Origin of the sequence: Nonomuraea sp. NPDC050153 (genome assembly GCF_044460125.1) — a bacterium.
In the GTDB taxonomy this organism is placed as follows: domain Bacteria; phylum Actinomycetota; class Actinomycetes; order Streptosporangiales; family Streptosporangiaceae; genus Nonomuraea.
On sequence record NZ_JBITJQ010000037.1, the window covers coordinates 54,765 to 110,612 of the forward strand.

Consider the following 55,848-nt stretch of genomic DNA (forward strand, 5'->3'; position numbering starts at 1 on the left):
CCGGGGCGGCCGAGGGCGATCCGCTGCCGCGCGTGGTGGCCTGGCACATCGGGTGCCTGCACGCGCTGGTCTACGCCGAGATCGGCCGGCGGACGGTCGCGGGCGAGCCGCCCGACGCCATCGCCGCCGCCGTGCTGGAGCTGATGGATGTCGCAGAAGGGCTGCTGGGCGAGCGTGTCCTGGCCTATGCCGTACGAAAGGGATGACCGTGTTCAGGGTGACGATCAGGGGCAAGTTCAAGGAGCTCGACGACGCGGGGCGGTCCGCCGTGCTGGCCGCGAGCGGCGCCGCGTACACCGAGGCCGGGACTTTCACCCATGACGCGGGCGTCACGGCGTTCACCTTCCGCTGCCAGGTGCCCGCCGGACCGGACGACGGCGAGGACGACGCGGCGCTGGGGGCGATGGCCGCGCTGGAGTCGCACGGGCATCCGCACGAGATCCTGCGGCTCGCGGTGACCGACATGCGCGATATCAAGGTGCGGCGTCGCCACTGATCTCAGATATGGGATACATTCCCTTATGTGAGACAGATGGAGGAGGTCGAGGTCCGGCTCGCCGGGCGGCTCGCGGAGCTGCGCGTCGAGCGGGGCTGGTCGCTGGAGGAGCTGGCGAGCCGGTCGGGGGTCAGCCGCTCGACGCTGTCGCGGCTGGAGCGGGGGGAGATCAGCCCGACCGCGGCCCTGCTGGGCAAGCTGTGCGCCGTTTACGGGCATACGATGTCGCGCCTGCTGGCCGAGGTGGAGTCCGAGCCGCCGCAGCTCGTCCGGGCGGGGGCGCAGGCGGTGTTCCGGGATGACGAGTCCGGGTTCGTTCGGCGCTCGGTGTCGCCGCCCCAGCCCGGCATGCGGGGCGAGGTCGTGGAGGGCCGGCTGCGGCCAGGGGCGGACATCTCGTACGACGCGCCGCCGGTGCCCGGGCTCGAGCAGCACATCTGGGTGCTGGAGGGGGTCGTGGAGATCACCGCCAACGGCCACGCGCACACCGTGGAGGCGGGCGACTGCCTGCGCTTTCGCCTGTGGGGGCCCTCCCGTTTCCGCTGCCCCGGCCCCGACCCGGTCCGCTACGCCCTCCTGGTCGTCCTCCCGTGACCCGCGTCGACCCGAGCGAAGGATCTCAGCGAAAGGAGATGAGGAAGCGCATGCCCGCCATCGAGCGTCTGAGCGCCGAGGACTTCGACGCCGCCGTCAAGGAGCTCGCCCGGCTGCTGGTCGACGCGGTGGACAGCGGCGCGTCGGTGGGCTTCGTCGTGCCGTTCGACCACGAGGAGGCCGCCGCCTGGTGGCGGGCCCAGGCTCCGGCGGTCGCCGACGGCAGCCTCATGGTGTGGGTGTGCCGCGACGGCGGCGCCCTCAGCGGCACCATCGGCCTGGCCCTGGCGCGCAAGCCGAACGCCCGCCACCGCGCCGAGATCGTCAAGCTGATGGTCCACCGCGACGCCCGGGGCCGGGGCCTGTCCCGCGCCCTGCTGGCCACCGCCGAGCGGGCCGCCCTGGCCGCCGGGACGGACCTGCTGCTCCTGGACACCGAGACCGGCAGCACCGCCGAGCACGTCTACCTCACCGGTGGCTGGACCCGCTACGGCGTCGTCCCCGACTACGCCGGCTCCCCGGACGGCACCCTCCAGGACTGCAGCTTCTTCTACAAGCGCCTCACGGCGTCCGGGTGAGCGCGGTCCGGTCATTTCGATGATCGGCGAAGTGACGTCTTCGTGCCTTCCTCGCGAACTAGCGTTCATTCGCAGTACATGGCCCGTACACATGGGGGGCCCGTGTGTTGGGGGCGAGAGGCAGTGGGCGAGCGGCTGGAGATCCACCGGCAGGTGGTCGTGGGTGGGGTGGCGCGCTGGACGGACGCGGCGGTCGCGGCACGGGACAAGCTGGCCGAGGCCGCGGCCAGGATCGAGAGCCTGCACGCGGCGGCGCCCTGGGGGCGCGATTCGGCGGGCCGGGAGTTCGAGCGGGCGTATCTGGCCGACGACGGCCCCAACGTGCTGCTCCGGACGGGTGCGGAGCTGACGGGGTTCGCGGTGTCGGCGGGGACGGCCGTGACGGAGAACGTCCGCAACTCGGAGAGCGCCGCCGCCGACTTGGGGACCACCAAGGGGTTGGAAGGGCGCGAGAAGCCGGCCTGACCACGCGGCGGGGAGGAAACTCGTGACCAGGAACGTCAGCACGCCCGTCACCGACCCGCCGGCCGGTCAGGACAACACGATCGGCAGTGCCGGTTATGCCACCGACGTCACACCCGCGTGGGGGACGGGCCTGCCCGCGTGGTGCAACGCGCTGATCTCGCTGCTGTCGTCCGGAGACATGTGGCCGGAGTGCAAGGAGTCCTATGAGGCGCAACTGGCGGTCGCCTTCGAGGACTGGAGCAGGGCGGCGATGGAGTTCGCCGCGGCCGGGGGCACGGCGCGTGATCTGCTCAAGCGCGGTTATCTGGGCCCGGCGGCGGAGGAGTTCTACCGGCGGGCCGAGGAACTTCTCGACGAAGAGAAGGGGATCCCGGCCCTGGCCGGACTGGCGCACTCGTATGCGCTCCAGCACGACACCTTCGCGCGGGAGACCCAGTACGCCAAGCTGCTGATCAACGCCGGGTTCTACATCACCGTCTCGTCCATCGCCATCTCCGCGTTCGCGGCCGCCGCCGGCGCCGGTGCGCTGTCCGGGGTGATCGGCAAGTTCGCCGTGCGGTTACGGGCGTTCATGGACAAGGTGTTCACGTGGCTCGAACGTGTGGCGGGGGCCAGGTACGCCGGCCAGGTCGCCGTCAAGGGGGCGCCGAAGCTCGCCGCGCTGGCGGGACGGAAGGCCGGCAAGGGGCTGCTGGCCAGGGCGGCGGCCGGCCACCTCCTCAGGGAGCTGCCCGAGGAGATCGGTGAGGGTTTCCTGACGGACTTCGTCGCCCAGCAGGAGCAGATGGACCGGGGCACCCGTACCCGATGGGACGGGCAGAAGACCGCCTCCACGATCCTGGGCGACGCCACGGGCGCGGTGCTCGCGTCGAAGGTCACCGGGCCCATGGCGGGGCTCGTCGGACGGATGCCCGGGATCAGCGCGCTCAACAGGGCCGCGGGCGACGCGCCCGGCGTGCTCAACGCGGTCATGCGCTTTCCCGGCAGGGCGGCGCAGACCGCTCTCACGAACGCGGTGATCTCGACGCCGGCCGGCATGATCTCCAACGCCGTCGTGTACGGCAGGGTAGAGCTGCCGACCGTGCAGTCGTTGCTGGGCAGCGCGATGGCGGGCGTGGGGCGGACGAACACGATCAGCCCGTTCAGCGTGGACGTCATGAGCGCGATCGTCAATCCGCGACGGGCCCTTGACGCCGCCACCACGGCCGCGCTGGCCGCGGACACGGCGCGCGCGGCCGCATCTCCTGCCGCGACCATGGACGCCCCTGTGCAGGGACGCGCGGATGCGCCGAGCCTGCCTGAGACGGGTCCCGCGGCGCACAGGAGCGAACCGGGCGGCGCCACGAGGACACCGGACCGGCCGGAGCAGGCACAACAGCCGGCGAGACAGCCGGACCGACCGCGCGTCGCAGGCGCCGGGGATACGACCGACCACGTGGCGACGACCGATCGCCGGGACACGACGAGCGCCGCGCCGGCGCCGGATCGCAGTGGCGCGGCCGACCACCCTGAGCTGGCCGACCACCCCGAAACGGCCGACCCCCAGGGCGTGGGTGGCGGCCCTCAGGCGGTCGACCACGCCGAGGTGCGGCCCGTGGACGGCGCACGGGCGGACGTGCAGGCGGGGCCGCAGGCAACGCCTGAGCAGGCGACCGAGCAGGCGCAGACGCCGCCCGGCGGCGCGCCCGCCACCGGGCCGGCCCCCTCTCGGCCGCCGCAACTGAGCGTCGCCGAGCCGGCGGCGGGCGGCGCGAGCCTCCACGACCTCCTGAGCGGCAGGGACGTCGCTCAGACCGGCCACGCCGCGACACCCCAAGCCCCACAAGGAACCAGTGCGGCGCAGGTACAAACAGCCCCGGAAGGGCCGATCGAGGACCCCGGCAACCGGCGGCCGTACCGGTACGAGACCAGCGGCCCGGATCAGTGGAAGCTGACCGAGGAGGACAACGACGATCCGCAGGGGCGGGCCGAGCGGCTCAGGGAGCGCTACACCTCCCGGGCCGACGACGTCCTGCGGGACGAGCAGGCCCGGCAGCGCGAGCGGCTCTGGCAGGAGCACCGCCGCCGGCTGGCCGAGGCGGCGCCGGACGAGCGGGGGCCGCTGCGCCGGCAGCTGGCCGAGGAATGGGGCCGCCTCACCCAGCAGCACGAGCTCGACCGGGCCGGGCTGCGCGTGCTCGCGTACTGCACCGAATGGGACCCCCACAAGGGCGGCATCATCGCCGTCAACAGGAAGCTGGTCGAGGCGCTGGCGGAGGCCGGGCATGACGTGTACGTCCGCGTCGGGCACGAGGTGCCGGACGGCCTGGGTGGCGAGCGGCTGCACGTGATCGGCCCCCGGAGCTACGACCCTGGCCGCAGCGAGATGGACCAGCTCGAATTCGACGGCGAGGAACTGCCGCCCGAGGTGGACGTCGTCATCGGGCACAGCCGCTACTCCGGCCCGGCCGCCCTGCGGGCCCGTGAGGAGCTGTATCCGGACACGCCGCTCGTGCACATGCTGCACATGGTGACCGGCGCGCTCGGGCGCATCGCCGACATGGAGGCGCTGGGCCGCGACTTCGAGGGCATCGAACGGGCGATCGTCTCCGAGGCCGACATGCTGGTGGGCGTCGGACCGGTGCTCGCGAGCGAGGCGCGACGGCTGGCCGACACCAATCCCGGTGATCGCGAGCCTCCGGTGCACGAGTTGCTGCCCGGCGTGGCGTTCGAGGCCCCGCGGCAGCGGCCGTTCTTCGGGGAGCGGACCCGTACCGTGCTGCTCATCGGCCGCGCCGACGCCGCGCAGAAGGGCGGGCACGAGGCGGCGCTCATGATCAGGGAGCTGCAGAAGGACCTCGACGTGCGGCTGGTCATCCGGGGCGCGGCCCCGGAGACCGTGCTGGAGGCCAGGGAACGGCTGTCGACCGTGGCGGGCAGGGAGGTCGAGGTCAAGCCCTTCACGCTGGACCGCCAGGAGATGCTGGCCGACATGCGGCGGGCCGACGTGGTGATCATGCCGTCGCGCGGCGAGGGGTTCGGGCTGGTCGGGCTGGAGGCGGCCGGCGCGGCGGTGCCCATTCTGGTGCCCCGGTCGAGCGGCGTCGGCGCCCTGCTCGGCGATTCCGGCCGCTTCCCGCCGGAGCTGATCCGCTCCAGCCTGGTCGAGCAGGGGTTCGAGGACCGGGTGCCGGTCGAGCGCTGGGTCGCGCACCTGAAGGAGATCCTGCGGGACGTGCCCAGGGCGCAGGAGAAGGCCCGTCAGCTCCAGGAGGTCCTGCGCGAGGCGAACTCCACGTGGAAGGGCGCGGCCGAGTCCCTGGTCGCGGCCGTACGCGGTCTGGAACCCGGCCCCGCCACCGGGACGGCGGCACTCGACCTGCCGCCGCTGTCGGGCGACGGCTGGGTGAACTGCGCGCAGGGCCACGCCCACTGGGGCCGGTTCGGCGGGGCGGGCCTGCTGGCCGTCCACCGCGGCCCCGACGGCGTGCACGTGCTCATGCAGCAGCGGGGCCCGTCCACCCACTTCGGAGGGACCTGGTCCCTGCCGGGCGGGGCGCGCGACAGCCACGAGGCGGCGCCCGCGGCGGCCATCCGCGAGACCACCGAGGAGAGCGATCTTTCGCCCGACGAGCTCGACGTCGAGCAGGTCATCAGGAACGATCACGGCGGCTGGGCGTTCGACACGGTGATCGTCTCCGTCCCGCGGCGGGCACCGGTCCACGTGAATGGTGAGGAGTCCCTGGCGATGGCCTGGACCCCGATCGACAGGGTCACCGAGCTCGACCTGCACCCGGACTTCGCCGCCGGCTGGCCGCGCCTGCGGGCGGCGGTGGAGGAGGGGAGACCGGCGCCTCCCGCCGAGGCCGGACCCTCGTACCCGGCGGCGGCCAGGTTCGGGTTCGCCGACGCCCCGGCTCTGGCACTGCCCGCGCATCCCGTCACTGGCGCCCGGGTGACGGGCAGGCAACCTCTCCCGTTCGGCGACGGCCTGCTGAACCGGGAGCTCGTCACGCTCGACGACGGCACCCGGACGGTCTACGAGAGGTACGCCAACGCCGGGGACGCCCTGGTCAAGGTGCTCGACTCGCACGTCGGCCGCGCGGTCGGGGCCCGGATGCCGCTGTCGTACGCGCTCGGCCGCCGGGACGTCTACACCGACCACATGCCCGGCGAGCCGGCGTCCGCGCGGCACCAGGACCTGACCGGGCAGGGCCGGCCGGCCACCCGCGACGGGGTGTTCCTCGGCCTGTACCACGCGGTGACGGCCAAGCACGGGTTCACCCCGGCGGATCTGACGCTCGGCCCGCGCGGCAGCCTCATCGGGACGGGCGACGGGGCCACGTCCCACCTGCTGCTGCCCGACGCGGCGAACCCGTTCGTCCAGACGTTCTTCCGCGAGACCGAGCCGCGCGTGTTCAGGTGGGTCGACAATCCGATCCCGCCGGGCGACATCGCGATCGTCCGTCGCCAGCTGGACAGCCTGCGCCCGCTGTTCGCGCGGATGAACCGGCTCCCCATGTACGAGGGGGTGCTCCAGCGCTTCGCGCACGTCGCCGAGCACGCGCGGGGGACCGGGCGGCTGCTGCCCAGGGCGGCCGACCACGGGGTCACCATGCCCGAGACCCGGCCGCCCGTCCACTACCCGGCGCCTGCGCCGCCCGGCTCTCCCGAGCGCGCGCACGCCCGCGAGGCCGCGGAGGCACTGCTGACCGGCGACGGCCGGTTCACCGACACCAGCGACGCCAAGACGCACGCCATCGACGCCCTCGCGCGAAGAATGCGGTCGTCGACGCCCGAGCTGGTCCTGGCCGCGGTCGGCCTGCACGTCGGCTCCGACATGATCAACCGCCTGGGCGACCGCGACTACGTGCTGGTGCCGTTCAACGAGCGTTTCCCGTCCATAGGCGCGCAGGTGCGCCACGTCGGCGAGCTCGACGCCGCCGACCCCCGCCACGCGCCCGGCAAGGTGATCCGGATGGACACCCCGGACGCCGAGTCCCTGGTACGGCGGATCGCCGTGAGCGAGCTCTTCGCGGCCTGGGCACACCGCAACGCCAACAGCAACGCACGGGTCCTGGCCCTGCAGGAGGTCGTCCAGGAGGAGTTCGGCCTCACCGAGGCCATCTCCTGGCCGATGGACGGCAAGACGCGCAGCGCGGTCGACATGGAGCTGCTGTACAACCGCGACACGCTGCGGGAGTTCGTGCGCGCGCAGTACGAGACCACGCAGGAGGAACTGGCCAGGCGCGGCATCCACGAGGTGATCGCGTACAGGGGGATGGCCTGGCCGGAGGGAGGGCACTCGGCGTGGGACGCGCTGCGCCCCGGGGACATGGTCGAAATGCGGAGCCGGCCGCTGGCGAGCTGGTCCGCCGACCGGAAGGTGGTCATGGACTGGCTGGACTCCCTCGACGGCCGCGGCGTGCTGCTGGTCGACAGGAAACCGGCACAGGACATCATCTCCACGCCGCTGACGGGCATGGGCTTCTTCGGGCAGCGCGAGTTCGTCTCGCTCCCTGGCGACCGGCTGGTGACGCTGGACCACATCACCGCGCGAGGGCCTATGGAGCAGGTCGATCCGCCGGCCGTCCTCCCGGGCCCCGCCAGCAGGCAATGGCGGCCGGCTCCCGTGATCGCCGGAGACCTCGATCTCACCGACCCGCTGAGCCGCCGCATCGACCGGGTGCTCAACGAGGGGGAACCCCATCCCCCGTGGTGGCCCGCCGACGACTCCGGCTACCGCATCTCCAAACGGGACCTCGACTTCCTCGGCATCACCCCCATGCAGATCAAGTGGCTCGTCACCCGGCAGGCGCCGCTGGGCATGACGCCGGAGCAGTACCACCGGTACGCGGGCGAGCTGCTCGACGCGCTCGGACGCGACGGGATCGGGCCGTCCGAGGTCGACCTCCGGCTCAAGGGGACCGGCGCCGAACTGTTCGCCGGGCTGCACAAGACGTTCCCGGGAGCGGAGACAGCGGCCGGCAACCCGGAAGCGGCGCGCAGGCTGCGGGAATGGTTCGGCGACGACCCGATCCGCCCGCTGCGCCGCCCGTTCGACTCCATGTACCGGCTGCGGCTGGAGCCGCAGCCGAGCGACTACGACATGGACATCTCCAGCACCCCGATGGTGCGGGTGGCCCGCTCGCACTGGGCTCCCGACCGCTACCCGGGCGACTTCATGGGCGGTCACGGCTACATCGACAAGCAGAGCCTGATGGAATCCTTCCCCGAACTGGCGACATGGAAGAATGACTGGGAGGCGTTGCTGGGGCGGCCCATCTCGCTGGGGCTCTTCGAGTCCAGCGGGCCGTTCGACGGTACGGTCACGGGCTCCGAGCTGTCCTCGCACTTCCGCGACACCGACTGGATCATCCACAACCCGGACAACCCGAGAGCCTGGCTGGTCGACTGGCCGTTCACCGACGAGGGAGGACACTGACGATGCTCTGGCCCGCGCTCCGGGTCCTGGCCCACGGGGACCTCGCGGCCGATCAGGTGCGGCAGCTGATCGGCGTGCTCGGCCTCGACGAGGTCCCGCGTGCCGAGGGGCCGGGGAAGGAGGCCAGCCTCGCCCACCGGGCCTTCACCGACGACACCGGCGCGCGGCTCGTTCTCGACCTGTCCAAGGCCGGCGCGTCGGGCTGGGTGCTGTCCCTGCTGTCCGCCGCGGGGCAGCCGTCGCCGGAGACCGTCGAGAGCCACCGGCGGCGCCTTCGCGCCGCGGCCGAACACCTCGGCCTGACGATCGTCCAGGTCGACCCGGCGCGGACCGCCGACGAGGTGTTCCTGCCGGCGGCTCCCGATGAGGGGGCGATCGGGCAGTCGTGGGACCTGCCGTACGACGAGCTGGACCACCTGTGGCCGCACCTCGGGGTGCGCGCCGACGCGCCACGCGAGGTGAAGAAGGTCAGGCTGGAGGCGATGACGCGGGCGCCCGTCTGGGCCGACGCCCCGGACAAGCTCCGCCGCCAGGCCGCCGAATTCCTGCGCGACTGAGTTTTCCTGCCGCGCGCTCGCTCAGAGCGTCTGGATGAGCGCGTCGAGGTCGGCCAGCCGCTCGGCGGGCGACAGGCGCGCGGCCGTGGCGACGAGCAGCAGCTCTGTGACCGCGATCTCGTGGGCGAGCGGCGCGATCGGCCCGGCGGCCTCGCGCGGCAGCCTGATCAACACCTCCGCCTCGGCCGCCAGCGGCGACTCCCACGCGTCGGTGACCAGCACGAGCCGCGCGCCCCGGGCGCGCGCGGCTTTGGCGAAGCGGGCGGTGCCGGAGGAGTAGCGCCGGAAGTCGTACGCCACCACCGCGTCGGCCCCCTTCAGATCCAGCACCGTGCGCGCCCGGGCCTGCGTGGAGTCGGGCACCCGGTGCGCGCCGGGACGCAGGCTGGCCAGCTGGCGGATCAGGTATTCGGCGGCCAGCTCGCTCAGCGGCCCGCCCAGCGCCCACACGGTCCTGGCCTCGGAGAGCAGGGCCGCCGCGGTGTCCAGAAGCGGGTCCGTGGCGGCGGCGAGCGTGCCGTCCAGCCCCGCGCGCAGGTCCTCGGCGGCCTGCCGCAGCTCGGGACTTCCGGCGGCGACGGGGGAGTCGGGCGACCGCGTGACGAACTCCAGCAGCCGTGACCGGTCCCGTGCCCCGTCACGCACCGCGGCCTGGAAGTCGGCGAACCCGCCGTACCCCAGCCGGTCGAACAGCCGCGACGCCGTCGGCGGGCTGACCCCCGCGCGCTCGGCCAGCGCCCGCAGCGAGCCCAGCGCCGCGAACGGATAGTCGTCGAGCAGCACGCGCACGATCGTCCGCTCCCCGGGCGGCAGCTCGGGATAGACGGCGCTGAGGCGGTCGGCCACCGGATCGTTCTCCACAATGACAAATGTTACATCAACCCGGTTTTCCCAGGTTCGCGAAACGAATGTTACGGTTCGGGGCATGAGAACCTGGCATGGTCTGATCGACAGCGACTACCGGCGCTGGCTGCCGGTCACCGCCGACACCCCGTCCGTCTCGCTCAACGAGGGCAACACCCCGCTCCTGCGCTCGGCGCACCTGTCGGAGCTCACCGGCTGCGAGATCTGGCTGAAGGTCGAGGGCGCCAACCCGACGGGCTCGTTCAAGGACCGCGGGATGACGGTGGCGATCAGCAGGGCGGCCGAGGCCGGGGCGCAGGCCGTCATCTGCGCCTCCACCGGCAACACCAGCGCCTCCGCAGCCGCCTACGCCGCCCGCGCCGGGGTGACGGCCGCCGTGCTGGTCCCCAAGGGCCGGATCGCGCTCGGCAAGCTCAGCCAGGCCGTCCGCTACGGCGCCGAGATCGTCGAGATCGACGGCAACTTCGACGACTGCCTGCGCGTGGCCCGCGAGCTGGCCGCCCACCACCCCATCGCGCTGGTCAACTCGGTCGGCAACGAGCTGCGCCTGGCCGGGCAGCGCACGGTCGCCTACGAGATCGTGGACGCCCTCGGCGACGCGCCCGACGTGCACTGCCTGCCGGTCGGCAACGGCGGCAACATCACCGCCACCTGGGGCGGCTACCGCAACTACCACGGCGCCGGCCTGGCCGGCCGGCTCCCGCGCATGTGGGGCTTCCAGGCGGCCGGAGCGGCGCCGCTCGTCCACGGCGCTCCCGTGGCGGCCCCGCGGACGGAGGCCACCGCGATCAGCGTGGGCAACCCGGCCACCTGGGAGGGCGCGGTGACCGCCCGCGACGAGTCCGGCGGGCTGATCGAGGCGGTGACCGACGAGCAGATCTTCGCCGCGTACCGGATGCTGGCCCGCCGCGACGGCGTCTTCGCCGAGCCCGCCTCGGCGGCCGGGGTCGCGGGCCTGCTCGACCGGCACGCGCGGGGCCTGCTGGAGCCGGGCCTGCGGATCGTGATCACGCTCAGCGGCAACGGCCTGAAGGACCTGGACGCCTCCCTGCGCGACGGCTACACCTCGACGGAAACCTCCTCGTCCGCCTCCGACGTGGCCCGGGCCCTGCGCCTGGCGGCCTGACCGCGGTTGTGGGAGAGGTATCGGTCGCTCGCAGAGGAACGCACCGAAAGTTGTGGGATCCCTCCATGCCTGGAGTGTGCGGTCTTGGTGTGGGATCGTCCCCATGATGGATGCATCGAAGCAGCGCAGGTTCCCCACGGGCGACCTGGCGCGGGTGGCCGTGTTCGCGGCGCTGATCGCGGTGCTGGGCGTGCCCGGCTCGCTGAACCTCTTCGGCAACGCGGTCCCGATCACGCTCCAGACGCTCGGCGTGATGCTGGCGGGGGCCATTCTCGGCACGTGGCGGGCCGCGCTGGCCGTGGTGGTGCTGCTCGTGCTGGTCGCCGCCGGCCTGCCGCTGCTGGCGGGCGGGCGCGGCGGGCTGGGCGTGTTCGCCATGCCGTCGGCCGGATACCTGATCGGCTGGATCCCCGGCGCGGCGGTGACCGGCTGGCTGGTCGAGCGCGCGGGCCGCAACCCGGGGATCTTCCCGCTGATGGTGGCGTGCCTGGTGGGCGGGATCGGCGTGATCTACCTGTTCGGCATCCCCGTCCAGTCGCTCGTCACGGGGGTGTCCCTGGGGGCGACGGCGGTGTCCAGCCTCGTCTTCCTGCCCGGTGACCTGATCAAGGTGATGCTGGCGTCCGTCGTGGCCAGGGGCACGCAGCGGGCCTACCCGGACGCGGTCCCGGCCGTGCACCGCGAACGGCTGCGCTCCGGCGGGGGGCGTTGACCGCTCGATGCCCGTTGCACAACATGTGATGCGGCACGCCGCCGAACGCCCTTCGCACCCGGCGGTGTGCGGCCCCCAGGGGGAGCTCACCTACGACCAGCTCGCCGAACGGATCCACGGCGCCGCCCGCCACCTGCTCGGCCGCGGGGTCGGCCCGGGCACGCTGGTCGCGATCGGCCTGGCGGACCCGGTCGAGCTCCTTACCGCCGTGCTCGCGGCCGATCTGGCGGGCGCGACGCCGCTGGTGGGCGACCCCGCCTGGGGCCGGGAGCGGTGGTCGAGCGTCGCCGCGGCGGCCGGGCCCCATTTCCATGTGGACGCGCCGCTGCCCGGGGTGGCGGGTCCCGCGGTGGCGCACGAGCCGAAGCCCGGGGATCGGGCCTGGGCGTGCTTCAGCTCCGGCAGCACCGGCCGGCCGCGCGCCATCGTACGCACCCGCGCGTCGTGGACGGAGTCGTTCCCGCACCTCGCCGACCTGGCCGGGATCGGCCCGGACGACGTCGTGCTGATCCCCGGCCCCCTCGTGTCCAGCCTGTACGCCTTCGCCGCCGTCCACACCCTGGCCACCGGGGCGACGGCCCTGCTTCCCGGCCGCCGGCCCTCCCGTACGATGGCCGGCCTGCTGGACCGGGCCACCGTCGTGCACCTGGTGCCGCACCGGCTGCCCGACGTGCTGGAGCACCCGGGGTCGCTGCGCGTGGCCGTCGTCGGCGGCGCGGCCCTCGACCCGGACACGCGGGCGGCGGCTGTCCGGGCGGGGGTCCGGGTCGTGTCCTACTACGGGGCGACGGAGCTGTCGTTCGTGGCGGTGGACGCCGACGGGGGTGGGTTGCGCCCTTTTCCGGGCGTGGAGATCGAGGTCAGGCCCGTGGGCCCGGCGGGCGGCGGGCTCGGCGAGGTGTGGGCGCGTTCGCCATGGTTGGCTGACGGGTATCTGGGCGATGCCGCGGGTCCGCTGCGCCGGGACGGCGACGGCTGGGCGACCGTGGGTGACGTGGCGGAGCCGTACCGGGTAGGAGAGGTGCTGCGGGTGCGCGGCCGGGGAGACGGCGCGATCCAGACCGGCGGCGCCACCGTCGTGCCCGAGGACGTCGAGGAGGTGCTCAGGAAGGTGCCCGGGGTGGGAGACATCGTCGTGGTCGGCTCGCCGCACCCGTCGCTCGGTGCCGTGGTCACGGCGGTCATCGAGGCCGAGTGCGCCACGCCGCCGCCGCGGGCGCTGCTGGAGGCGACGGCCAGGGGCGGCCTGGACGCGGCGCAGCGGCCGCGCCGCTGGTACGCGGTGCCGAACCTGCCGCGTACCCAGACGGGCAAGCCGGCCCGCGCCCTGGTCGCGGCCCGGCTGGCGGGCGGCGACCCCGATATCCGGCGGCTGGTCTGACATGCGCGACTTCGACCCACGGTACGAGCCCGTCGTCGTCGCGGCCCGGCGTACCCCCATCGGCACGGCCGGGCACGCGTTCAAGGGCGTGACCGTCGATCGGCTGGCCGCGCCCGTGATCGCCGCCGTGGCGCGCGAGCTGGCCGGGCGGCGGGTGGACGACGTGGTGCTGGGCAACTGCATGGGGCCCGGCGGGAACGTGGCCAGGGTGTCGGCGCTGGCGGCCGGTCTGGGGCACGAGGTGCCTGGGCTGACGGTGGACCGGCAGTGCGGCAGCGGGCTGGCCGCGATCCTGGTGGCCGGCCAGGCCGTCCGCGCGGGCGAGATGGACCTGGTGATCGCCGGCGGGGCGGAGAGCGCCTCGACCGCGCCGCAGCGTACCCATCGGGGCGCGACGGAGCCGTACCCCAGGGCGCCCTTCGCCCCGGACGGCCACCCCGACCCCGACATGGGGCCGGCCGCCGAGGCGCTGGCGACGGCGCGCGGCGTCAGCCGGGCGCGCCAGGACGCCTACGCCTGCCGCAGCCACGCCAGGGCGCTGGCCGCCCGCGACGCGGGCCGGTTCAGGGACGAGATCGTGCCGATCGGCGGGCGCGGCGACGACCAGCGGCCCCGGCCGCTGCGGGCCGCGTCGCTGGCCCGGCTGCCCGCGGCGTTCGTGGCGGACGGTACAGTGACGGCCGGTAATTCCTCCCCGGTCAGCGACGGCGCCGCGGCCGTGGCCCTCGTGCCCGAGCGGCTGCGGGCCGGCCTGCCGGGGATGCGGCTGGTGGCCGGGTCCGTCGTCGGGTGCGATCCCGAGCTGCCCGGGTGGGGCCCGGTGCCCGCGGTGCGGCGGGTGCTGGCGCGTACGGGGGTGGAGTTGGAGCAGGTCGCGGCGGTGGAGATCGTGGAGGCGTTCGCGGCGCAGGTGCTGGCGGTCACCGACGCGCTGGGGCTCGACGCCCTGGAGGGCGACCGGGTGTGCGCCGACGGCGGCGCGCTGGCCCTGGGGCATCCGTGGGGCGCGACCGGCGCCGTCGTGGTGACCCGGCTGTTCAGCCGCCTCGTGCGCGGCGGCGCCCCGCCGGGGACGCTGGGCCTGGCGGCGGCCGCGGTGGGCGGCGGGCTCGGCGTGGCCGCCCTGTTCGAGGTGGTCGGCCCCGGCCGGGACGTCAGCTCCGGCCGAGACGTCGGTTCCGGCCAGAGCGTCGGTTCCGGCCGGGACATCGGCATCGGCTCAGGCCGGGACGGAGCGCGGGCGTGATCGAGTTCGCCGACGTGCACGTACGCCTCGGCGCCCGCGACGTCCTCAACGGCGTCACCGCCGCCCTGCCCGAGCGGCGGATCGGCGTGGTCGGCGCCAACGGCTCGGGCAAGAGCACGCTCGCCCGCCTGGTAAACGGCCTGGCCCAGCCGACCTCCGGCAGCGTCACCGTGCTCGGCCTCGACACCCGCCGCCACGCGGCCAAGATCAGGCGGGGCGTCGGGTTCCTGTTCACCGACCCGGACGCGCAGATCGTCATGCCCACCGTGGCCGAGGACGTGGCCTTCTCCCTGCGCCGCAAGGGCCTGGCGCGCGAGGAGGTCGAGCGGCGCGTGCACGACGTGCTGAGCCGGTACGGCCTGGCCGGGCACGCCGACCACCCCGCGCACCACCTGTCGGGCGGCCAGAAGCAGTTGCTCGCCCTCTGCGCGGTCATGGTGCTCGAACCGGACATCCTCGTCATGGACGAGCCCACCACACTGCTGGACCTGCGCCACTCCCGCCAGGTCGCCGACCTGCTGCGGGAGCTGCCGCAGCAGGTGCTGGTGGTCAGCCACGACCTGCCGCTGCTGGCCGACTTCGACCGCGTCCTCGTGCTCGACGAGGGCCGCGTCGTGGCCGATGGCACGCCGGACGAGGCCATCGCCCACTACCGGAAGATCATGTCGTGAACGGCCTCACCGGCGCGTACGTCCCCGGTTCCTCGCCGCTGCACCGGCTCCCGGCCGGGGTCAAGCTGGGCGGGCTGGCCCTGGCGTGCACGGCCCTGGTGCTGCTGAGCTCGCCACTGGCGCTGGCCGGTGCGGCGGTCGTGGCGGCGGGCCTGTACGCGCTGTCGGGGGTCGGCGCGGCGGCGGCCTGGGCGCAGGTCAGGCCGGTGCGGTGGTTCGCGGTGGGGCTGTTCGGGATGCAGTGGGTGCTCGTGGGCCTGCCGGGGGCGGTGTCCACGACGCTGCGCATGGTGCTGGCGGTCGCGCTGGCCGGGCTGGTCACGCTCACCACCCGCACCTCCGCCATGATGTCGGCGCTGGAACGCGGCCTGTCCCCGGCCAGGTTCGTGGGGCTGGACCCGTTCCGGCTGTCGCTGCTGCTGTCGCTGACGGTGCGCAGCGTGCCCGTCGTGGCCGCGCTGGCCACCCGCGTCCGGGAGGCCCAGCGGGCCAGGGGCGTGGAGCGCAGCTTCCGGGCCTTCGCCGTGCCGCTGGTGGTCGGCTCGCTCCGGCACGCCGACGCTCTCGGCGAGGCCCTCAGCGCGCGGGGACTGGACGACTGATCTCCTTATCCCAGGTTTGACTTATATAAGCTCATCCTGAAACAATGAGGTCGTGCACGCATTCGACGTCCTCGGCGATCCGGTCCGGCGGCGGATCCTGGAGCTGCTCGCCGCCGGCGAGCAGAGCTCGGGAGAGCTCACCGGCGTCATCCAGCGCGAGTTCGGCATCTCCCAACCGGCCGTCTCCCAGCACCTGCGGGTGCTGCGCGACAACGGCTTCGCCAGCGTGCGAGCCCAGGGCACCCGGCGGCTGTACGCCGTCGAGCCCGGGCCGCTGCAGGAGGTCGATCTCTGGCTGGAGCGATTTCGTGGCTTCTGGAGCCAACGACTGGACGCGCTGGCGACGGAGCTGGCCCGCGGCAAGCGCGAGCGCCGCATGAACGAAAAGGACACCTGATGGATTTCGTGGACGAGCTGCTCAAGGCTCAGCGCGAGCTGAAAGACGGCGACGTCAAGACCATAACGCTGCGACGGCACTACGACGCCGAGGTCGAGGACGTCTGGGACGCCTGCACCGACGCCAAGCGGCTGTCCCGGTGGTTCCTGCCCGTGAGCGGGGACCTCCGGGTCGGGGGCACGTACCAGCTCCAAGGCAACGCGGGCGGCGAGATCCTGCGCTGCGAGCCGCCCAACCTGCTGAAGGTCAGCTGGCTGTTCGGGGAGAACCCCGGCTTCTCCGAGGTCGAGGTCCGCCTGTCCGGCCAGGACGGCGGCACCCTGTTCGAGCTGCGCCACAGCGCCGAGGTGCCGCCCGAGTTCTGGGGGCAGTTCGGGCCGGGCGCGACCGGCGTGGGCTGGGACCTGGCGCTGCTGGGCCTGGGCCTGCACCTGGCGACCGGCGGCGACCCGGGGATCGACGAGGCCACCTTCCACGAGACCCCCGAGGGCCGGCGCTACATCATCGAGAGCGGCCGGGCCTGGGGCGAGGCCCACCTGGCCGCGGGCGGCCCGCCCGACGTGGTCACCACCATGGTCGCGGCCACCACCGCCTTCTACGCTCCCGAACAGGACTCCTGATGTCTGCGCAGATCAGCCCGTTCCTCATGTTCCAGAACGGCGACGCCGAGGAGGCGATGACGTTCTACGTGTCGCTGTTCGACGATGCCAAGGTGGTCTCCCTCGTGCGCTTCGGCCCCGGCGAGGCGGGGGAGGAGGGCAAGATCAAGCTCGCGACGTTCGCGCTGGCGGGCCGGGAGCACATGTGCATGGACAGTCCTCCCGTGCACGACTTCACGTTCACGCCGTCGATGTCGCTGTTCGTCGTGTGTGACACCGAGGAGGAGATCGACCGCCTGTACGGGGCGCTGGTGGAAGGCGGCCATCCGCTGATGCCGCTGGGCTCGTACGAGTTCAGCAGGAAGTTCGGCTGGGTCAACGACCGGTTCGGCGTGTCCTGGCAGATCAACCTGCCCTGACCGGCCGCGCTCCGCTCCCCTCCCCTCACAGGTGCTTCCTGAGGTCGGCCACGTCGAGCAGGGGCAGGCCCCAGCGCAGGGCGGCGATCTCCAGGTCGGCGGCCTTGGCCATGGTGCCGTCGGGGTTCATGACCTCGCAGCACACCCCGACCGGCGCCAGCCCGGCCGCCACGCACATGGCGACGGTGGCCTCGGTGTGCCCGGCGCGTTCGGACAGCCCGCCGGGGCGGGCGGCGAGCGGGAAGACGTGTCCCGGCCGCAGGAAGTCGTCAGGGACGGCGTCCGGGTGGGCCAGGCGGCGCACGGTCGCGGCGCGTTCGGCGGCCGACACTCCCGTGCCGGTCCCGGCGGTCAGGTCGACGGGGATGTGCGGGCGGGTGCCGTGCCGGTCGCCGGGGCCGGGGACGGGGCCGAGCTCCAGCCGGTCGAGGACCTCGGGGGCGCACGGCACGGTCGGATGGCCGCACACCTGGGTGAGCAGGAACGTGAACGCCTCCGGGCGCAGGCGGGCCCCCGCGAACACGACGTCGCCCTCGCCTTCCCGGTCGGGGTCCCAGATGACCACGCCTCCTCCGGCGGCGAGCTGCGTGAGCGCCTGCTGCACGCCGCGCCCGCCGGAGCGCCGTCCGGCCCAGGGCAGCGCCGCGACCACGTCGGTCACGGCCTGCGCCAGGTCGGGCAGGCGGCGCCGGACGAGCCGGATGACCAGATCGGGCTCCAGGTTCACCCGATCGCCGACGGACAGCTCCGACAGCGTGGTGGCCTGCAGCGTCAGCGGGATCAGCGCCACCGCGAACCGGTCGCGGGACACCTCGGCGACGGTCAGGCTGACGCCGTCGACCGCGATCTGCCCTTTCGCGACGATCAGCGGGAGGAAGCGCTCGGGCGGCTTGATCCACAGGCGCCGCGCGGCACCCTCGTCATCGATCCGCACGACCTTGCCCACGGCGTCCACGTTGCCCTGGACCAGGTGGCCGGCGAGCGGGTCACCCAGCGCCAGCGGGGTCTCCACGTTGACCCGCGTGCCCGGCCGGATCTGGTCGAGGGTCGACCGGCGCCGGGTCTCGGCCGACAAGCCGGCCTCCAGCACGTGCGTCTCGCGGGCGGTCCGCAGGACGGTCAGGCCCACGCCGTTCAGGCTGATCGAGCCCGGCGCGCCGGCGGCGGCCCTGGGCGCGCCGACCGCGATGCGCGACTCGTCGACGGCCACCACCGTGCCGATTTCCTGGATGTTCCCGGTGAACATGCGACACCACCTCTCGACAGCGGGAGGACGAGCCTCACCGCGCGAAGAACCAGGGGCCGGACCGGCCCGAGAGGTGGCGGGGTGTCACCGCGTGGCCCGGAATCGCACCGAGTCGTCCCGCCGGGACCGGCGGAACCGGCGGGCTGTCACCGCCGCACCTTGGAATCGCACCAATCAACCTTTACCATCCGGCGGCCCAGTAGATCAAAGGCTCTCAGCTGAGAGACACGGGCGCGATGCCGGCCAGCTTGATCAGGAACCGGTCGATCTGCGCCTCCAGCGGCGGCCAGGGCAGGTCGGGCTGGTTGACCCGCGACGACCCGGCCCCGTGCACCGCCGCCCGCAGGTCGAGCGAGACCTCCGTGGCCTCGCCTGGGGCGGCGAGCCCGGCGTTCATGCAGCGCCGGACCGCGGCGGTGGTGCGCCCGCCCGGCTCCTGCTTGAACTCCATGCCGGCCCGCTGGTTGAGCGTGCCCTCGTGGAGCACCTTGTACAGGCCCGGATGGTGGCGTACCCACTCGCCGAGGTAGCGCAGGCGGGCGCGCAGCCGCGCCACCGGGTCGGCGGCGGTCTCGGCCTGGTCGAGGGCGCGTACGAGGTCGCGGTGGCACTGCTCCAGCGCGGCCAGGACGAGGGCGTCGCGGGGCCCCAGTAGTAATGCAGAAATTTTCAACGAAATAGCGTCTGACCTGCGGTAACGCAGGAACATCCGACTGGCGTCTCGGTTTGATCACGGTGTTGGATCACGGCCAAGGACAGTTCGCGGTTCGGCTACCGGCCAGGGAACTACGACCGTTGCTTCGCATCGTCGGCTCCGGCGCCCAGCCCAGCGATGCTGGTGTCGTGGTCGCGGAGCATGCGCATGACGGTGGCCGGGGAGGGGTGCCGGCCCCTCTTGGCGCCCTGGGTGATGACCAGGCGGGAGGCGATCTCGCGGCGGGGGCCCGCCGGCCGTGGGGTTCGGCGGCTTGTGGGAAGCAACCTGAGGGGGCGCAGACCAAGTAACGCCGAAAGGGCCAGTCTCCTGGTCACGGCGGATGTGCGCGCGAGGATTACGGCTCGAACATGGCGGGATAAGTCCGGCGCGATAACGATCACTGGGGCGTTTTTGCAGGTCGTGGTGCTCGATATCAAGCCTTATGTCAACCGGCTGCCCCTTCCAGGCGTACAGGGTCTTGCAGGCGATGGCGGTGGTGGGCCCCGAACAGACGACGACATCAGACGCGTCTTCGCCGATGGGCCGGAGCTGGGACACCAAGATCAAGAAATGGATCTTGCCGGGATAACCTGGCTTCCAGCGCCTGGCCCGGCCCCGGCGGTGTGGCAGCAGCCGCGCGTCACCCCGGGCGCTGTGAGCCGGCCTGAGCCACCGACCGGGTGGTCGTCCCGGGAGAAGTAGGGGGAGACATGCGATTTCTGGAGCGGGAACGCGCCACTGTGGCGAAGCTGCTGCCGGGGCTGGACGAGAGCCTGCGGGCGGCACCCCTCATGGAGCTGGAGGGCCCGGATACCCCGGGCATCCAGCTCTTCCGCGACAGCGGCGGCTCCGGGCTACTGGTGCCGAGCGGCTTCACGAGAGGGCTGGGAGCCACCGCCCTGGACGCCCTGCGGGTGCAGCGCGCACTGGGGAGCAGGACACCGTCACTGGCCGTGGCCACCACCTGGCATCACTTCTGGGTGGCCACCCTGGTCGATCTGGACATAGCCAACAACCCATCGACGATCACCGCGAGGAAGGTCGCATCGGCGGCTTACGATGAACGTCTCGTGGCGTTCTGCCTCGCCGAGGAGCGCCCCGGCGCCGGAATGCTCTCCTCCTCGCTGACCGCCATGTACACGGACGATGGGTGGCTGATCAACGGGGTGACGCGCCCGTGCAGTCTGGCCCGGTCGCTGGACCCGTCGTGCGACTGGCTCGCCGTCATGGTCACGCTACCCAGCGACGGCGAGTACGACGGGGCAGCGGCGATGGCGCTGGTGTCCCCAGATGCCGAAGGTTTGAGCGTCAGCGGGGCGGGGGCAGAGAGCGAGCAGGCCACCCTCGACAACGTCGTGGTGGACTGGACGGACTTGATGATCGACAACCACGACGTCCCGGTGGACATACCGTTGACCGCGGGCTTCGTCTGGTTCCAGCTGCTGATGACGGGCAGCTACCTCGGGGCCGCCAGCGCACTGGTCGAGCGGGTGCTGCTCAACGACCAGGTGCCCGAGTCCGAGCGGGTCCGGCTGCTGGTGGAGGCCGAGCTCGCGATGTCGGCCGCGGAGGGCGTCGCCAGCCGGATCGACGCCGGCGACCCGGCCGAGTCGACGCTCGCCGACGCGCTGTATGTCCGATACGGCGTGCAGGACACCCTCGCCCGGATAGTCCCGCGCGCGGTCGACCTGCTCGGCCACCTCGGCTCCACGGCCTCCGACGAGGTCGCCCACCTCGCCACCTTCACCAACGGGCTGGCCCAGCAGCCGCCGACACAGTCCCAGATGGCCGGTCCGCTGGCGGCGTACCTGGCCGGCGGGCCGCTCACCCTCGCCTAATGGGAGCTACCGGCTCTGCTGTTCGGGCAGACTCGGTGCTTGGTAGCTGCTGGTGAGTGAGCACTCCACCGCTCCAACGTGCTGCGGGCCGGCACCGGCAGCCCGCCGGCCCGGCATCGGCGTACGACCTCCCGGTAGAGCGCCGCTGCCGGTCCAGATACCGCGAACGGATCACCTCGGCCAGCACCGCCTCGACCGCCGCTGGAGCGCCGGGGCAGCAGGTCTGAGACGACGCCCTCACCCGCGCGCCACCGGCCCAGCAGCACATACACCTGACGCCGCGAGATCTCCAGCTCGGCCGCGTCCGCGGCGGCCAATCCCACCCGTGGCGTGATCGGCCAGCCGGCCGATCACCTCCGCCTGGCGTACCGCCACGTCCCACGCCTCATCCGGGGCGGTCAGCACACCCCGCACGATGATCTGCGCCCGCCCGCCATCCATGCCGGGACCTCACCATCGCGCGCGCGAGTACGGAACAACTGCACCGTAGCGCAGAGGACTACGGACAAGCCGGCGCTTCACAGTCCTCTGCACAGATCCCGAAAGCCCAGGACATCCGTGCACACGCCTTCGAAAAGTGACAACGGGTTTCGGGACGATCGTTCCTGCGGAAACGTGATCGCGGCGAGTCCCGCGGTGGCCGTCCCGTAAACGACCGTTTCGCTTTCGTTGTGATGACAGGTAACGCATTCGTCACTATGGGTCCCGCTCGTGCCGGTTCGGAAGCACTCTGGACGTATGTCGAAGACGACGGCGGGGGCGAAGCGCGCGCCCGGTTCGCGGCTGTGGCGCGGCGTGGCGATCACCGCGATCGTGGTGCTGGCGGCCTCGCTCGCGGCGGGGCTGGTCTGGTTCTTCGCCGACCCACTACACCTTCCGCCCGAGGTGCTGGAGGTACTGGATCAAAGGGCCAGCGTGATCGGCATGCTCACCGGCATGGTGGTCGGCGTGGCCGGGCTGGTGGTCGCCGTGGTGGCGTTGCGGGCGCAGGTGCGCGCCGACCGCGCCCAGCCGGCTGCCGTCGCCACACCGGACGCGCCGGACGCAACGCAGAAGGCGTCGCCGCAGGTGTCGGCCTCGGGCGAGCGGTCGATCGCCATCGGCGGCGACAACACCGGCATCGTCTCGACCGGTGACGGGGCGCGGAATGTGCAGATGCGGGCGCAGGCCTCGGGCCAAGGCCGGGTGTATCAGGCTGGCGGCGACCAGACCATCAACGAGCGATGAGCATCCCTTCCGCGCCCGATTCTCCAGAGCGGCAGCCGCATGTGCAGTTGGAGGCCACCGCCGCAGGGCAGAGCCGGGTGTACCAGTCGGCCGGTGACCAGACCATCAACCACCATTACCCGCCCAAATCGGAACGGGGTTAGATCGTCGAAGGGGATATCCCGCAATGCCCGCCTGGCTTCCAGCCCCGCCCGCACCTGCTGCAGCAGCTGGCCGACCGGCTCGGCGACCCAGCCCCGGGCCAAAGCGGCGACGCGAGTGGGGGAGCGGCAGTGATCTGCGCGATGGCCGGCACCCCGGGGGTGGGCAAGACGCTGCTGGCCGCCTCCTACGCCTGGGCCTGCCAGGCAGAGCGCTGGCCGGTGGTGGCCTGGGTCGCCGCCGAAACCGCCGATCAGATCGTGACCGGGCTGGCCGCGCTGGCCGAGCGGCTCGGCCAGCGCCAGGCTGACGATGACGCCGCGGCGGCCGCGGCCCGGGCCAAGGCCTGGCTGGCCGCCACCACCCGACCGGCCCTACTGGTCTTTGACAACGCCACCGACGTCGTGGAGGTGCGCCGCTGGTGCCCGACCACTGGTGCCACCCGCGTGGTCATCACCACCCGCAACCGCGCTTTCCTGCTCGCCTACCAGCCGCTCGACGTCGACGTGTTCACCCCCGAGCAGGCGGCCGCGTTCCTGTACCGGCGCACCGGCCTGGACGACCCCGCTGGCGCCGCCGAACTTGCCGAAGAGCTGGGGCGCCTGCCGCTGGCGCTGGGCCAGGCGGCCGCGGTGATCGTCTGACTACGCCTGGACTATGGCGCCTACCTGCGCCTATTGCGTGGGCTCCCGGCCGGTGACTACCTGCCCGCCCACGATGGCGACGCCTATCCGGTCGGTACGGCAGAGGCGATCTTGCTGTCGGTCACCCAGGCCGAGGCCGCCCTGCCCTTCGCCGGGCAACTACTGCCGGTCCTTGCGGTGCTGTCCCCGGCCGGCATCCCGCTGGCGGTCTTCGGCGACACTGACGGCGACCCGGTACGCCTCCGGAAGATGCTCGCCGACCTGGCCGACACCAGCCTGATCACCTTCACCGAAGACGGCAGCACGATCGTGATGCACCGCCTGGTGCAGCGCGTGCTGCGCGAACGCGCCGCCCGCCAAGGCGACCTCGACGCCGCCATCGACCAGGCCATCGACCTGCTCAGCGCCTTCAACGCCACCCTGCCCGACGGTGCCCAAACCTGGGCCGCACGCGCCGCGGTCGAGACGCTCATCGACCAGACCGACACCCTCTACCGGCACCTCTCCAGCGATGATGACCTCCCGGCCGACCTGCTGACACTGCGCGCCTGGTGCGGCCAATACCTGATAGATCTGGCCGATCTCAGCCGGGCTGTCCCACTATTGGAGGTCACACTGGCCGACTTCGAGCGGGTCCTGGGCACCAACCACCCCCACACCCTGGGCTCCCGCCACAACCTCGCCGACGCCTACGAGTCGGTGGGAGACCTGAGGCGGGCCATCCCCTTGTACAAGGCCACCCTCGCCGATCGGGAGCGGGTGCTGGACGGCGACCACCCCGACACCCTGAACTCCCGCGACAACCTCGCCCGCTCAATCCGTGCCGAGCGCGCGACCAGACGATCACCGGCCGGATGGCGAGCCGTTCCGTTTCGATCACGGTCATGACTCAGAAGGCGGCGCGTGCGTTGCCGAGAACGAAACTGTCACTGTAAGTAATTGACCGAATACATAAGGTGATGTTTCTGTGGAAGTCGCGCAAGCACCTGTTAGTGGCAGTGAGCAGGCAAAGGGAGGGGCTCGCCATGGGGCCGAGGAATGCCACCGCCGACGTTGCCGTGATCGGGACAGGGATCACCGGGTTGTCCATCGCGTGGGCGGTAGCCCGGCTGGGCATGCGGGTTTTGCTGGTAGGCCCGCATTCCCACGCGGGTAAGGCTTCTGTCGCGGCCGGTGCGATGCTGGCGCCGTTCAGCGAGACACCCGCCGGGGACCATCCCGCGTCGGCGCCTGCCGAGGTCGCTCACCGGGCGGCCGCACGGGCCCGCTACGACGACTGGCTACCGCGGCTGCGGGCGGCGAGTGGCCACAGCGTCACATTGGTCGACGGGCTGTGGCTGGTGGCCACCGCGCACGGAGCCGGGGACCTGGAAGCGCTGGAGGTGGCCGCGAGGGCAGCGCGCGACCACGGCGGTTGCGCGGAGCCACATCCGCCGTCACAGGTCCCCGGGCTGGCTCCCGCACGCACGTGCCCGGCGCACGCGGCACTGTGGCTCGCGGGCGAGGCATCGATCGACAGCGGTGAGCTGATGGGCGCCCTGACCTGCCTACTCCTGTCGCACGAGCTGGTGTGGTGGGCCGACACCACCACGGTGGCGTTGGCGGAAGGCAGTACGGGCGGCGACGGTCCGGTGGTGATCCGGTGCGCCGATAATGAGCGGTACCAGGCCGAGCGGATCGTCCTGGCCGCCGGCAGCGCCACCGGCGCACTGGCCGACGCCTTGCCCGATCTTGATCTGCGTCTGCCGCCGATTCTGGCGGGCAAGGGCGTCAGCCTGGTTGTGCGTGACACCGGCTTCGCGCTGCCCACCACAGTGCGCACGCCAGTGCGCCGCTTCGCCTGCGGCGCCCATCTCGTACCGCGCGCGGGCGGCGCCGCCTACCTGGGCGCCACCAATCGGCTCACACCGCCGGGCGAGACGTCGATCGACCCGGCGCTCGAAGAGATCATCACCGTGGTCCAGAGCGTCGGGGACGAACTCAACACAGGCGTCTACCACCGCGAGCTGACCGGCGTCAGCGTCGGGCACCGCCCCTACACCGTGGACCATCTGCCGCTGGTGGGACCCACCGGTGATCCGCGCGTGCTGGCGGCCACCGCCGCCTACCGCAATGGGGTGCTGCTGGCCCCGTACATCGCCGAGCTGATTGCCGGTCACCTCAGCGGCGAACACCCGCTGGACGGGCATCCCTGGCGTCCGACCCGGACGATCGCCGCGCCCTCACTGCAAGAGGCGCTGCACGACCGGTTGCCGACGCTTATCGACGTGCTGCTGCCGGCCGAGGGGGTCACCGCGCCCTGGCATCAGGACCTGCAGGCGCTGCTGGACGTGGCCGCGCGTCACCTCATCGGATCTCCCGATGACCCACGATGGCGGTCGCTGCACCGGTTGTGGAATCAGGCACCCGTCATCGAAGCATTGCCGGTCCTGCTACGCGCCGTCCGCGACATACCCCCGGCGGGACCGGCCACAACGCCTGCACCCCCGTCGGTATCAACAAAGGAGGACGCACTCGTGCCCGCTGCGCGAACGGAAACCGTACCCGCCGCCGCCCGCCCCCGCTGGCAGCGCCACCGAAACACCCCCTTCGGCGTGACACTGTCGGCCGACGGCACGGCCGATCTGGCCGAGCTGCCTCCCCAATGGCTGAAGCACCTGCTGCTCGCCGAACACCTGATCCTGCTCCGCGGATTCACCGGAGCGGAAACCTGCGACCAGTTCGAGGACTTCGCCTGCGCCCTGGGAGAGCCCGTGATCTGGGCAGACCGGCCGGCCATGTCGGTCGTGGCCAAGACAGAGCCGGACGATCACGTCAACGACACCGGCTTCATGCCCATCCACTGGGACGGCATGTACAAGCCCGACACCCCCGACATCCAGGTGTTCCAATGCCTGCGGGCCGTCGACACCGCCCAGTCCGGCGGCGCGACCCTGTTCAGCGACACCACCGAGGTCATCGCCGATACCGCCCCCGACACCCTGGCCCGGTGGAAGACGCTCACCTTCCGGTACCAGCGCCCCCTGGCCGAGGACATGATCAGCCGGACGTGCCCGCTGGTCGTCGACCATCCGCACACCGGCCAGCTCACCCTGCGCTTCACCGAACCCGTGCCCGAGGGCACCAGCATCCTCAATCCGCCGCACATCACCCTGGAAACGGCCCCGGAAGGATGCGACCCCGCCGCCATCATGCGCCAACTGCGCGACGCCCTCTACGATCCCCGGCACATGTACGCCCACCGCTGGCAAGTCGGCGACATCATCCTGGCCGACAACCGGGCCCTCCTGCACACGCGCGAGCCCTACCCGCCCGGCACCGACCGGCACCTGCTCCGCGTCCACATCAAGATCGCAAAAACGAGCGGACCGGACGACACCCCGCCCGCCCGCACGGGGCGGCCGCCCCGGCTACGTGTCGACAGCGCAGGCATGTGATGACGCACCCGCACCATAAGATTTCCCGAAACCGCAGCCGCGGATCGACACGATGGGACGTGACCGGATACGCGTGCAGCGAGGCGCTCCTCAGCAGCCCCCACCTCAGCTCCGACATGGACGCGTGGGCACCGCCCGGACGGCTGAGCAGGTCCTGGATCGAGGAAGACCTGCGCCCCAAGCTGAGCCGGCAGATGCTCTTCCTCGACCCTCCCTGTCACACCCGGCAACGGCGGCTCGTCGCACCCCACCTGACCGTCCGGCGCACTCGTACTCTGCGGCCCAGCATCCGGCAGACCGCCGATCGGCTCCTGCACGCCATAGGAGCCGGCGCCAGCGGCACCGCGGAACTGCTGGAAGACTTCGCCTACCCCCTGGCGATCACCACGCTGTGCCAGACGGCCGGCTTCCCCGACAGCTTCCGGCGAAGCTACCAGCACCGACGCCTGTTCACCGCAGGGATCCTCGCCGTGCCCGAAGGCGCGGCGAGCCGCGCCCTCAACGCCGCCAACCACCGAGCGATGCTGGCCCTATTCGAGCAGGTCATCCAGAGCAAACGCCGGCAACCTCAAGACGACCTGCTCACCCGGCTGATCGAGTCCGAAGACCAGGACGGCGGCTTGAGTCACGACGAGCTCACCTCCATGCTCGCCCAGCTGGTGATCGCCGGAGTGGAACCCGTCGCTCGCTTCATCGCCCACGCCGCTGTCGTATTGCTCGATCACCCCGACCAACTCGCCGACCTGCGCGACCACCCCGCGCTGGTGCCCACCGCGACTGACGAACTGCTGCGCTTCATATCCCCCAACGGGCTGGCCGCACCCCGCTTCGTCGCCGGCCCCACCAACCTGTGCGGCACAGCCCTTGCCGCCCACGACGAAGTCTGCGTCGTGCTGTACGAGGCCAACCGCGACCCACTGCGATTCACCGACCCGCACCAGCTCGACCTGCGCCGTGACCAAGGCCCGCATCTGGCCTTCGGCAAGGGCATCCATCACTGCCCCGGAGCGGCCCTGGCCCACCTCCAAGGACAAATCGCCCTCACTACCCTGCTGGAGAACCTGCCCGACCTGTCCCTGGCCGTCCCCAGGCACGCCATCAACATGCAAGAGCACCTTCCCAACTTCAGAGGCCCCGCAGCCGTACCGATCTCATGGAAGAGAGGTTAGGAAGCCGTCAGGAGTGCGGGCCATGCACCTACGGCATCAGCGGTGCATCGCCAACTGCTCGTCGGTCGCCGCGTGCACCACCGTCGCCTGCCCTCCTTCCGGCGTGGCGGCCGTCTCGAGAGCGGGCGGCGCGTCTATGGGGGCTTCGTCCCAGCGAGTGGCACCGTCGCTCACCGTGACCTGCGGCGACGCCGCTCGTTTGGGTCGTGCGGCGCGATTCTTACCGGCAGGCCTGCAAGGCCTGGGACTCCCACGGCTACGGCGGGCCGCCACGCTTGTTCACGCTTGCGAGAATCAACCGCCCAGGTAACGCCAAGTGTCTCGACTAGATAGGCAGCCTGGAGTCGTAAGACTACGGTCGGTGTATGGACGGCTGGGTGTTTGCGCTGTGGGGGCTGGGCGGCGGCCCATATCTGGTCTCGGTGCTGGGCCGCGTGGCGGCCAGCGCGGTGATGGCCGGGGCCGCCAGCGCGTCGGTCAATGGGATGACGCCCCGTATCGCCCTGGCGCTGGGGGCGGTCGCGCCGCTCATCCTGGAAAAGCTCAGCCAGCAGATCCCCGTGCACGCGGACCTGCCCATGGCCGCCCCTGCGGCCGCGTCCCCGCCCGTCGCTGCCGGAGCTCCGGCGCTCCTTCAAGACCCGCCCTCACGCTCAGAACGTCTTTCGGGGCAAACCGAGGTCACCGGCCCTGGAGGAGGGGCGTGATGGTACGCGCTGGTTCTCTGACGGGCCGGATCGTCAGCGCCTTCGCCCGGACGTCACCCGCCTTCCGCCCGTCCGGGGACAACCGGGCTGGACGGGGGTTCCGGCAGGCTTGGATGCGCCTGGCTCGGGCCTTCGCGCGCTCCCTCCGCAGCTCCCCGTGGGGCATTTCAGATCTGACCGGCGCGAACCTGCCCGGCGTGCGCCTGGTTCGCGCGGATTTGACGGGCGCGGACCTGACCCGCGCGAATCTGGGCGGCGCACACCTGGCCGGTGTGGTCTGGAGTGAGCGGACCCGGTGGCCCACGGCCGCGTGGGAGGAACGTATGCCAACGGCCTCCGAACTGTTGCCGGACGGGCGGCTGCGGTCCGCGCGGGGGGCGCCTCGGGCAGCGCCCTGAGCCTCGTCTGACCCCCTGAAATCTGGGGCTCCGGGCCGCTTGCGGGAATGGGATGTTCTCGCTGGCTCCCGATCAGTAGAGCGGCGCTCCGACAAGGACGCAGGGGACCAGAGGTTGAGTGGCGGCTCGCCAAAGGTGTGGGAGTTCCGGGCCGTATCAGGCCGGTGACGGCGGTGTTCATCCGCAAGGTGAAGGTCGGCTCGCCGGCCGCCGCGGCGGCCAGGAAGTTGAGCAGGTCCCACCGCGGGATCATCGCGATGTAGCTGTACGGCGCGGGCAGACCGGCGAAGTCGCTGAGTGTGATCCGGCTGCCGTCCGGGAGCGGCGCCTGCAGATCGCCCAACCGGCTCTGCGGCAGTCGGCGGAACTCTTTGCCCAGGCCGAGCTCGTCCATCAGCCGGACGGTCGAGGCGTGCACGGTGTCCCCGCGGAAGTCGCGCAGGAAGTCGCCGTGTTTCTCCAGGACGGTGACGGAGATGCCGGCGCGGGCCAGGATCAGGCTCAGCATCATGCCCGCGGGCCCGCCGCCGGCCACGACCACATCCGTCGTCATGGTGAACTCCTTTCGTTCGATCATGGGCTTTTCCGTTCCGGGCGGGCGAACGCGGGAGCGTGCTCAGGGCGGGGCCCGAAGCCGACGAAGCGGGCGGGGATCTTGCGGAACCCGGGAATCACGCGGCTGAGGAAGAGCATGGACTTCGGCGGCCCGGAGCGTTTGCCCGCGAACTGCTTCTCGAACATGACCCGCTGCAACAGCCGCTGACCGTTCTGCACGATCACGGTGGGCCGGTACCTGCGCCGTTGCACGGCCGCGAGATCCGCGAGGGTGACGGCGTGCCGGCGTAACGGCCCGGCCAGGATGGTGCCGGCGGCGACCGCGTCCTGGATGGCCAGGTTGATGCCCACCCCGCCGGCCGGGGACATGGCGTGCGCGGCGTCGCCGATGAGCAGCAGCCCGTCGAGGTACCAGCGGTCGAGCCTGTTCAGCCGGACGTCGAGCACGTGCACGTCGTCCATGCTCGCCAGCCCGCTCACCCGGTCGGCGAAGTCCGGGCGCAGGTGGGCGATGCGCTCGCGGAAGCGCTTGATCCCCTCGGCCCGCAGCCGCGCGTCGGAGCCCTTGGCGGTGAAGTACGCCACCTGGTAGTAGTCGTCGCGGGCCAGCGAGATCAGCGCCTCGGGGCCCCGCGCGACCGGTGTCACGGCGGCGGGCGCCTCTCGCTCGCCGGCCGGCCTGGGCAGGCGGAACCACCAGACGTCGAACGGCACGCGGAACTCCTTGGGCACCAGGCCCGCATCGCGGCGCAGCGTGGAGTGCCTGCCGTCGCAGGCGATGGTCAGCTCGGCGCGGATGCGCCCGTCGCGGCCGTCCGCCGTGCGGTACCGGACCCCGGTGATCTTCTCGCCGTCGCGCAGCAGTGCGGTCGCCTCGGTGTTCATGCGCAGGGTGAAGCCGGGCTCCTCGCCGGCCGCCTTGGCGAGGAAGGACAGCAGGTCCCACTGCGGCACCATCGCGATGTAGTTGTACGGCTCCGGCAGCGCCTCGAAGTCGCCCAAGGTCACCATGCTCCCGTCGGGCGAGGGGAGTGACAGGTTGCCCAGGCGGCTCTGCGGCAGGGCGCGAAAGCCGTCGCCGAGGCCGAGCTCGTCCATGAGCCGGACGGTGGCGGGGTGCACGGTGTCGCCGCGGAAGTCGCGCAGGAAGTCGCCGTGTTTCTCCAGGACGGTGACCTCGATGCCGGCGCGGGCCAGGATCAGGCCCAGCATCATGCCGGCCGGGCCGCCGCCGCACACCAAGACGCCGGTGCTCTCATTGACTGTCATGACCGTTCCTTCCGGAGAAGTCCGTACTGGCTGAACAGGGCGATGACCACCAGGCGCAGGGCCACGTTGGCCCAGATCGCGGGGTCGGCCGCGGCGCGGGCGAACGCGTACGCCTCGACCGCGGCGGTGCAGGCGTGGAACACGATCATGGTCCACGTGAGGAGACGTGCCGCCTCGGGGTCCCGCAGGCTTCTGCCGGCTAACGACAGGAACGCCACGGCCAGTTCGGCGGCCCCCAGGAGGTAGCACACGAGGTAGGCATCCGGCGTGACGCGCACGCCGACCGCGCCGGGGATCAGGCCGGGCGCGGCGATGAGCACCACACCCGCCGCGAAAGTGACCACGGCGTGGAGGGTGAGCAGGACGCGGAGGTTCACCTCGGTTCCCGCAGGCGGGTGAGGGCGGCTTGCCGGTCGTTGAGGCGCGGGTAGGGCTCGTCCGGTACGGGCACGCCGAGGAAGTCGCACAACGCCCCCCAGCCCTGACCGGCCTCGTAGATCAGGACGCGGTCTGCGGGGAGCGCCCCGGTGACGTCGGCGGTATGCCGCCGGAACATCTCCACGGCGTGACTCTCCTCAGGCATCGGGTCGGCCGGCGTCGTGCCGAAGGTGTCGCGCCAGATGTGGTCCAGCAGCGGTCGCATCCCGGTGACCACGGGCTGGAATTCGGCAGGCGCCGTGCCGGGGTCGTGCAGCAGCGCGAAGACGGTGTCGCGGAGGCTGGCGTACCAGGCGTGAGGGTCGCGCACGGTGAGGATGACCTTGGCGTCGGGGTAGGCCTGCGCGAGCGGGCGCCAGAAGTGGGCGCTCGGCCAGTCCACCGCGGCCCGGTAGCCCCGCAGCACGCCGGTCCAGTCGACGGGCCCGTTCAGGGTCTGGCTCCACTGCTGCGCCTGCTCGGGATGGGCGGCGATGTCCTGCATGTGGTGGCAGGGAGCGAAGCCGAGCCGCTCCAGCGCCGCCTTCAAGGACGTGGTGCCGGTACGGGGCAGGCCCGCGCCGATCACATCGATCATGGTTGCTCCTTGGAAATTCACCATTCGATGAAACTCGATTGGAGACGATACACAGGTGAGGTTCAAATGGGAAGCAGTACCATTGGACGCCGTGGACAAAGCTCTGGTGGATGCCGCGCTGGCGGCCGCCGCGCAGCTCGGCAAGGACGTGGCCGAAGTGCCGCTGAGTGCGATCGCCGCAGCGGCGGGCATCTCCCGCAGCACCCTGCTGAGGAGGCTAGGCGGCTCCCGGACGCTGCTGGACGAGGCGGTCCGGCAGACCGGCGTCGATCCCGGCGGACGGCCGCCGGTCCGCGAGCGGGCGATCGAGGCGGCGGCCGTGCTGATCACGCGCGACGGGCTCGGCGCGGTCACGATGGACGCCGTCGCGGCGGCCGCGCAGTGCTCGCCGACCAGCCTGCATGCCATCTTCGGCGGCCGCGACGGCCTGCTGGCCGCCATGTTCGACCGCTACGTGCCGGTGCCCAGCCTGGAGATGCTGGCCGCCGGCTCTCCGCACTCGATCGAGGAGACCGTCCACGCCGTCTACGGCGCGCTGGTCGAGGCGTTCTCACGGGAGCCGCGAGTGCTGCCGGCCATCTTCGGCGACCTGTTCAGCCGCCCCGACGGCACGGCGGCCCGGATGCTGAAGGCCAACCTGCCGAGGATGTTCGCCAGCCTCGGCACCCTGCTGACCTCACAGATCCAGGCCGGCCGGCTGCGGCCGATACCGCTGCCGCTGCTCATTCAGCTCATGGTCGGCCCGCTGGCCGGGCACATGCTGCTCCGCCCCGCGCTGCGGGAGGCGCTGGGCGACGACGTGCTGCCGCCGGTGGAGGAGGTCTCACGGACCTTCGCCGAGGCGTTCCTCCGCGCCGCCGCCCGCTGACGCAGGACCCGCTCAACTTGGCCCGGATGAACGCCGCATCCCCTGATTCCGTCACCGGGCGAGAATCGCCTGCTCAAGACCCACCGTCAGCAGATGTGGCAGTAACCCCGGTTCGCCGTACCGCTACTACTGACAGGCCAAAAGCAGCGTGGACCCGCACCTTCAGCGGCTTCCCGAGGACCCGACCGTTCGCCGGCTGCACGAACGCTTCAGCAACGCCGTACGGGAAGTGGGAATCGCGCTGGAAGAACTGAAGCACCCGCCCGCCACGCCAGCCAGCGTCTGACACGCGCCGCGGGAGGGGCGGACCTTACAGACCGGACAGGTGACCGCGCCGACCACCGCGCCGACCACCGCGCCGACCACCGCGGCGGCCGGCCTTGGTCGCCGAGTAGGTCGTCCATCCTGCGCTGCATTTCCGGTGAGGGCCTCCGGCCGTAGACGGGGGCGACGCCCAGGTCGAAGGAGTGGCTGCCGGGATGCCCGTCGAACAACTGACACGGCTCGGGATCGTCGGCAAGGTCGTCGGCGAGAACGCCGACGGACCGGCAGGGCGCGAGGTCGACCAGCTCCCGCACGCCCTCGGCCCAGCGGATCCACGTGTCGCGTTTGCCGTACGACTGAGCCAGCGCCATGTGCGGACCCGGGTGGCCGGGCGCCAGCTCGCACGCATAGGTGGCGCTGCGGCCGTGTGCCGCGGCCTTGTCAGCCGTCAAGCGGGCCCACTCGGTGTCGGCGAGCACGTTGTAGTGCGGGCACTCCTCGTGGCCGGCCTCGCGTTGCAGGCCGATGGTCAGTGCGCGGGCCAGCGCGCTCGCGGTGAAGGCGCGCATGATCGCGTCGTTGACGAGCTCGGCGTCGTCGGCGCCCAGGTCGACCGCGCCGAGCTGGTCGGCCAGCAGGTCGACGTGGGTGGCGAAGCGGTGGCAGGCGCTGAGCAGCGCGGTCACCGGGTCGACGTCGTCGTCGCGGGGCGGGTCGGTTGCCGCGTTCTGGCGTGTCACGCCCGTGACGGTAGCCGTGTGTGGTTTCTCAATTGATCTGTCGAGACCTGTCGTCGCTGACCTGCGCCTCGCCAGTTGTGTCCGGGACAGTGCCTAGGCTTTCCTTCCCAGCGGAAGTGGCGGATTTCGGAGTGGCGGCCCGGCCGGACTATACCCAGGGGAACCGGTGGAGGTGTTCCGGACGTCTTCGTTCGCTGCCGCACTGGCCCTACGTCCAGGCGGCTACATGCCGACCGCCTTATATGCGTGAAGGACGATGGCGGCCCTGGCTCTCACCCGCTCCTCGGAGTCGTGCGCCTGGATCTCTTCGAGCAACAGCCTGAACTCCGGCCATTCGATGTAGACGATGGACGAGATGGCGATGTCCCGAACTCGGTATTCGTCGTGTTCACGGGCAGCCTTGGCGAAGGTAGCGAAGAATTCCTGGTCGAACTCGCGCGGCGCACCGAACCCGGCCCGTACCAGGGACTGGGCGAGGTGGCGCGGATCCTCGTCGTCCTGAATCGCTGCCAGCAGCTCGGCGAAGCTCTCGATTTCGTCCCCCAGGTCGTCATCCATTTGCCGAATGACCCGCTCGGCGAGCTCGGAATCCTTGCCGACGGCGACGATGCAGCAGTCGTTGGAGATGTGACTTTCCAGGTAGCCGAGCACCGCTTCCCGCGTCACCCCCCAATTCACCTCGCGTCCCTTGCCTCGGTCGAAGTTCCGGTCGGCTTCGTACACGACCGGCCAGCCGTACGACTGAGCCAACTCATTGATTTCGTCGGCCATCGGGGAGTGCCGCAGTACTCGCCGTCGTGTCCGGTAGACCATGTCCTGTCCCTTGCTTCGTTCCGCCGCGGCCATGTCCTCAACGCCCGTAAATGCCGTCCATCTTCGTCTTCGCCCTGCTGATCACAGGCTCGGAGGCACCCGCTTGGTCGCCGGCAGTCGCTCGCCCAAGGCCTTCGCCTGCGCGCGCCGCTCACGCTCGGCTTCCTGCTCGGCGAGGTGGCGCTGCCACACCTCGGCGGCCTCGACCGGCAGCAGCGCGGCCTCGTTGCGGCCCGGGCCGCGCCGGGTCAGCACGACCGGGTCGCCGCCGCCGGCCGCTTCGATGAGTTCGGCCAGGCGGGCGCGGGCGTCCCGGATCCCGATCTTCTTCATGATCCGCATTGTGTACACAACCCGGCGCGGGCCGGACGGGAACCCACAGACCGCCTGGGGCTCCCGCTGGACTGGAGTCCTGGTCATATCCGACCGGAAATTCCCGCTACCGGTTGTCTCCACAGGCCAGCAGCTTCCGAGAAGAACGTGTTCCCGGAAGCTCTCGGGACGGACACTTCCGAGAACACGGTCCAGAGAGCGACGTACGGCCAGCTCAGCGCTTCCGAGAACAGAGACCGGACCACACCCGGCCGGATATGACCAGCACCCGGGCCCAGTGCACGTACTCGATGGTGGATCTTCAGTGAAGGTCCGACTGGACCTCGGTCAGTCGATGCCTTCGACGATGCGGAAGTCGCGCTCGACGCCGTCGGAGAGGGCGACCAGCGCCTCCTGGTAGGCCGCACTCTCGTGCGCCGCGACGGCCTGCTCGAAGCTGTCGAACTCGATCAGGACGGTGCGCTCGGCGATTCCGGCGTCATGCGCCACGACCCGACTGCCACGGGCGAGGATCCGACCGCCCCCGGCCTCGACGGCCGGACCGGCCAGCTTGTTGTAAGCAGCCAGCTTCTCAGGGTCTGAAATGGTGCGGTAGGCGCTGACCCAGTAGCCCTTAGGCATGGAACCTCCAGTGTTGGGATGAGTGCATCTGACTTACGGGTTGGTCTCGGGCGAGCGGCGGCGGACGAGAGCGAGGCTTGTCAGCGTCGTGATCGCCATGGCGCCGATACCGACCAGCGCCGCGGTGGTGTAGGCGCTGTCGTCGGGGAAGAGGTGGCCGGGGCCGGTGCCCGCGGCGAGGATCAGGCCGCCGATGGCGCTGCCCAGGGAGTACCCGACGCTGCGGACGACGTAGTTGAAGCTCATGGCGCTCGACGTCTCGCTCTTGGGGGTGACGGCCAGGATGACGCCGGGCATCGCGGCCGAGAAGCCGCCGACGCCGAAGCCGAGCACGCCCATCGCGGCGAACAGTTCGGCCAGGTCCGACCGGGCCGCCGCGAACAGGGCGAACCCGCCGCCGATCACGACGGCGCTGCCGGCCAGGAGCAGGGGGTCGGCGATCCGCGTCCGGACCCGCGGCGTGAGCTTGCCGGCGACGAACCCCAGCGCCGAGAACGGGATGAGGACCAGCCCGGCGATGAAGGTCGTCAGCCCGAAGCCGTAGCCGGCGCCGTGCGGCGTCTGCGCGTACCGGGTGATGAGCGTGAGCAGGAGGTACATGCCGATCCCGCCGACGAACATGGCGAGGTTCGCCCCGGCGACCGCCGGGTGCCGCACCGCCCGCACATCGACCAGGGGCGTCGTGCTGCGCAGCTCGATGACGGCCCAGACGCAGAGCAGCACCACCGCGACGACGGCGAGGCCCGCCGCCACGGCGAGGTGCTGGCTCCACAGATTCCGTTCGCCGGCGAGGAACAGCACCAGGAGCAGCGCAGCGGCCAGGACGACCGCGCCTGCCACGTCCACGTGGGCGGAGCGGCCTTCGGGGGCTTCGGGCATGGAGCGCCACGCGGTCAGGAGGGCGGCGGCGGTGACGACCAGGCCGAGGCCGTAGGCGGCCCGTACCCCGCCGAGCTCGGCGAGCAGTGCGGCCAGCGGGTAGCCGACGCCGGCCCCGATGATCGAGACCACCGAGATCAGGGCGATCACGGCCGCGCTGCGCTCCTCGGGGAGGTGGTCCCGGGCCACGCCCATCATCAGCGCCGTCAGCCCGAGCCCGACGCCCTGGGCCGCCCTGCCGGCCAGCAGCCACGCGAACGGCAGCGGCAGCACGGTGAGCGCGCTGCCGGCGACGACGACCGCCAGCGTGGCGAGGATCGTGGCCCGCCGGTGCGGGCCGGCTCCGAGCCGGCCCAGGACCGGCGTGGCGACGGCGCCGCTGAGCAGCGCGACGGTCAGCGTCCACTGCGCGCTGCCGAGCGAGACGTGGAACGAGGTCGCCACGCTGGTGATGAGCGGCGTCCCGAGGCTGGCGACCGCCGCCACGACCAGAGCGATGAACATCAGGGCGGGGACCAGCAGCCGCGCCTCGGAACGCGCCACCGGGAACGCCTTCACCGCGACCCCGCCGACCGGCTGCCCGGTCACTGCTTCGGCCCTTCGCGGTCCTGGCTTTCGAGCTCTGCCAGATGCTTCAGCGCCGGAAGGGCCGCCATCAGCGCCTCGACCTCGTCGGCGGTGAGCTCGCCGATCAACCGCTCGAACGCGTGGACGCCCGCCTGGCGCCGCGTCCGGACATAGGAGGCGCCGGCCTCGGTCAGGCACACCAGCGTGACCCGCTTGTCGGACGCGTCGCCCCGCCGCTCGACCAGGCCGGACTCCTCCATCACCCGGACCAGGACGGTCATCGCGGGCTGGGTGACGCCCTCGACCGCGGCCAGATCGGTGATGCGCCGCGGGCCGGTCCGGTCCAGGGTGGCCAGGGTGGCGGCGGACGTCAGGCTCATGTCCCGGGGCAGGCGTCTCGCGGCCCTGGTGGCCAGGCCGTAGAGGGCTGCCCCGATGGCGGCGCGCACCCGAGCCAGGGATCCGCCGCTCCCCGCAACCACAGCGAATCGCTGGGGGGCGCAACGAACGCACATTCGCCGCGGGGAACCGGTATTTCACCAAAGGCGTTGCCCTACCCGCCCCAGACCCCTACGCTATTTCGTAATTATGGAATCACGTAGGAGAGTGTGATGAGCGAGGACAAACTCGCCGAACTCGAGCGCCGGATCGCCCGCCTGGAGAATCGGGCCGACACTGTTGCCCCACCGCGACGCCTCCCAGGGGCACCATCGCTCACCGCAGCAGCCACCAGCATGCTCCGCCAGGCAAAGGAGGAGGACAAGCTTGGGACGGTGGGTTACGTCGGAGCCGCCCGGTTGGCCGGCGGCGAGAGCCTCTGGGACAGGCAGCTTGCTCTCGCCGAGTTGCTTTCGGCCGATTGGGCGCCAGTGGCCGCCATCCTGGAGTCCCTGGGCAGCCAGCCGCGGCTGGCGCTGCTCGCCGCGCTCGTACGACAGGGTCGGCGTACCAGCACCGATCTCCAAGAGTCCCTCGGCGGAGACGGCGAGCAGACCACGAGCGGCCAGCTCTATCACCACCTGCGCGCGTTGCAGAGCGCCAGGCTGATCACACAACGGAGGCGCGGCGAGTACGAGTTGGCACCTCAGGCCATGATTCAGGTCCTCACCATCCTCGCCGCCGCGTTCGACCTGGCCAACGACCCCCCGCTCGGTCCACCTACCGATCTCCCCAACCTGGAATGACCAAGCAGGTGCGCAGGCTCGGTTCTCGGAAGCGCTGGGCTGGGGGTCAGCCTGGACATGTCCAATACCGGCCATGAGGTTGATCTTGGACACGGCCCCCGGGGGGATCTTCGTAGCTTGGGGCGAAAATCCAACAGATATGCCGCGGGCCTGCCTTGGCGGGCAGGGCTCGGGTCTGGCCCATCAGCCTGAGACCTCTACATAAGTGCAGGTGAGAGGCATATCCGTTGGATCCTGCGCCATTGCTACCGAGACCCCCGAGGTGGGCACGGTGTTCGCCTGATCCGTCACCGCGAGCGGCCGCCTTGCGAGGTAGGGTGAGTGAACACTCACCAACCTAGAGAGGCGCGACTGATGAAACTCGCGGTTTTCGGCGCGACCGGCGGCATCGGCCTGCAGCTCCTGCGCCAGGCCCTCGATCGGGGCCACGAGGTCGCCGCCGCCGTGCGCGACGCGTCCCGGCTGCCCGCCGAGCTGCGCGGGCGGCTGGACGTCGTCGAGGCCGACGTGATGGACCCCGACGCCATCCTCCCGGTGGTCAAGGGCTGCGGGGCCGTGCTGTCCGCGCTGGGCGCGCGCGACCGCGGCCCCAGCACCGTCCACACCGCCAGCACCAGCTCGATCATCCAGGCCATGACCCGGGCGCGGGTCCGCCGCATGCTGCTGGTCAGCGCCAGCGGCCTGGTCGCCGACGCGGGCGACGGCTTTCTCATCCGGTACGTGCTCAAGCCGCTCTTCGTGCAACCCCTGCTCCGCCACTCCTACACCGACCTGGCTCGGGCCGAGGAGATGCTGCGCGCCAGCGCCCTGGACTGGACGATCGTGCGCCCCTCCCGCCTGCTGGACGCCGAGCGCCCCGGCCGCTACCGCACCGCACGGGACCTCAACGTCAGGAGAGGGCTGAGCACCACCCGCGCCGACGTGGCCCACTGCATGCTCGGCCTCATCGACGACCCGTCGTCGATCGGCCACGCCGTCTCGCTCGCCTCCTAGACGCATGTAGGTCTGATTCTCCCGAGACATGCTGAGCTGGGCACTTCACATTAGCTCGTGAACAGAGCTAATGTTTTGTATATGGGTGCGACGGAACTCCCCGACGCCCTCGTGGGCGTCCTGACCGGTATCCAGCGGCTCGTCCGGCGCAGGCTGCGCCGGGGGCTGACCGGGCCGCGGCTGCGCGGTGCCCAGGTCGAGCTGCTGCGACTGGTCGCCGCCCACCCCGGCATCGGGGTCTCGGCGGCGGCCAAAGAGCTGTACCTGGCAGGAAACTCGGTGTCCACGCTGGTCAACCAGCTCACGACCGCCGGGCTGCTGCGCCGCGAGACCAGCGACGACGACCGCCGTACCGCCCGGCTGCTGACCACCCCGGAGGCCGAGGCGCGGCTGCGCGCCTGGGAGGAGCGGCGCGTGGCACTCGTCCGCGAGCAGGTGGCGCGGCTCAGCGAGGAGGACCGGGCCGCGCTGAGCGCCGCGCTCCCGGCACTGCGCAGGCTCGCCGAGGGCCTGCAGGAGGAGGTGGGGACGGTATGAGGGACGACACGCCGACGACGGGTGACGCGGTCACCTGCACCGGCCTGCGCTACTCGTTCGGCCAGACCAGGGCCGTCGACGGCGTCGATCTGACGGTCGCCGCCGGAGAGGTGTTCGGGCTGCTCGGCCCCAACGGGGCGGGCAAGACCACCGCCATCCGGTGCGTGACCACGCTGCTGCCCGTCCCGTCCGGGATGGTGCGGGTCTTCGGGCACGACGCGGCCACCGAGAAGATGGCGGTGCGCCGCCTGCTCGGCTACGTGCCCCAACAGCTGTCGGCGGACGCGAGCCTCACCGGCCGTGAGAACGTCTCCCTGTTCGCCCGCGTGTTCGACGTCCCACGGCGTGAGCGCGCGGCCCGGGTCGGCCAGGCGCTGGAGGCGGTCGGGCTCGCCGAGGCCGCCGACCGGATGGCCGGCACCTACTCCGGTGGCATGGTACGCCGCCTCGAACTCGCCCAGGCCCTGGTCAGCGCGCCACGCCTGCTCATGCTGGACGAGCCGACGATCGGGCTCGATCCCATCGCCCGCACGAGCGTGTGGGAGCACATCATGGCGGTGCGCGCCGCCACCGGGATGACCGTCCTGGTCACCACCCACTACATGGACGAGGCCGACCAGTACTGCGACCGGGTCGCGCTCATGCACAAGGGGCGCGTACGGGCTCTCGGCACGCCGGAGCGGCTCATCGCCGACCTGCGCGACCGCCGCGCCGACGGCTCGGCCCCCACGCTGGAGGACGTCTTCCGCGACGTCGCCGGCAGCGGCCTCGACGAAGGAGGAGGAGAGTTCCGCGATGTCCGCCGTACCCGCAACACCGCCTCCCGTGTCGGCTGACGGCACCGGCACGGCCGGCCTCGACCTGCTGCTCGTGCCGCCGCGCGCCCGTACCGGGTGGCGCGTGCTGCCCGCCCGGATCACCGCGATGTGCGTGGTGGAGCTGCAGAAGCTGCGCCACGATCGCACCGAGCTCTACACCCGCGCGATCCAGCCCGCCCTGTGGCTGCTGATCTTCGGTCAGACGTTCACCCGCATCAGGCTGATCCCGAGCGACGGCATCCCGTACCTGGACTATCTGGCGCCGGGGATCATCGCCCAGTCCACGATGTTCATCGCCATCTTCTACGGCATCCAGATCATCTGGGAACGCGACTCGGGGGTCCTGACCAAGCTCCTGGTCACGCCGACCCCGCGGGCCGCGCTGGTCACCGGCAAGGCGTTCGCCGCCGGGGTGAAGGCGATGATCCAGGCGGTGGTCGTGATGCTCATCGCCGCGCTCCTGGGCGTGAGCATGACCTGGGACCCGCTGCGCCTGGCCGGCGTGATCGTGGCCGTGCTCCTCGGCTCGGCGTTCTTCTCCTGCCTGTCGGTGACGATCGCCGGGATCGTCCTGACCCGCGATCGGCTGATGGGCATCGGGCAGGCGATCACCATGCCGCTGTTCTTCGCGTCCAACGCCCTCTACCCGACCGCGGTCATGCCGGACTGGCTGCGGTACGTCAGCGCGGTCAATCCGCTCAGCTACCAGGTCGACGCGCTGCGCGGACTGCTGCTCGGCATCCCCGCGAACCTGCCGCTGGACTTCGCGGTGCTGTTCGCGGCCACGGCGATCGGCATCACGGCGGCGTCCGGGCTGCTGGGCCGGCTGGCGCGGTGACGCGGCGGCGTCACCTGGCCGGCGACGAGCGATCGGCGACTGCGGGACGCCTGAGATCACATGTCGGGCACGGCCTGGTCACCGTGTGATCCGGCGTCGAACGCCTGCGCCGGTCCTTCCGTCAGTAGGGTCATGACACGTCACCGTGTACTTCTCGCCGCTCTGCCGCTGACCACCCTGCTCCTGACCGCCTGCGGCGGAGCGGACATGAGCACCGCCGGCGCGTCCGCCCCGAACTCCGAAGCTCGCAGGCAGTCGGGGTTACGCGCCGGCAGCGTCGACGACAACGCGGCCTTCACCGCCTACCTGGACTACAGGAAGAAGTTCGCCGACGCCGACCAGCAGGTGCACGATACCGATGTCACCGGGCGCAGGATCGTGACCGTGACGGACCAGGGCGGCCGGCCGCTGTTCGGGGCGACCGTACAGGCCGGCGACCAGCAGGCGCGCACCTACGCCGACGGACGCGCGCTGGTCTTCGGCGACGGCCGGATCACCGTCTCGTACGGCGGAGCCACCGCCACGGCCACCGGCGACGCGCCCAAGGTCAAGCTGCCGGTCACCCGGCCGGAAGGCCGCGCCCGGCTGCAGGTGCTGTTCCTCATCGACACGACCGGCTCGATGGGCGACGAGATCGGCCGCCTGACGGCCGGCGTCGACTCGGTCGCCGCCCGCATCGCCAAGCTGCCGGCGGGGCCCCAGCTGGAGCTCGGCATGACGCTCTACCGCGACAAGGGCGACGACTACGTCACCAGGACCACCGACTTCACCGCCGACGTGGGAACGTTCCGCGCGCAGCTCGCCGAGGTGCGGGCCGCGGGCGGCGGTGACACCCCCGAGGACCTGAACGCGGCGCTCGCCGAGGCGCTGGCCAAGCCGTCCTGGCGCCAGGAGGCCGTCAAGCTGGTCTTCCTCGTCGCCGACGCCCCGCCGCACCTCGACTACGACGGGCCGGACTACCTGACCGAGGCCCGCCGGGCCGCCGAGCGCGGCATCAAGATCGAGCCGATCGCCTCATCGGGCCTCGACGACCAGGGCGAGTACATCTACCGCCAGCTCGCCCAGCTCACCATGGGCCGCTTCACCTTCCTCACCTACGGCGCCGACGGCGTCTCACCGGGCGACAAGACCGAGCATCACGTCTCGGAGTACGCCGTGCTGGCGCTGGACGACCTGGTGGTCAAGCTGGTCACCGATGAGCTGCGGCCGCTGTCCGGCTGATCTCGCGTAGATCTACACATCTGAGCTGACCGTCCCGCCCGGCGCTTCAGCCGCGGACCCGGGCGAGAACCGAGGTCCGAGCCGGCCGAACCGCTCGACGGCCGCGGCCGCCGCAGTGCCGGGCACCATCGTCATCCCGGCCCGCTACGACGGGTGGACGCACTTCTCCGGGGGAGGGACGGGCGGAGGTGGAGACGGCGTTCGACGAAGCCGGCCTCTCGTCGCTGCCGCGCCTGGCCGACCACGGGCCCTGCCGGCGCCGCGCGGCCGAGCTCTCCCGGCGGCGGTGGTGGCGGCTGCCGTCAAGGCGTGGGGCCGGTGATGGTGCGGAAGGTCACGGACACCCGCCATCCGCGCGGTACGCGGCCCGCGGCGCTGGGGTCGCTCTTTCGCGCGGCGATGCTGTGACGCCAGGTGTATCGGGCGGGTCCCGTCATCACGCACAGGCTGCCGGGGGCCAGAGGAACCGCCACCCTGGTGCCGTTCTCGGGGTGCGTGAAGTCCATGACGCAGGCCGAGCCCAGGGAGATCGCGGCGACGACCGGGCCGAAGCAGGGCACGCAGTCGACGTGCGGGCTGATGCCCTGCCCCGGCTGGTATTCGTTGACGACGACCTGGTCTGCTTCCGTCTCCATGTGTCCTTCGCCGACCAGGCTTGTGGCGTGCTGCCCGGCCCAGGCCGGAATGGGCGGTGCCGGGGTCTGGGAGTTTCTCGCCACGCTTCGGCGGCCGTAGTCGTAGCGGTGGCCGTAGTGCTGCACTCGTCGTCGCAGCTCGGCCGACCATGGGGCGGCGTCGATGGAGGAGAGCAACGTCGCGCAGGCGTCAGGGCTCAGCCAGTCGGGGAGGTAGCGCAATCCCGGCACCGCTTCATGGTGAGGTGCCGACGGCAGTTGAGTGAAGGAGGCGGGCATGATCAAACGGTATCGGCCCGAACTCTCAAGCGGGTGCGACCGGCTCCTTGGCGCGCTCGTCGTACGCCTTCCTGGCGGCGATCACCGTGTCCGCGTGCTCGCCCGCCCACTCGTCGATCGCCCGCAGGATGCCGATGGCGCTACGGCCCAGGCCGGTCAGCTCGTAGTCGGCGCGGGGCGGGATCGTCGGACAAACGGTGCGGTCGATCTGGAAGCTGCCGTTCCGGGCCTCGGCGGGCGTCTCGACCGGAGCCGGATCGCCGCGGCCGGACACTCCTTCGGCGGCCAGACGGCGGGCAATCTGCTGGGCCTGCGCGTCCTTGATCTGGTGAGCGGGCAGGAAGCGGACCTGTCCGACGCTCGGGTCAAGGCAGGCGTGCTGCTTGCCACGGCCGGCAAGGGCGGAGCCGACCTGACGCCGTTCGCGGCCGAGCACTTCCCGTTCATGAACCCGAGCTTCGCGAACATGACCACGCCGGCCCTCGTGGTCGCCGGGGATCACGACGGCTCCCCGCTGACCGTCAGGGGCCGGACCGGCTCGCCGACCCGTACTTCCTGAGCCCCGGCGACCAGAGCCTGCTCACTCTGTACGGGGCCGAACACTCACTTGGCGGAATCCCCGGCTACGAGGTCAAGGAGACGACGGACGACAACCAGGCTCTGTCGGGAAGCGCCGCCCGATGGGCCGGATCGAATCCAAGTGAAGCGCCCGGCGCTGGCTATTCTTGATCTCGCCCCCGAACCCGAACCTCGGAGATGAGAGTTGACGACCGCAGAACCTCGCCGAGTCGGCCCGTTCGAAGCCGTGGAGTGCCTGTTCAGGCTGTGGTTGCCGGAATGGCGGCTGGCGCTGCACGGAGGCAGGGCCCCCGAGGAGGAGTGGACCTCCGCGCCTTCCCCGGCCGAGGTGACCGAGTACGGGGCGTTCCCGGAAACGTTCGACGGCCCCGATGGGCGGCGCCACCCGCTGGCCGTCGACCTGTTCGACATCCTTGACCCGGACGAGACGTCCGACGGCCCCCAATGCGCGTCCTGGGGGATGCCCTCTGAGGGTGCGGAGCAGGCGTACGAGTTCGTCATCGGAGCGTTGGAATCCGGCGGCGGCCTGACCAGGCGAGGCCGGGCGCTGGCCGGATACGCCGCCGGCTACCTCGCCGCGGACGCCACAGACCTGCTGCGGATCGCGGTCGCAGCGGAGCCGGGCGGCCCCGTACTCGACGACGAGCTGCATCTTCTGGCGCGCAGCTGGAACACCACGGGGCGGCTGTCTCTGAGTTCCGCCCCGGCCGTCCCCGATGCCCCCGTTGCGGCCGAGCACCGGATCGCCTGCGTGACAACACTTCTGGGCGAATTCCTCAGGATCAACAACACCGACGAGGTGACGTTCGCGGTGAGCTTCGGAACCCACGATGTCGACCTCGACGTCCCCGATCCCCACGACGCCTTCCGGGCAGGCTGGGCGGGAGACGGGCACTGGCTGATCGCCGAGGAGGGCGACGACGAGGACGACGACGTCCTCTGGGCGCTGGACCCGGCCTCCTTGAGGACCGCGCTGATCGACTCGGAACGGAACATCGTCCAAGCGGCCCGGGCCTCGAGCGGGCTCTGGGAGTTCGACGACACGACCCCCGAGATCCCCGGCGACGAACTCGTCTCCTGGCTGGCCCGCGACCTCTACCGGACGCTCGTCACCGAGGTCACCGGCACCTCCGCAACCCTGCTCGCCTTCGCCAAGAAGTTCCCCCTCGACGAGGTTCTGAGCGGCGAGGGGGATTCCTGCCTCCTCCTGGTCGGCCCGGAACGCACAGCCCTCATCTACGTCAGCGCCTGACGTCAGTCGGCCGGGTGAGCGAGGATCAGCACCAGCGCGTCGAGCAGCCGCTGCTGCACTGTGGACTACCGACAGCGCGTCAACCGTGTCGATCTCCGAGCGCGGTGAACTCCAAGGTCACGAGTCCCTGAGGACTGGAAGCCGTGCCCCAGCCGAGGGTGCACCCGAGTGATGTCGGTGGCAAGCTTCCCGCTTCCCGTTCGGCTCGCGCCGTTGGCTGCTCGGCGGCAGGTCGCGCGCTGGGCCGTGGGCCCCGTTCCCGATGTTCGCTGGGCGCCATCTGCAGCGTGACGGCGCTGTCCCCGCTGTCTTTCGGGACACGGCATGCGTTCAGAAGGACGGGCCGGTGACAAGGAGTGGCCAGGTCAGGGCGGCCATCTCAGCCGGGGTGCGCGGGCAGCCGCGCTCGAGCCAGTCGGTGGCCACGCCGAGGAGCGCTCCGGCGGTGAACGCGGCGGGCACGTCGTGCGGGATGTCGGCTGAGGAGACGCTGTCCGGCGCGGCGCCGGCCTTCAGGCGTACGGCGACGTGGACGGTGGCGGTGATGCGGCTGCGGATGTGGCCGATGACGCGGGGGCTGCTGGTCTACGACGTCGGCGACGGCACCCCGGAGCTGCGCGGCACGATCGACGGCGAGGAGTGGCGCATGGACTACCTGCGCGACCTTGCCCTGACCTCCGACGGCACCACCCTGTTCTCCGCGGCCGACACCCCCGATCACTTCACCAGGTACGACACCAGGACCCTGGCGGCGACCGGCACCTACGGCGACGGCTGGGACGGGTATCCGTCGGCCGTGGCGCTCGGCTCGGCCGGGGCCTACGTCGCCGCGGGACGCCAGTGGGGCAGCACCGACCTCACGCTCTACGACGCCGCGACCGGTGCGATGATGTTCGCGGCCGACCAGCCGGACGCCGAACTCCTCCTGGACGGCGTCGCGTTCTCCGGCCCGGACGTCTTCGTGCTGCTGCGGAGCTCCGCGAACCGGCTGCTGCTGTGGCGGGTGACAGGCGTCGCGCTGCCGGCATCCAATCTGACGGTGACGGCCCCGGCGCGCGCGTATGTCGGCTCGCCGGTCACCGTCGAGGGGCAGTCAGGCGTCGTCGGCACGGCCATGGAGCTGACCGGCGTGCTGACGGCGGGTGGCAAGCCGCCCTCCCCGGCAGCCACGCTCACCGTGCAGCGCAGCGTGTACGTCGACAACGTCAGCGACGGAAGCGTCCAGCTGCCGCCGGTGAGCGTGAACGCCGACGGCACGTACACGTTCACCGACACGCCCGCCATCGCCGGCAGGTACAGCTACCTCGCGTTGTGGCCAGGGGAGGCCACGGCCGGGCCGGCCAAGGCCACCCATCAGATCATGGTCGAGTGACCTGACGGCCGTGCCCGGCCATCGGGCCGGGCACGGCCGTCAGCCCTTCATCGCACCGCCGAAGTTGAACGAGCCCGCCACGATCGTCATCTGGTCAGCACGCCCGCCAACGCTGACGTACGACACGGACGACGTCGACCGAGAAGCGATGACTCCTTCGGCGACGTGCGCGCCTGGATCATCGGTCACGGACGTGCAGCGGTGGATCGGATCGCCGCCGACCCGGATGCCCTGGTCGAGCCGGCCCACGCTGTTGACTCCGTCAACGTTGGCGAGGAGCTTGGCATGATCGTCCGAGAGATGGGGGAGCGGCTGACGCGTGACTGTGGAGGCGAGTCCCGGAGCACCGGTGTGGGAGCGGGCAGGTAGGGAGTGATGTTGCGCCAGGCGCGCTCGATGTATTCCTCCTTCTCGCCGACCGGGGCGACATAGTGCAGCGCGCTTTCGGCGGCGTCGTTGCCCTGGAGTCGGGCGATGATCCAGGCGGCGAGGTAGTGCGAGGCTAGGCAGCCGCCGGCGGTGGCGATGTTGTCCTTGGCGTAGAAGGGCTGGTTGAGCACCTCGACACCGGCGGCGACGACCCAGGGCCTGGTGATCAGGTCGGTGCAGGCGGGGATGTCGTTGAGCAGGCCGAGCTTGGCCAGTACGAGCGCGCCGGAGCACTGTGCCGCGACGAGCTGGCGCGAGGGGTCCAGCCCGCGCAGGATGTTCATGATCGCCGGGTCTTCGACGACCTCGCGGGTGGCGATGCCACTGCCGACGATGACGGCGTCAGCGGCGCACGCCTCCTCAAGAGTGGACATCTGTTCGATGATCACCCCGTTCATCGACGTCACTCTGGGGCTGGGGGTGGCGATGGTGACGCGCCAGTCGTCGGTCTTGATGCGGTTGAGCACACCGAGCGCGATCAGGGAGTCGAGCTCGTTGTAGCCCTCGAAGGTGAGGATGGCGATGTGCACGGCGGCTGTCCTTCCGCGTGGGTGGGTCTTCACGTTAAGGACCCGCGAGCAGGACAGTCAAAGAATTGTCATGCGTACAATCCGGTGCATGGCAGCCTCGCGATACAAAACGCTGGTGGACGCGCTCGCATCCGACATCCGGGCCGGGCGGCTCGCCGCAGGCGTGCGGCTGCCGACACACCGCGGGCTCGCCGCCCGCGAGGGCATCGCCGTGGTGACCGCGACCCGGGTGTACGCCGAGCTCGAATCCATGGGCCTGGTGAGCCGGGAACAAGGCCGCGGTACGTTCGTGCGTGACATCGCGGTTCCCGCCGGTCACGGCATCGATCAGCAGTTCGTCGCCACGGATGCGGTCGACCTCAGCTTCAACTATCCGTCGCTGCCCGGGCAGGCTGATCTCCTTCGACAGGCCCTGCGAGAGGTGGCCACCTCTGGTGATCTCGACTCGCTGCTGCGCTACCAACCACATCGAGGGCGTCCCCAGGACAGAGCCTCGATCGCACGGCACCTGAGGCGTCGGGGAATCACCACGGACGCGGATCGGATCCTCATCGTCAACGGTGCGCAGCACGGCCTTGCCATCACCCTCATGGCCACGCTCAACGCCGGCGACGTCGTCGCGGTCGACGCACTCACCTACCCGGGTTTCAAGGTGCTCGCGCATGCCTTTCATCTCGACCTGGAGCCCATACCCGCAACCACCAACGGGCCGAATCTCGATGCCCTCGAAAAGCTGTGCGCGACCCGCCCTGTGCGCGCGATCTACACCATGCCCACCTTGCACAACCCTCTGGGCTGGGTCATGCCGGCAACCGACCGAACCCGCCTGATCAAGATCGCTCGACAGCACGGTCCGCTCATCATCGAAGACGCCTCCTACGCCTACCTGGCCGAGGACCCTCCACCGCCTCTGGCCGTAACCGCCCCCGACATCACCGTCTACGTCTCGGGACTGTCCAAGAGCATCGCCACCGGCCTCCGGGTCGGCTTCGTCGTCGCCCCGCCCTCGGCGGTGCCCTCGCTCGAACGCGCGATCCGGGCGACTACCTGGAACACCCCCGCCCTCACCACCGCGATCGCCTGCCGCTGGCTCGACGACGGCACCGTGAACCACTTGGAAGCGCAGAAACGAGACGACGCCAAGACCCGCCAAGCACTCGCCAGACAAGAGCTGGCAGGCCTACCACTGATCAGCCATCCCTCGTCCTACTTCACCTGGCTGCCGCTGCCGGACGACGCACGCGCCGATCGCCTGACCGCCACGCTCGCGCGCCAGCGCATCTCGGTAAGCACGGCCGAGCCGTTCACCACCTCGACGCACACACCACAGGCGCTCCGCCTCGCTCTGGGCTCCACCGATCTGGACAGTCTCCAGTCGACGCTGCGTACAGTGCGACGAGTCGCCATCGAGGACGCCTACGCCTGAACTCCCCTCGACCAGCCGATTCCTGCCCGCACCGACGTCTGCGTACGAAAGATCGTCGGGCGCTGGAGGCCTGAGGAAACCCGGTCGGCCGAGTTGCCGCCCACCGGTGGACCCGGTCGTGCCCCAAAACAGAACGCCACCACAGCAGAAGATCGTTGCCATAGGATCGCACTGTCGACTCCGACGGGTCCTCGGCCTGCAGCTCACGCAAGAACGCCGCCACGGGCTCGACGATCATTCCGTCGCCGTCCAGTAATCGGAACGGCTCCCAAGGGTCACCCGTCGGAACGAACCGTCTCACCACCCGCACCACCAACGACCCCAGGTCCCGATCCGGACTTTGGTCAGCCAGGAGGCGGGACGCTGACAGAGATCAGAGAAATGCGTCTCTGAACTGGGAAAACTCCCTCATTCGTGTACGCGGTCACGCCGTGCGCGCGAGCACGATTGATCAGCGCGGAGGAGATGAAGCTGTCGAGCTCGCTGAATCCGTCGAATGTGACGGCCGCGACCTGCAAGACGACTCCCTGCCCAGCTGTCGGTGACAACCTCACATGCTACAAGTCTCGAATCGCGGCTTCAGGAGCCGGGGGCCCGCAGATCCGTCACCGCATCGAGCAGGCTGTCGAGGAGCGGGACTCGGCGTTCGGTGTGGTCGTCGATCGCGATGAGAGCCACGGTCAAATCCAGGTCGGGTACTCGAGCGTGGGCGGCACGCAGACCTGGCCAGCCGCCTCCATGCCGATAGACGCGGTGCCCCGCGTGTGACCGGACGCCGATGCCCCAGGCGTAGTCGATCGGCGTACCGTCATCGAGGCGTCCGGGAGCCTGCATGAGTCCCGAGACGCCGAGTTCGTCGGCGTTGAGCGCCTGGCCCCAGCGCAGCAGATCGCCGAGAGTGGTCCATACCCCTCCGTCGCCCAGGGACAGCGGGGCGGGATGAGGACGGGCCAGCGGCGCCGCACCCGGGGGCGTGGGGTCGGGCCCGGACCAGAAGCGGGTGTCCGCCATCTCCAGCGGACCGAAGAGGTGGCGCCGGGCAAAGTCGCGCAGCGGCGTGTCCGCAGCTCGTTCCACCACCGCGGCCAGGCAGACGTATCCGGCGTTGGAATAGACGTGTTCGGTGCCCGGCCGGCGATCCAGGGCCGGGAACCGGGTGAGTGCTCGGATGATGCCTGGCGTGGTCCGGTCGCCGTCGATGAGGGCGTCGACCTCGGCGTCAGCGGGAAGGGCCGCCGTGTGATGGACGAGGTGCCGGAGGCGGATGGCGCCGGCCCACGGCGGCAGCTGGGGCAGCCAGCGTGACAGGGGCGATTCCAGGTCCAGCGCGCCATGGCGGACGAGCAGCGCCGCGCAGGCCGCGGTCATCTGCTTCGACAGTGACGCCGCGTAGGCGAGCGTCGTGGCGGTCACCGGCTCACCGGTGGCTGTCAGCCCTTGGGCCAGGAGGATGGGGGGCGTGCCGCGTCGCCGCACGCCGACCACGATCGGCTCGTGACTGCGGTAGCCGGCTCCGGAGACGAGAGCGGTCATCCGCCGGTGCGACTGGGACACGAAATGATCATCCCAGTGCTTCAGCACGGCGTCGAGCGCCTGATTGGGCCGAACGGCTGGGAGGATTGCGGGTGAGCACTGAACTGGTGGACGCCCGATGACGGAGGAGACGGCTGCCAGGACCGCCCCGGCCCGGCAGATACGACCCCTACCTGCGGGTCAGCGTGTGGGACGCTCGGGCTGCCGCCGACGCCAACCGAGGTCAGCTGGGGTCCAGAGACTATCGGCCGGATCAGTACGGCCAGGTACTGAAGCTGTCGAAGATCCCGCCGCATGCCGTCGAGATCCGCTCCCGTGCAAGTACATCGGTAAGTGCACGCCAACCATCGGCCTTGACCTTCACCCTGGCCCAGATCTGGGCCATGGGCGGTTACGGGAACGCGCCCCCGTACCCGCACGCCAGGCGAACGCATCGGCCTCGTGCGCCAGGAAAGTGGGCACCAAGCGCCCCTCTCAAGGTGAGGTGTTCGCGGCGGCTGATGTGGGGCCGTCCCCGGTGAGACGGTTCAGCGATTGCACCACTCGCGGCCACGCTTCCGGTTCCGGCTTGCATTCGACTATTCGGCGTTGCTAAGTACTGGTAGTCAGTGTTACTTTGTACCGGTAATCGGCAACATTGAGTAGCCGAAGGGAGGTGCTGGAGGGCATTGTTCTGGCGATCCGGCCGGCCCGCGTGCGGCTACGAGATCACGGCGTGGCTGCGGGGAACAGGGCTTCACCGACATCGCCACGCGCTGCTGGTCAGGGTCGAGCAGCACGGCCCCGTCGACGTAAAGAAGACTGAGCCCGAAGAGACCGTCGAGACCGTCGAGGTGCGCGGCCGCACCTGCTACGGCGACATGGTCGTCTGCCGCGCCTGACCGCCTGACCAGGCGCCACTCTCCCAACCTCACTCTGCTGCGAGACAGACAGCGCCTTCGCTTGAGCCCTCTCACGCCCTCATCCCCCTGCCGTGATGGGACCACCGTGGCATCACCATGCCCAAAACCGAAAGGACACAACGAATGAGCACCACTCAGGACTATCGGGCTGTGGAGCGCATGACGAACTTGAACTCAGGAATAGCCAGGGGTGCCAAAACCAACAAGGTCCGGACGCGACGGGTTTTCCGCCGAGTAGGGGTTACGGCCGCGCTGCTGGCCGGGGTGGCCGCACCGGGGATCGCCACCGCGGACAGCAGCCCGGTGTCGAAGGTCGCCGCCGGACAGGACCGCCCGGAGCTGCAGAAGGTCATCCAGGCGGTCGTCGATTCCGGTCTGGCCGCTGGGATGCAGATACGCGTGCGTGATGAGCGAGGTGAGTGGGCCGGCAGCGCCGGGGTGCGCAAGCTGGGTGCATCCGCGAAACCCGCGACGAACGGGCGGTTCCGGATCGGCAGCACCACCAAGAACTTCGTCTCCACCCTGGTGCTGCAACTGGTGGACGACGGCCAGATCGGGTTGGACAAGCCAGTGGTCGACTACCTGCCCCAGTTCAAGCTGGACCGGCGGATCACGGTGCGGATGTTGTTGCAGCACACCAGCGGAGTGTTCGACTACACCTACGACGTCGACTCCGACGGGAAGCCCGTGCAGGGGATCCCCTGGCAGGGCATGAAGTGGGTGGACAAGCGTTTCCACACCTACAAGGACGAGGATCTGGTACGGCTGGCGTTGTCCAACGGGCCGAAGTTCGAGCCAGGGACGGGCTGGAGCTACTCCAACACCAACTACGTGCTGGCCAAGCTGCTCATCGAGAAGGTCACCGGCTCCTTCACCGACGAGATGAAGCAGCGGATCCTGCAGCCGCTCAAGCTGCAGGACACCGAACTGCCGGGCGCCCGGACGGACATCCGTGGGCCGCACGCCCACGCCTACTACCGATATCAGGACGCCGCCGACCAGTGGAAGGTGATCGATGTCACCCGCCAGAACCCCACCTGGATCTCCGCCGCCGGTGACATGATCTCGACCACCAAGGATCTCCAGACCTTCTTCTCCGCGCTGAACAACGGCAAGCTCGTCTCGGCCCGGCTGCTGGCCGAGATGCGCAAGCCGCACCCCGAAAGCGCCGCCCTCTACGGCCGCTACGGCCTCGGGGTGTGGGTACAGGACCTGGGCCAGGGCTGCGTCGGCACCGTCCTCAACCACAACGGCAGCGTCAACGGCTACGGGTCGCTGATGTACAGCACGCCCGACGGCAAGACGACCATGACCGCCTCGATCACCAGCGGAGACGCCGCAGTCGACGCGGCAAAGGAGTTCCCGAAGGCGCTGAACAACCTTCTCAAGCAGGTGTTCTGCGACGGGAAGACCGCGAACTGACGAAGCCAGGCCGGCTCAGCCGGCGGGCCGAGCACCGGGGAACCAGGCAGAGGCCCACCGGCTGCTGGAGGCCGGGCGGCTACCTCGGCAAGATCCTCTCGGCCGTCTGGCCGGCCTCGTGTTCGGCCTCCTGGAGCCGCCGCCACTTCGCCATCGACTGGTTGATCTCCTCGCGTATGAACGCGAAGAAGCGGCGGGTCTCGTCCAGCCGCCGCCCGGCAGGGGAGTCGAGACCCAACAGCGCGACGCCCTCGTCGGCGCCGACCTGCACCCGGGCCAGCATCGGGTCGGACTGGCTGACGAAGTGGCTCCAGGTGTGCTCGTGGATCCGGCAGAAGTCGTGCCGGGTACCGGGTTCGCGGCCGCGTTCGACCAGCCGCACCTGCACCAGGTATTTGACCGCCCCCGAGATCGCCGACGCGCCGACCCCCAGTCGCTCGGCGAGCTCGGTGGCCGACAGCTTGCCGGAGTCGGCGACCAGCAGCGCGGCGTACACGCGCGAGGCCATCCTGGGCATGCCGTATTCGACCATGATCTGCGCGAACCGTTCCTGGAAGACGGCGATGACGCCCTCGTCCGCTCGCGTCACCGAAGCTCCCTTCCTCGTCGCACCCGCAACAGTCTAAATCCATTCATGAACTTCACGAAATTCGTGAAATGCGAGTAATGTCGCTGTCGTGAAGGACACTGAACTCGTCGGAGTGCAGAAGACCCTCAGCCCCGTCCTCAGGGCCAAAGCACTGGACAACCGACTGCCGGACCCGATCCTCGGCGACGAATACGCCGAGCAGGCGATGCGCCGCCTCGACCCCGACTACGACAACCGCAGATTCGGCACCAGCCAGATGGGCCTCGCCGCCGTGGTGCGCGCCAAGGCCCACGATGACTGGGCCCGAAGCTTCCTCGCCGACCACCCCGACGCGGTGGTGCTGCACCTGGGCTGCGGCCTCGACGCCCGGGTGTACCGGATCGACCCGCCCGCCACCGTCGACTGGTACGACCTGGACCACCCGTCCGTCATCGAACTGCGGCGACAATTCCTGCCACCGCACGAGCACTACACCCTGATCGACGCCAGCGTTACCGACCTGACCTGGCTGGAACGCATCCCCCGCGGCCGACCGGCGCTGATGATCGCCGAAGGACTGGTGCCCTACCTGACCGAGACCGACATCCGGCGACTGCTGACCAGCGTCGCCGACGCCTTCCCCACCGGCCAGATACAGTTCGACACGGTGGCGGTCTGGGCGTGGCGAACCTCGAAATGGGACCCCTTGCTGCGCAGATACGACGCCCAGTTCCACTGCGGCTTCAACGACCCGGCCGCGCTGGCCGACTGGCACCCGCGGCTCGAATACGTCGACGAGGCGCCGATGAACGACTCACCGGTGCTGATGGCCAAGGCACCCGCGAACATACGCCGCATGTACCGCCTCATGAACCTGCTGCCGGGCATGAAACGCTCCACCCGCATCGTGCGATTCCGGTTCTGACGCACCGACGTCAGTACTGCGACCGACTCGGCCCCGAATGAGGTCAGGGAGTACACGGTCTTCAACGGCCGTACATCGTGCACCTCCCGGTGGACCAGCCCGTCGGCCTCCATCTCCCGCAGCGCCTGAGTCAGCACCTTCTCGGTGAGGCCCGGCAGCCGCCGGCGTAGCTCGCCGGGGCGGCGCGGACCGGATTCCAGGAGCCAGAGCAATATCGTCTTCCACTTGCCGTCGATCACGGCAATCGCGGCGGTCACTCCGCAGACGTGCGGTGGTGCCGAGCACGCGCACGCGTCTGGTGGCGTGCTCGATAACGGCCAGGATGTACTGACGCTGCCCGTTCAAGGTGATGGTCTCGATGAAATCGCAAGCCAGAAGAGCCTCGGTTCGCGAGCGCAGGAAGTCGGCCCACGTGATGGACGCCCGCTCGGATGCTGGATCAAGCCCTTCCTGCTCGAGGATCTCCCAGACCGTCGACGCGGCGACCTTGATGCCGAGCGTGGTGAGTTCGCCGTGCACTCGCCTATGTCCTCAAGCCGGATTCTCCCGAACCCAGGCGCAGGACGAGAATACGGATAGAGCGGACCGTGGCCGGGCGCCCACGACGGACGCCCAGCGCAACTGCGCGTCGACGATGACGGCGCCCGCCACCAGGCGTGGCCGCAGTCAGCGTGGCGACCGGGCCGGCAGTCCACCGGCGATCCGCGTTCCGATCACCATGGGTCTTCGGTGACGCGGATGATCGTCTTGCCCCGGGTACGCGTGGCGGGGGCGAACGCGGCGGGTGCTTCGGCGAGCGGCCGTACGGCGCTGACGACCGGCTTGAGCCGGCCGTCCCTCAGTCGCGTGGCGAGCTCGGTGAGCCGGGCGCGGTCGGGTTCGACGACGAAGAAGACCGCCCGCCCGGCCTTGGGCTGAACCTTGGGCGGCAGGGTGATGGTGACGAGCGTGCCGCCGGCCCGGACCAGGGCGGCCGATCGGTCGAGAATGTCCCCGCCGATCGCATCGAACACGACGTCGGCCTCGCCGACGTCCTCCAGCTTCTCCGTCTGCAGGTCCAGGAAGGTCTCGGCGCCCAGTGCAAGCACCCTGTCCCGGTCGGCGGACCGGCCGGTGGCGATGACACGGGCGCCGGCCTCGCGGGCGAGCTGTACCGCGATCGAGCCGACGCCGCCCGCAGCGCCATGGATCAGGACGGTCTGGCCTGTGGTCAGGCGGCCGTGGTCGAACAGGCCCTGCCAAGCGGTCAGCCCGGAGATCGGCAGTGCGGCGGCCAGGGTGTGGTCGACGTCCGCCGGCAGCGGCGCGAGATTGCGGGCCTCCACCGCGGTGTACTCGGCGAGCGAGCCGTTGCGGGTCCAGCCAACCAGGCCGAACACCCTCTGGCCGACACTCAAGCCAGTCGTGCCGAACCCCAGCTCTTCGACGACACCCGACAACTCGTGCCCGGGCACGCTCGGCGTCCGGTCGCGGCCTGCGCGATCGGTCCACGTGGCCGGCCAGTCCAGCTCTCCAGGGGTGAAGCCGGCGGCGTGCACTCGCACGATGACGTCGTTCTCGGCCGCGTGGGGGTAGGGCATGTCCGACAGGGACAGCCCGGCGAGACCGGCTTCACGGTCTCGGACAGTGATGGCTTGCACAAAGGTCCTTCCTGTGGTGGGGCGCTCGAGCGCGCAGCCCGTTCACGCGCAGGGCTCATCGCGGCTCGCCGGAGGAACGCAGCAGGTGGACGCGTGCCGTACGGCATGATCGATCTCATCTGCTCGCGAGCGTTCCTTCGTCTGTCCCGTTCGGGTTCTCATCAGGGAGACGAGGTGACCCCGCGGGTTGTGACAGCTCAGAGGTG

General features: G+C 70.9%; 59 protein-coding genes and 3 pseudogenes (2 of these 62 running past the window's edge). 40 read left to right on the forward strand and 22 right to left on the reverse strand.

Going from position 1 to position 55,848, the window contains the following annotated elements; genetic code table 11:
* The 7 genes from ACIBQ1_RS51210 to ACIBQ1_RS51240 form a co-directional block, all read left to right on the forward strand.
* A protein-coding gene (locus tag ACIBQ1_RS51210; RefSeq protein WP_397289436.1) for a TetR/AcrR family transcriptional regulator crosses the window boundary here: on the forward strand, positions 1-206 show its final stretch. Its footprint begins 433 nt before the window's first position; the window shows 206 of its 639 coding nt (coding positions 434-639); the start codon falls outside the window, past its left edge; its stop codon occupies positions 204-206.
* A 2-nt stretch (positions 207-208) separates the two neighbouring features.
* Positions 209-496, forward strand: a complete 288-nt coding sequence (locus tag ACIBQ1_RS51215; RefSeq protein ID WP_397289438.1) for a DUF6204 family protein — start codon at positions 209-211, stop codon at positions 494-496.
* Between the two features lie 36 nt (positions 497-532).
* Positions 533-1,090 (forward strand): helix-turn-helix domain-containing protein, encoded by a 558-nt coding sequence (locus ACIBQ1_RS51220; RefSeq protein ID WP_397289576.1) that lies wholly within the window; start codon positions 533-535, stop codon positions 1,088-1,090.
* Between the two features lie 38 nt (positions 1,091-1,128).
* The gene (locus ACIBQ1_RS51225) at positions 1,129-1,668 is read left to right on the forward strand and encodes a GNAT family N-acetyltransferase (protein WP_397289440.1); all 540 of its coding nucleotides are present in this window, start codon (positions 1,129-1,131) and stop codon (positions 1,666-1,668) included.
* Positions 1,669-1,791: 123 nt separating this feature from the next.
* Complete coding sequence (locus tag ACIBQ1_RS51230) at positions 1,792-2,133, forward strand: hypothetical protein (protein WP_397289441.1); 342 nt, start codon at positions 1,792-1,794, stop codon at positions 2,131-2,133.
* Positions 2,134-2,155: 22 nt separating this feature from the next.
* Positions 2,156-8,557 (forward strand): glycosyltransferase, encoded by a 6,402-nt coding sequence (locus tag ACIBQ1_RS51235; protein ID WP_397289443.1) that lies wholly within the window; start codon positions 2,156-2,158, stop codon positions 8,555-8,557.
* 2 nt (positions 8,558-8,559) lie between these two features.
* Positions 8,560-9,114 carry a hypothetical protein gene (locus tag ACIBQ1_RS51240; protein WP_397289444.1) on the forward strand — a complete coding sequence of 185 codons (555 nt, stop codon included), beginning with the start codon at positions 8,560-8,562 and terminating at the stop codon, positions 9,112-9,114.
* Between the two features lie 21 nt (positions 9,115-9,135).
* On the opposite strand, the gene ACIBQ1_RS51245 is transcribed toward ACIBQ1_RS51240, so the two are convergent.
* Entirely contained in the window at positions 9,136-9,975 is an 840-nt protein-coding gene (locus tag ACIBQ1_RS51245; RefSeq protein ID WP_397289446.1) for a MurR/RpiR family transcriptional regulator, read from the reverse strand.
* 64 nt (positions 9,976-10,039) lie between these two features.
* Between ACIBQ1_RS51245 and thrC the strand changes: the two genes are divergently transcribed.
* The 9 genes from thrC (at position 10,040) to ACIBQ1_RS51290 (ending at position 17,131) form a co-directional block, all read left to right on the forward strand.
* Positions 10,040-11,104, forward strand: coding sequence for a threonine synthase (gene thrC / locus ACIBQ1_RS51250; protein WP_397289448.1), 1,065 nt, complete (start codon positions 10,040-10,042; stop codon positions 11,102-11,104).
* A 103-nt stretch (positions 11,105-11,207) separates the two neighbouring features.
* A complete protein-coding gene (locus tag ACIBQ1_RS51255) occupies positions 11,208-11,816 on the forward strand; it encodes a biotin transporter BioY (RefSeq protein WP_397289450.1) in 609 nt (202 codons plus the stop codon).
* Between the two features lie 7 nt (positions 11,817-11,823).
* A complete protein-coding gene (locus ACIBQ1_RS51260; RefSeq protein ID WP_397289451.1) occupies positions 11,824-13,197 on the forward strand; it encodes a class I adenylate-forming enzyme family protein in 1,374 nt (457 codons plus the stop codon).
* Position 13,198: 1 nt separating this feature from the next.
* The gene (locus ACIBQ1_RS51265; protein WP_397289453.1) at positions 13,199-14,443 is read left to right on the forward strand and encodes a thiolase family protein; all 1,245 of its coding nucleotides are present in this window, start codon (positions 13,199-13,201) and stop codon (positions 14,441-14,443) included.
* Positions 14,440-15,114, forward strand: a complete 675-nt coding sequence (locus tag ACIBQ1_RS51270) for an energy-coupling factor ABC transporter ATP-binding protein (protein ID WP_397289455.1) — start codon at positions 14,440-14,442, stop codon at positions 15,112-15,114. The genes ACIBQ1_RS51265 and ACIBQ1_RS51270 overlap by 4 nt, the downstream gene beginning before the upstream one ends.
* Entirely contained in the window at positions 15,111-15,716 is a 606-nt protein-coding gene (locus ACIBQ1_RS51275; RefSeq protein WP_397289457.1) for an energy-coupling factor transporter transmembrane component T family protein, read from the forward strand. Before ACIBQ1_RS51270 ends, ACIBQ1_RS51275 begins: the two co-directional genes overlap by 4 nt.
* A gap of 52 nt (positions 15,717-15,768) precedes the next feature.
* Positions 15,769-16,113: an ArsR/SmtB family transcription factor gene (locus ACIBQ1_RS51280; protein ID WP_397289459.1), complete on the forward strand. Its 345-nt coding sequence runs from the start codon at positions 15,769-15,771 to the stop codon at positions 16,111-16,113.
* Positions 16,113-16,733 carry an SRPBCC family protein gene (locus ACIBQ1_RS51285; RefSeq protein ID WP_397289461.1) on the forward strand — a complete coding sequence of 207 codons (621 nt, stop codon included), beginning with the start codon at positions 16,113-16,115 and terminating at the stop codon, positions 16,731-16,733. Before ACIBQ1_RS51280 ends, ACIBQ1_RS51285 begins: the two co-directional genes overlap by 1 nt.
* Positions 16,733-17,131: a VOC family protein gene (locus ACIBQ1_RS51290; RefSeq protein WP_397289463.1), complete on the forward strand. Its 399-nt coding sequence runs from the start codon at positions 16,733-16,735 to the stop codon at positions 17,129-17,131. The genes ACIBQ1_RS51285 and ACIBQ1_RS51290 overlap by 1 nt, the downstream gene beginning before the upstream one ends.
* 25 nt (positions 17,132-17,156) lie before the next feature.
* On the opposite strand, the gene ACIBQ1_RS51295 is transcribed toward ACIBQ1_RS51290, so the two are convergent.
* Both ACIBQ1_RS51295 and ACIBQ1_RS51300 read right to left on the reverse strand, forming a co-directional pair.
* Positions 17,157-18,377 (reverse strand): riboflavin synthase, encoded by a 1,221-nt coding sequence (locus tag ACIBQ1_RS51295; RefSeq protein ID WP_397289465.1) that lies wholly within the window; start codon positions 18,375-18,377, stop codon positions 17,157-17,159.
* A 214-nt stretch (positions 18,378-18,591) separates the two neighbouring features.
* A complete protein-coding gene (locus tag ACIBQ1_RS51300; RefSeq protein ID WP_397289466.1) occupies positions 18,592-19,050 on the reverse strand; it encodes a TetR/AcrR family transcriptional regulator in 459 nt (152 codons plus the stop codon).
* Between the two features lie 734 nt (positions 19,051-19,784).
* On the opposite strand from ACIBQ1_RS51300, the gene ACIBQ1_RS51305 reads away from it, so the two are divergent.
* The 8 genes from ACIBQ1_RS51305 to ACIBQ1_RS51340 all read left to right on the forward strand — a co-directional run bounded on the left by ACIBQ1_RS51305 (position 19,785) and on the right by ACIBQ1_RS51340 (position 28,635).
* Positions 19,785-20,912: a hypothetical protein gene (locus tag ACIBQ1_RS51305; protein ID WP_397289468.1), complete on the forward strand. Its 1,128-nt coding sequence runs from the start codon at positions 19,785-19,787 to the stop codon at positions 20,910-20,912.
* Between the two features lie 738 nt (positions 20,913-21,650).
* On the forward strand, positions 21,651-22,139 hold the full coding sequence (locus ACIBQ1_RS51310; RefSeq protein WP_397289470.1) for a hypothetical protein: 489 nt from the start codon (positions 21,651-21,653) through the stop codon (positions 22,137-22,139).
* Between the two features lie 272 nt (positions 22,140-22,411).
* Positions 22,412-22,924 (forward strand): NB-ARC domain-containing protein, encoded by a 513-nt coding sequence (locus ACIBQ1_RS51315; RefSeq protein ID WP_397289472.1) that lies wholly within the window; start codon positions 22,412-22,414, stop codon positions 22,922-22,924.
* Between the two features lie 33 nt (positions 22,925-22,957).
* Positions 22,958-23,812, forward strand: coding sequence for a tetratricopeptide repeat protein (locus tag ACIBQ1_RS51320; protein ID WP_397289474.1), 855 nt, complete (start codon positions 22,958-22,960; stop codon positions 23,810-23,812).
* Between the two features lie 137 nt (positions 23,813-23,949).
* Positions 23,950-26,361: an FAD-dependent oxidoreductase gene (locus tag ACIBQ1_RS51325; protein WP_397289476.1), complete on the forward strand. Its 2,412-nt coding sequence runs from the start codon at positions 23,950-23,952 to the stop codon at positions 26,359-26,361.
* A gap of 59 nt (positions 26,362-26,420) precedes the next feature.
* Positions 26,421-27,530 (forward strand): cytochrome P450, encoded by a 1,110-nt coding sequence (locus tag ACIBQ1_RS51330; RefSeq protein WP_397289478.1) that lies wholly within the window; start codon positions 26,421-26,423, stop codon positions 27,528-27,530.
* Between the two features lie 365 nt (positions 27,531-27,895).
* The gene (locus tag ACIBQ1_RS51335) at positions 27,896-28,237 is read left to right on the forward strand and encodes a hypothetical protein (RefSeq protein WP_397289480.1); all 342 of its coding nucleotides are present in this window, start codon (positions 27,896-27,898) and stop codon (positions 28,235-28,237) included.
* Positions 28,238-28,350: 113 nt separating this feature from the next.
* Positions 28,351-28,635, forward strand: a complete 285-nt coding sequence (locus ACIBQ1_RS51340; protein ID WP_397289482.1) for a pentapeptide repeat-containing protein — start codon at positions 28,351-28,353, stop codon at positions 28,633-28,635.
* 211 nt (positions 28,636-28,846) lie between these two features.
* On the opposite strand, the pseudogene ACIBQ1_RS51345 reads toward ACIBQ1_RS51340, so the two are convergent.
* The 4 genes and pseudogenes from ACIBQ1_RS51345 to ACIBQ1_RS51360 all read right to left on the reverse strand — a co-directional run.
* Positions 28,847-29,212: pseudogene (locus ACIBQ1_RS51345) on the reverse strand (FAD-dependent monooxygenase); the annotation flags it as partial.
* Entirely contained in the window at positions 29,209-30,459 is a 1,251-nt protein-coding gene (locus ACIBQ1_RS51350; protein ID WP_397289484.1) for an FAD-dependent oxidoreductase, read from the reverse strand. The pseudogene ACIBQ1_RS51345 and the gene ACIBQ1_RS51350, both read right to left, overlap by 4 nt.
* The gene (locus tag ACIBQ1_RS51355) at positions 30,456-30,836 is read right to left on the reverse strand and encodes a hypothetical protein (protein WP_397289486.1); all 381 of its coding nucleotides are present in this window, start codon (positions 30,834-30,836) and stop codon (positions 30,456-30,458) included. The genes ACIBQ1_RS51350 and ACIBQ1_RS51355 overlap by 4 nt, the downstream gene beginning before the upstream one ends.
* Positions 30,833-31,474, reverse strand: a complete 642-nt coding sequence (locus ACIBQ1_RS51360) for a sulfotransferase family protein (protein ID WP_397289488.1) — start codon at positions 31,472-31,474, stop codon at positions 30,833-30,835. The genes ACIBQ1_RS51355 and ACIBQ1_RS51360 overlap by 4 nt, the downstream gene beginning before the upstream one ends.
* 91 nt (positions 31,475-31,565) lie before the next feature.
* Here ACIBQ1_RS51360 and ACIBQ1_RS51365 point away from each other — a divergent pair, with 91 nt between their 5' ends.
* Entirely contained in the window at positions 31,566-32,342 is a 777-nt protein-coding gene (locus ACIBQ1_RS51365) for a TetR/AcrR family transcriptional regulator (RefSeq protein ID WP_379573343.1), read from the forward strand.
* A gap of 209 nt (positions 32,343-32,551) precedes the next feature.
* Here the strand turns inward: ACIBQ1_RS51365 and ACIBQ1_RS51370 are convergent, their stop codons facing one another.
* The 6 genes from ACIBQ1_RS51370 to ACIBQ1_RS51395 form a co-directional block, all read right to left on the reverse strand.
* Entirely contained in the window at positions 32,552-33,346 is a 795-nt protein-coding gene (locus ACIBQ1_RS51370) for a hypothetical protein (protein WP_397289490.1), read from the reverse strand.
* 222 nt (positions 33,347-33,568) lie between these two features.
* The gene (locus tag ACIBQ1_RS51375; protein WP_397289491.1) at positions 33,569-34,117 is read right to left on the reverse strand and encodes a hypothetical protein; all 549 of its coding nucleotides are present in this window, start codon (positions 34,115-34,117) and stop codon (positions 33,569-33,571) included.
* Positions 34,118-34,240: 123 nt separating this feature from the next.
* Positions 34,241-34,492 (reverse strand): type II toxin-antitoxin system Phd/YefM family antitoxin, encoded by a 252-nt coding sequence (locus ACIBQ1_RS51380; RefSeq protein WP_397289493.1) that lies wholly within the window; start codon positions 34,490-34,492, stop codon positions 34,241-34,243.
* A gap of 327 nt (positions 34,493-34,819) precedes the next feature.
* Positions 34,820-35,113 carry a DUF1330 domain-containing protein gene (locus ACIBQ1_RS51385; protein WP_059130497.1) on the reverse strand — a complete coding sequence of 98 codons (294 nt, stop codon included), beginning with the start codon at positions 35,111-35,113 and terminating at the stop codon, positions 34,820-34,822.
* 33 nt (positions 35,114-35,146) lie between these two features.
* Positions 35,147-36,580 (reverse strand): MFS transporter, encoded by a 1,434-nt coding sequence (locus ACIBQ1_RS51390; protein ID WP_397289495.1) that lies wholly within the window; start codon positions 36,578-36,580, stop codon positions 35,147-35,149.
* Positions 36,577-37,008 carry a MarR family winged helix-turn-helix transcriptional regulator gene (locus ACIBQ1_RS51395; RefSeq protein WP_397289497.1) on the reverse strand — a complete coding sequence of 144 codons (432 nt, stop codon included), beginning with the start codon at positions 37,006-37,008 and terminating at the stop codon, positions 36,577-36,579. The genes ACIBQ1_RS51390 and ACIBQ1_RS51395 overlap by 4 nt, the downstream gene beginning before the upstream one ends.
* A gap of 162 nt (positions 37,009-37,170) precedes the next feature.
* Here ACIBQ1_RS51395 and ACIBQ1_RS51400 point away from each other — a divergent pair, with 162 nt between their 5' ends.
* The 6 genes from ACIBQ1_RS51400 (at position 37,171) to ACIBQ1_RS51425 (ending at position 42,150) form a co-directional block, all read left to right on the forward strand.
* Complete coding sequence (locus ACIBQ1_RS51400; RefSeq protein ID WP_397289499.1) at positions 37,171-37,743, forward strand: ArsR/SmtB family transcription factor; 573 nt, start codon at positions 37,171-37,173, stop codon at positions 37,741-37,743.
* Between the two features lie 354 nt (positions 37,744-38,097).
* Complete coding sequence (locus tag ACIBQ1_RS51405; RefSeq protein ID WP_397289501.1) at positions 38,098-38,736, forward strand: NAD(P)-dependent oxidoreductase; 639 nt, start codon at positions 38,098-38,100, stop codon at positions 38,734-38,736.
* A gap of 81 nt (positions 38,737-38,817) precedes the next feature.
* Positions 38,818-39,273, forward strand: coding sequence for a MarR family winged helix-turn-helix transcriptional regulator (locus tag ACIBQ1_RS51410; protein ID WP_397289503.1), 456 nt, complete (start codon positions 38,818-38,820; stop codon positions 39,271-39,273).
* Complete coding sequence (locus ACIBQ1_RS51415) at positions 39,270-40,109, forward strand: ABC transporter ATP-binding protein (RefSeq protein WP_397289505.1); 840 nt, start codon at positions 39,270-39,272, stop codon at positions 40,107-40,109. Before ACIBQ1_RS51410 ends, ACIBQ1_RS51415 begins: the two co-directional genes overlap by 4 nt.
* Positions 40,069-40,929, forward strand: a complete 861-nt coding sequence (locus ACIBQ1_RS51420) for an ABC transporter permease (RefSeq protein ID WP_397289507.1) — start codon at positions 40,069-40,071, stop codon at positions 40,927-40,929. Before ACIBQ1_RS51415 ends, ACIBQ1_RS51420 begins: the two co-directional genes overlap by 41 nt.
* A 132-nt stretch (positions 40,930-41,061) precedes the next feature.
* Positions 41,062-42,150, forward strand: coding sequence for a VWA domain-containing protein (locus tag ACIBQ1_RS51425; RefSeq protein WP_397289509.1), 1,089 nt, complete (start codon positions 41,062-41,064; stop codon positions 42,148-42,150).
* Positions 42,151-42,452: 302 nt separating this feature from the next.
* Here ACIBQ1_RS51425 and ACIBQ1_RS51430 read toward each other — a convergent pair whose 3' ends face one another.
* Both ACIBQ1_RS51430 and ACIBQ1_RS51435 read right to left on the reverse strand, forming a co-directional pair.
* A complete protein-coding gene (locus ACIBQ1_RS51430) occupies positions 42,453-43,016 on the reverse strand; it encodes an alpha-ketoglutarate-dependent dioxygenase AlkB (RefSeq protein WP_397289511.1) in 564 nt (187 codons plus the stop codon).
* Positions 43,017-43,089: 73 nt separating this feature from the next.
* Complete coding sequence (locus ACIBQ1_RS51435) at positions 43,090-43,338, reverse strand: winged helix-turn-helix transcriptional regulator (protein WP_397289513.1); 249 nt, start codon at positions 43,336-43,338, stop codon at positions 43,090-43,092.
* 54 nt (positions 43,339-43,392) lie between these two features.
* Here ACIBQ1_RS51435 and ACIBQ1_RS51440 point away from each other — a divergent pair, with 54 nt between their 5' ends.
* Positions 43,393-43,623 carry a hypothetical protein gene (locus ACIBQ1_RS51440; RefSeq protein WP_397289515.1) on the forward strand — a complete coding sequence of 77 codons (231 nt, stop codon included), beginning with the start codon at positions 43,393-43,395 and terminating at the stop codon, positions 43,621-43,623.
* Positions 43,624-43,827: 204 nt separating this feature from the next.
* Complete coding sequence (locus ACIBQ1_RS51445; RefSeq protein ID WP_397289517.1) at positions 43,828-44,895, forward strand: hypothetical protein; 1,068 nt, start codon at positions 43,828-43,830, stop codon at positions 44,893-44,895.
* A 330-nt stretch (positions 44,896-45,225) separates the two neighbouring features.
* Here ACIBQ1_RS51445 and ACIBQ1_RS51450 read toward each other — a convergent pair whose 3' ends face one another.
* The gene (locus tag ACIBQ1_RS51450; protein WP_397289519.1) at positions 45,226-45,357 is read right to left on the reverse strand and encodes a TetR-like C-terminal domain-containing protein; all 132 of its coding nucleotides are present in this window, start codon (positions 45,355-45,357) and stop codon (positions 45,226-45,228) included.
* A gap of 10 nt (positions 45,358-45,367) precedes the next feature.
* On the opposite strand from ACIBQ1_RS51450, the gene ACIBQ1_RS51455 reads away from it, so the two are divergent.
* Together ACIBQ1_RS51455 and ACIBQ1_RS51460 are read left to right on the forward strand one after the other, a co-directional pair.
* The gene (locus ACIBQ1_RS51455) at positions 45,368-46,267 is read left to right on the forward strand and encodes a hypothetical protein (protein ID WP_397289521.1); all 900 of its coding nucleotides are present in this window, start codon (positions 45,368-45,370) and stop codon (positions 46,265-46,267) included.
* 165 nt (positions 46,268-46,432) lie between these two features.
* On the forward strand, positions 46,433-46,636 hold the full coding sequence (locus tag ACIBQ1_RS51460; protein ID WP_397289523.1) for a hypothetical protein: 204 nt from the start codon (positions 46,433-46,435) through the stop codon (positions 46,634-46,636).
* A gap of 125 nt (positions 46,637-46,761) precedes the next feature.
* On the opposite strand, the pseudogene ACIBQ1_RS51465 reads toward ACIBQ1_RS51460, so the two are convergent.
* Positions 46,762-47,259: pseudogene (locus tag ACIBQ1_RS51465) on the reverse strand (DJ-1/PfpI family protein); the annotation flags it as partial.
* Positions 47,260-47,314: 55 nt separating this feature from the next.
* Here ACIBQ1_RS51465 and ACIBQ1_RS51470 point away from each other — a divergent pair.
* Positions 47,315-48,652 carry a PLP-dependent aminotransferase family protein gene (locus ACIBQ1_RS51470; protein ID WP_397289525.1) on the forward strand — a complete coding sequence of 446 codons (1,338 nt, stop codon included), beginning with the start codon at positions 47,315-47,317 and terminating at the stop codon, positions 48,650-48,652.
* A 579-nt stretch (positions 48,653-49,231) separates the two neighbouring features.
* On the opposite strand, the gene ACIBQ1_RS51475 is transcribed toward ACIBQ1_RS51470, so the two are convergent.
* On the reverse strand, positions 49,232-50,206 hold the full coding sequence (locus tag ACIBQ1_RS51475) for a serine hydrolase domain-containing protein (protein WP_397289527.1): 975 nt from the start codon (positions 50,204-50,206) through the stop codon (positions 49,232-49,234).
* Between the two features lie 647 nt (positions 50,207-50,853).
* Between ACIBQ1_RS51475 and ACIBQ1_RS51480 the strand changes: the two genes are divergently transcribed.
* Together ACIBQ1_RS51480 and ACIBQ1_RS51485 are read left to right on the forward strand one after the other, a co-directional pair.
* Complete coding sequence (locus tag ACIBQ1_RS51480) at positions 50,854-51,066, forward strand: hypothetical protein (protein WP_397289529.1); 213 nt, start codon at positions 50,854-50,856, stop codon at positions 51,064-51,066.
* Positions 51,067-51,210: 144 nt separating this feature from the next.
* On the forward strand, positions 51,211-52,509 hold the full coding sequence (locus tag ACIBQ1_RS51485) for a serine hydrolase domain-containing protein (RefSeq protein WP_397289531.1): 1,299 nt from the start codon (positions 51,211-51,213) through the stop codon (positions 52,507-52,509).
* Between the two features lie 79 nt (positions 52,510-52,588).
* Here ACIBQ1_RS51485 and ACIBQ1_RS51490 read toward each other — a convergent pair whose 3' ends face one another.
* Positions 52,589-53,098, reverse strand: a complete 510-nt coding sequence (locus ACIBQ1_RS51490) for a GbsR/MarR family transcriptional regulator (protein WP_397289533.1) — start codon at positions 53,096-53,098, stop codon at positions 52,589-52,591.
* Positions 53,099-53,186: 88 nt separating this feature from the next.
* On the opposite strand from ACIBQ1_RS51490, the gene ACIBQ1_RS51495 reads away from it, so the two are divergent.
* Positions 53,187-54,002, forward strand: coding sequence for a class I SAM-dependent methyltransferase (locus tag ACIBQ1_RS51495; RefSeq protein ID WP_397289535.1), 816 nt, complete (start codon positions 53,187-53,189; stop codon positions 54,000-54,002).
* A gap of 56 nt (positions 54,003-54,058) precedes the next feature.
* On the opposite strand, the pseudogene ACIBQ1_RS51500 reads toward ACIBQ1_RS51495, so the two are convergent.
* Positions 54,059-54,259: pseudogene (locus ACIBQ1_RS51500) on the reverse strand (winged helix-turn-helix transcriptional regulator); the annotation flags it as partial.
* Between ACIBQ1_RS51500 and ACIBQ1_RS51505 the strand changes: the two are divergent.
* Positions 54,228-54,581, forward strand: a complete 354-nt coding sequence (locus ACIBQ1_RS51505; protein WP_397289537.1) for a hypothetical protein — start codon at positions 54,228-54,230, stop codon at positions 54,579-54,581. The pseudogene ACIBQ1_RS51500 and the gene ACIBQ1_RS51505 sit on opposite strands and share 32 nt — an antisense overlap.
* A 134-nt stretch (positions 54,582-54,715) precedes the next feature.
* Here the strand turns inward: ACIBQ1_RS51505 and ACIBQ1_RS51510 are convergent, their stop codons facing one another.
* Entirely contained in the window at positions 54,716-55,642 is a 927-nt protein-coding gene (locus ACIBQ1_RS51510; protein ID WP_397289539.1) for an NADP-dependent oxidoreductase, read from the reverse strand.
* 197 nt (positions 55,643-55,839) lie between these two features.
* Positions 55,840-55,848: the end of an RNA polymerase sigma factor SigJ gene (sigJ, locus tag ACIBQ1_RS51515; RefSeq protein ID WP_397289541.1), read on the reverse strand. Its footprint extends 882 nt past the window's final position; the window shows 9 of its 891 coding nt (coding positions 883-891); its start codon lies off the right edge, out of view — the gene reads right to left on this strand; its stop codon occupies positions 55,840-55,842.

Coding starts and splice junctions, on each gene's coding strand:
- ACIBQ1_RS51220 (WP_397289576.1), top strand. CDS start 533: ATGGAGGAGGTCGAGGTCCGGCTCGCCGGGCGGCTCGCGGAGCTGCGC.
- ACIBQ1_RS51225 (WP_397289440.1), top strand. CDS start 1,129: ATGAGGAAGCGCATGCCCGCCATCGAGCGTCTGAGCGCCGAGGACTTC.
- ACIBQ1_RS51240 (WP_397289444.1), top strand. CDS start 8,560: ATGCTCTGGCCCGCGCTCCGGGTCCTGGCCCACGGGGACCTCGCGGCC.
- thrC (WP_397289448.1), top strand. CDS start 10,040: ATGAGAACCTGGCATGGTCTGATCGACAGCGACTACCGGCGCTGGCTG.
- ACIBQ1_RS51255 (WP_397289450.1), top strand. CDS start 11,208: ATGATGGATGCATCGAAGCAGCGCAGGTTCCCCACGGGCGACCTGGCG.
- ACIBQ1_RS51260 (WP_397289451.1), top strand. CDS start 11,824: ATGCCCGTTGCACAACATGTGATGCGGCACGCCGCCGAACGCCCTTCG.
- ACIBQ1_RS51265 (WP_397289453.1), top strand. CDS start 13,199: ATGCGCGACTTCGACCCACGGTACGAGCCCGTCGTCGTCGCGGCCCGG.
- ACIBQ1_RS51285 (WP_397289461.1), top strand. CDS start 16,113: ATGGATTTCGTGGACGAGCTGCTCAAGGCTCAGCGCGAGCTGAAAGAC.
- ACIBQ1_RS51290 (WP_397289463.1), top strand. CDS start 16,733: ATGTCTGCGCAGATCAGCCCGTTCCTCATGTTCCAGAACGGCGACGCC.
- ACIBQ1_RS51295 (WP_397289465.1), bottom strand. CDS start 18,377: ATGTTCACCGGGAACATCCAGGAAATCGGCACGGTGGTGGCCGTCGAC.
- ACIBQ1_RS51305 (WP_397289468.1), top strand. CDS start 19,785: ATGCGATTTCTGGAGCGGGAACGCGCCACTGTGGCGAAGCTGCTGCCG.
- ACIBQ1_RS51310 (WP_397289470.1), top strand. CDS start 21,651: ATGTCGAAGACGACGGCGGGGGCGAAGCGCGCGCCCGGTTCGCGGCTG.
- ACIBQ1_RS51325 (WP_397289476.1), top strand. CDS start 23,950: ATGGGGCCGAGGAATGCCACCGCCGACGTTGCCGTGATCGGGACAGGG.
- ACIBQ1_RS51335 (WP_397289480.1), top strand. CDS start 27,896: ATGGACGGCTGGGTGTTTGCGCTGTGGGGGCTGGGCGGCGGCCCATAT.
- ACIBQ1_RS51340 (WP_397289482.1), top strand. CDS start 28,351: ATGCGCCTGGCTCGGGCCTTCGCGCGCTCCCTCCGCAGCTCCCCGTGG.
- ACIBQ1_RS51350 (WP_397289484.1), bottom strand. CDS start 30,459: ATGACAGTCAATGAGAGCACCGGCGTCTTGGTGTGCGGCGGCGGCCCG.
- ACIBQ1_RS51360 (WP_397289488.1), bottom strand. CDS start 31,474: ATGATCGATGTGATCGGCGCGGGCCTGCCCCGTACCGGCACCACGTCC.
- ACIBQ1_RS51375 (WP_397289491.1), bottom strand. CDS start 34,117: ATGGCCGACGAAATCAATGAGTTGGCTCAGTCGTACGGCTGGCCGGTC.
- ACIBQ1_RS51380 (WP_397289493.1), bottom strand. CDS start 34,492: ATGAAGAAGATCGGGATCCGGGACGCCCGCGCCCGCCTGGCCGAACTC.
- ACIBQ1_RS51385 (WP_059130497.1), bottom strand. CDS start 35,113: ATGCCTAAGGGCTACTGGGTCAGCGCCTACCGCACCATTTCAGACCCT.
- ACIBQ1_RS51400 (WP_397289499.1), top strand. CDS start 37,171: ATGAGCGAGGACAAACTCGCCGAACTCGAGCGCCGGATCGCCCGCCTG.
- ACIBQ1_RS51405 (WP_397289501.1), top strand. CDS start 38,098: ATGAAACTCGCGGTTTTCGGCGCGACCGGCGGCATCGGCCTGCAGCTC.
- ACIBQ1_RS51410 (WP_397289503.1), top strand. CDS start 38,818: ATGGGTGCGACGGAACTCCCCGACGCCCTCGTGGGCGTCCTGACCGGT.
- ACIBQ1_RS51415 (WP_397289505.1), top strand. CDS start 39,270: ATGAGGGACGACACGCCGACGACGGGTGACGCGGTCACCTGCACCGGC.
- ACIBQ1_RS51420 (WP_397289507.1), top strand. CDS start 40,069: ATGTCCGCCGTACCCGCAACACCGCCTCCCGTGTCGGCTGACGGCACC.
- ACIBQ1_RS51425 (WP_397289509.1), top strand. CDS start 41,062: ATGACACGTCACCGTGTACTTCTCGCCGCTCTGCCGCTGACCACCCTG.
- ACIBQ1_RS51455 (WP_397289521.1), top strand. CDS start 45,368: ATGTCGGCTGAGGAGACGCTGTCCGGCGCGGCGCCGGCCTTCAGGCGT.
- ACIBQ1_RS51470 (WP_397289525.1), top strand. CDS start 47,315: ATGGCAGCCTCGCGATACAAAACGCTGGTGGACGCGCTCGCATCCGAC.
- ACIBQ1_RS51485 (WP_397289531.1), top strand. CDS start 51,211: ATGAGCACCACTCAGGACTATCGGGCTGTGGAGCGCATGACGAACTTG.